57 protein-coding genes and 8 tRNA genes (2 of these 65 running past the window's edge) are annotated in these 55708 nt (G+C 73.5%); 28 read left to right on the plus strand and 37 right to left on the minus strand.

Annotated elements, in window-relative coordinates:
- Window positions 1–663, minus strand: the start of a protein-coding gene (locus H7X46_RS17290; RefSeq protein ID WP_186360392.1) for an alpha/beta hydrolase. The gene continues 903 nt to the left of window position 1, outside the view; 663 of the gene's 1566 nt are visible here — the first part of the coding sequence; the start codon lies at window positions 661–663; the stop codon falls past the left edge of the window.
- 291 nt (window positions 664–954) lie between these two features.
- Here H7X46_RS17290 and H7X46_RS17295 point away from each other — a divergent pair, with 291 nt between their 5' ends.
- The 4 genes from H7X46_RS17295 to H7X46_RS17310 all read left to right on the plus strand — a co-directional run bounded on the left by H7X46_RS17295 (window position 955) and on the right by H7X46_RS17310 (window position 4065).
- Window positions 955–1188, plus strand: coding sequence for a hypothetical protein (locus H7X46_RS17295; protein ID WP_186360393.1), 234 nt, complete (start codon window positions 955–957; stop codon window positions 1186–1188).
- Window positions 1189–1280: 92 nt separating this feature from the next.
- Complete coding sequence (locus H7X46_RS17300) at window positions 1281–2915, plus strand: hypothetical protein (RefSeq protein ID WP_186360394.1); 1635 nt, start codon at window positions 1281–1283, stop codon at window positions 2913–2915.
- 1 nt (window position 2916) lies between these two features.
- On the plus strand, window positions 2917–3633 hold the full coding sequence (locus H7X46_RS17305) for a TSUP family transporter (RefSeq protein WP_222131342.1): 717 nt from the start codon (window positions 2917–2919) through the stop codon (window positions 3631–3633).
- A gap of 18 nt (window positions 3634–3651) precedes the next feature.
- The gene (locus H7X46_RS17310) at window positions 3652–4065 is read left to right on the plus strand and encodes a hypothetical protein (protein WP_186360396.1); all 414 of its coding nucleotides are present in this window, start codon (window positions 3652–3654) and stop codon (window positions 4063–4065) included.
- Here H7X46_RS17310 and H7X46_RS17315 read toward each other — a convergent pair.
- The 4 genes from H7X46_RS17315 to H7X46_RS17330 all read right to left on the minus strand — a co-directional run bounded on the left by H7X46_RS17315 (window position 3984) and on the right by H7X46_RS17330 (window position 9233).
- Window positions 3984–4838: a BTAD domain-containing putative transcriptional regulator gene (locus H7X46_RS17315; RefSeq protein WP_186360397.1), complete on the minus strand. Its 855-nt coding sequence runs from the start codon at window positions 4836–4838 to the stop codon at window positions 3984–3986. The two genes, H7X46_RS17310 and H7X46_RS17315, sit on opposite strands and share 82 nt — an antisense overlap.
- A gap of 107 nt (window positions 4839–4945) precedes the next feature.
- Window positions 4946–6169 carry a serine hydrolase gene (locus H7X46_RS17320; RefSeq protein ID WP_186360398.1) on the minus strand — a complete coding sequence of 408 codons (1224 nt, stop codon included), beginning with the start codon at window positions 6167–6169 and terminating at the stop codon, window positions 4946–4948.
- Window positions 6166–6354: a hypothetical protein gene (locus H7X46_RS17325; RefSeq protein WP_186360399.1), complete on the minus strand. Its 189-nt coding sequence runs from the start codon at window positions 6352–6354 to the stop codon at window positions 6166–6168. Before H7X46_RS17325 ends, H7X46_RS17320 begins: the two co-directional genes overlap by 4 nt.
- A gap of 65 nt (window positions 6355–6419) precedes the next feature.
- Complete coding sequence (locus H7X46_RS17330) at window positions 6420–9233, minus strand: AAA family ATPase (protein ID WP_186360400.1); 2814 nt, start codon at window positions 9231–9233, stop codon at window positions 6420–6422.
- 201 nt (window positions 9234–9434) lie between these two features.
- Here H7X46_RS17330 and H7X46_RS30760 point away from each other — a divergent pair, with 201 nt between their 5' ends.
- On the plus strand, window positions 9435–11609 hold the full coding sequence (locus tag H7X46_RS30760) for a galactose oxidase-like domain-containing protein (RefSeq protein ID WP_186360401.1): 2175 nt from the start codon (window positions 9435–9437) through the stop codon (window positions 11607–11609).
- 77 nt (window positions 11610–11686) lie between these two features.
- Here H7X46_RS30760 and H7X46_RS17340 read toward each other — a convergent pair whose 3' ends face one another.
- On the minus strand, window positions 11687–12070 hold the full coding sequence (locus H7X46_RS17340; protein ID WP_186360402.1) for a DUF5997 family protein: 384 nt from the start codon (window positions 12068–12070) through the stop codon (window positions 11687–11689).
- A 43-nt stretch (window positions 12071–12113) separates the two neighbouring features.
- On the opposite strand from H7X46_RS17340, the gene H7X46_RS17345 reads away from it, so the two are divergent.
- Window positions 12114–12821 (plus strand): LysR family substrate-binding domain-containing protein, encoded by a 708-nt coding sequence (locus tag H7X46_RS17345; RefSeq protein ID WP_186360403.1) that lies wholly within the window; start codon window positions 12114–12116, stop codon window positions 12819–12821.
- A gap of 79 nt (window positions 12822–12900) precedes the next feature.
- Here the strand turns inward: H7X46_RS17345 and H7X46_RS29110 are convergent, their stop codons facing one another.
- Complete coding sequence (locus tag H7X46_RS29110; protein ID WP_370588823.1) at window positions 12901–13158, minus strand: CocE/NonD family hydrolase C-terminal non-catalytic domain-containing protein; 258 nt, start codon at window positions 13156–13158, stop codon at window positions 12901–12903.
- Between the two features lie 26 nt (window positions 13159–13184).
- On the minus strand, window positions 13185–13841 hold the full coding sequence (locus tag H7X46_RS29115) for a CocE/NonD family hydrolase C-terminal non-catalytic domain-containing protein (RefSeq protein ID WP_222131343.1): 657 nt from the start codon (window positions 13839–13841) through the stop codon (window positions 13185–13187).
- 28 nt (window positions 13842–13869) lie between these two features.
- On the opposite strand from H7X46_RS29115, the gene H7X46_RS17355 reads away from it, so the two are divergent.
- A complete protein-coding gene (locus H7X46_RS17355) occupies window positions 13870–14262 on the plus strand; it encodes a TetR-like C-terminal domain-containing protein (protein WP_222131344.1) in 393 nt (130 codons plus the stop codon).
- A 15-nt stretch (window positions 14263–14277) separates the two neighbouring features.
- Here H7X46_RS17355 and H7X46_RS17360 read toward each other — a convergent pair whose 3' ends face one another.
- From H7X46_RS17360 to H7X46_RS17380, 5 genes are all read right to left on the minus strand, one after another.
- Entirely contained in the window at window positions 14278–14421 is a 144-nt protein-coding gene (locus tag H7X46_RS17360) for a hypothetical protein (protein WP_186363004.1), read from the minus strand.
- 139 nt (window positions 14422–14560) lie between these two features.
- Complete coding sequence (locus H7X46_RS17365) at window positions 14561–14920, minus strand: DUF1636 family protein (RefSeq protein WP_186360405.1); 360 nt, start codon at window positions 14918–14920, stop codon at window positions 14561–14563.
- A gap of 101 nt (window positions 14921–15021) precedes the next feature.
- Window positions 15022–16320: an amidohydrolase family protein gene (locus tag H7X46_RS17370; RefSeq protein ID WP_186360406.1), complete on the minus strand. Its 1299-nt coding sequence runs from the start codon at window positions 16318–16320 to the stop codon at window positions 15022–15024.
- 54 nt (window positions 16321–16374) lie between these two features.
- Window positions 16375–17136 (minus strand): alpha/beta fold hydrolase, encoded by a 762-nt coding sequence (locus H7X46_RS17375; protein WP_222131345.1) that lies wholly within the window; start codon window positions 17134–17136, stop codon window positions 16375–16377.
- 50 nt (window positions 17137–17186) lie between these two features.
- Complete coding sequence (locus H7X46_RS17380) at window positions 17187–18080, minus strand: fumarylacetoacetate hydrolase family protein (protein ID WP_186360407.1); 894 nt, start codon at window positions 18078–18080, stop codon at window positions 17187–17189.
- 120 nt (window positions 18081–18200) lie between these two features.
- On the opposite strand from H7X46_RS17380, the gene H7X46_RS17385 reads away from it, so the two are divergent.
- Entirely contained in the window at window positions 18201–18890 is a 690-nt protein-coding gene (locus H7X46_RS17385; RefSeq protein WP_222131346.1) for a FadR/GntR family transcriptional regulator, read from the plus strand.
- A 318-nt stretch (window positions 18891–19208) separates the two neighbouring features.
- Here the strand turns inward: H7X46_RS17385 and H7X46_RS17390 are convergent.
- Window positions 19209–19280, minus strand: a tRNA-Val gene (locus H7X46_RS17390).
- Between the two features lie 61 nt (window positions 19281–19341).
- Window positions 19342–19764, minus strand: a complete 423-nt coding sequence (locus H7X46_RS17395) for a TIGR02611 family protein (protein WP_370588824.1) — start codon at window positions 19762–19764, stop codon at window positions 19342–19344.
- 574 nt (window positions 19765–20338) lie between these two features.
- Between H7X46_RS17395 and H7X46_RS17400 the strand changes: the two genes are divergently transcribed.
- The 10 genes from H7X46_RS17400 (at window position 20339) to H7X46_RS17445 (ending at window position 23249) form a co-directional block, all read left to right on the plus strand.
- Entirely contained in the window at window positions 20339–20767 is a 429-nt protein-coding gene (locus tag H7X46_RS17400; RefSeq protein ID WP_186360409.1) for an SsgA family sporulation/cell division regulator, read from the plus strand.
- Between the two features lie 153 nt (window positions 20768–20920).
- Window positions 20921–20993 (plus strand) — tRNA-Gly (locus H7X46_RS17405).
- Window positions 20994–21042: 49 nt separating this feature from the next.
- Window positions 21043–21114 (plus strand) — tRNA-Cys (locus H7X46_RS17410).
- Between the two features lies 1 nt (window position 21115).
- A tRNA-Val gene (locus H7X46_RS17415) sits at window positions 21116–21190 on the plus strand.
- A gap of 160 nt (window positions 21191–21350) precedes the next feature.
- A tRNA-Gly gene (locus tag H7X46_RS17420) sits at window positions 21351–21423 on the plus strand.
- Between the two features lie 31 nt (window positions 21424–21454).
- Window positions 21455–21526, plus strand: a tRNA-Cys gene (locus H7X46_RS17425).
- A gap of 1 nt (window position 21527) precedes the next feature.
- A tRNA-Val gene (locus H7X46_RS17430) sits at window positions 21528–21602 on the plus strand.
- Between the two features lie 123 nt (window positions 21603–21725).
- Window positions 21726–22619: an SMP-30/gluconolactonase/LRE family protein gene (locus H7X46_RS17435; protein ID WP_186360410.1), complete on the plus strand. Its 894-nt coding sequence runs from the start codon at window positions 21726–21728 to the stop codon at window positions 22617–22619.
- Window positions 22620–22682: 63 nt separating this feature from the next.
- Window positions 22683–22758 (plus strand) — tRNA-Gly (locus tag H7X46_RS17440).
- Entirely contained in the window at window positions 22758–23249 is a 492-nt protein-coding gene (locus H7X46_RS17445; RefSeq protein WP_186360411.1) for an NUDIX hydrolase, read from the plus strand. Before H7X46_RS17440 ends, H7X46_RS17445 begins: the two co-directional genes overlap by 1 nt.
- On the opposite strand, the gene H7X46_RS17450 is transcribed toward H7X46_RS17445, so the two are convergent.
- Together H7X46_RS17450 and H7X46_RS17455 are read right to left on the minus strand one after the other, a co-directional pair.
- The gene (locus tag H7X46_RS17450) at window positions 23207–24385 is read right to left on the minus strand and encodes an oxygenase MpaB family protein (RefSeq protein ID WP_255426664.1); all 1179 of its coding nucleotides are present in this window, start codon (window positions 24383–24385) and stop codon (window positions 23207–23209) included. The genes H7X46_RS17445 and H7X46_RS17450 overlap by 43 nt on opposite strands.
- A 93-nt stretch (window positions 24386–24478) precedes the next feature.
- Window positions 24479–25345: an SDR family oxidoreductase gene (locus H7X46_RS17455; RefSeq protein ID WP_186360413.1), complete on the minus strand. Its 867-nt coding sequence runs from the start codon at window positions 25343–25345 to the stop codon at window positions 24479–24481.
- A 71-nt stretch (window positions 25346–25416) separates the two neighbouring features.
- On the opposite strand from H7X46_RS17455, the gene H7X46_RS17460 reads away from it, so the two are divergent.
- The gene (locus tag H7X46_RS17460; protein WP_186360414.1) at window positions 25417–25908 is read left to right on the plus strand and encodes a pyridoxamine 5'-phosphate oxidase family protein; all 492 of its coding nucleotides are present in this window, start codon (window positions 25417–25419) and stop codon (window positions 25906–25908) included.
- On the opposite strand, the gene H7X46_RS17465 is transcribed toward H7X46_RS17460, so the two are convergent.
- Complete coding sequence (locus H7X46_RS17465) at window positions 25905–26312, minus strand: hypothetical protein (protein ID WP_186360415.1); 408 nt, start codon at window positions 26310–26312, stop codon at window positions 25905–25907. The genes H7X46_RS17460 and H7X46_RS17465 overlap by 4 nt on opposite strands.
- Window positions 26313–26385: 73 nt before the next feature.
- On the opposite strand from H7X46_RS17465, the gene H7X46_RS17470 reads away from it, so the two are divergent.
- Window positions 26386–26637 carry a type B 50S ribosomal protein L31 gene (locus H7X46_RS17470; RefSeq protein WP_186360416.1) on the plus strand — a complete coding sequence of 84 codons (252 nt, stop codon included), beginning with the start codon at window positions 26386–26388 and terminating at the stop codon, window positions 26635–26637.
- A gap of 325 nt (window positions 26638–26962) precedes the next feature.
- Window positions 26963–27280 carry a hypothetical protein gene (locus H7X46_RS17475; RefSeq protein WP_186360417.1) on the plus strand — a complete coding sequence of 106 codons (318 nt, stop codon included), beginning with the start codon at window positions 26963–26965 and terminating at the stop codon, window positions 27278–27280.
- 853 nt (window positions 27281–28133) lie between these two features.
- Here H7X46_RS17475 and H7X46_RS17480 read toward each other — a convergent pair.
- The gene (locus H7X46_RS17480) at window positions 28134–29462 is read right to left on the minus strand and encodes an FAD-dependent oxidoreductase (protein WP_186360418.1); all 1329 of its coding nucleotides are present in this window, start codon (window positions 29460–29462) and stop codon (window positions 28134–28136) included.
- A gap of 55 nt (window positions 29463–29517) precedes the next feature.
- Entirely contained in the window at window positions 29518–30390 is an 873-nt protein-coding gene (locus H7X46_RS17485; RefSeq protein ID WP_186360419.1) for a metallophosphoesterase, read from the minus strand.
- 118 nt (window positions 30391–30508) lie between these two features.
- On the opposite strand from H7X46_RS17485, the gene H7X46_RS17490 reads away from it, so the two are divergent.
- On the plus strand, window positions 30509–31849 hold the full coding sequence (locus H7X46_RS17490; protein ID WP_222131348.1) for a cytochrome P450: 1341 nt from the start codon (window positions 30509–30511) through the stop codon (window positions 31847–31849).
- A gap of 136 nt (window positions 31850–31985) precedes the next feature.
- On the opposite strand, the gene H7X46_RS17495 is transcribed toward H7X46_RS17490, so the two are convergent.
- The 5 genes from H7X46_RS17495 to H7X46_RS17515 all read right to left on the minus strand — a co-directional run bounded on the left by H7X46_RS17495 (window position 31986) and on the right by H7X46_RS17515 (window position 35589).
- Window positions 31986–32471, minus strand: coding sequence for a DUF6069 family protein (locus tag H7X46_RS17495; RefSeq protein ID WP_186360420.1), 486 nt, complete (start codon window positions 32469–32471; stop codon window positions 31986–31988).
- A 162-nt stretch (window positions 32472–32633) separates the two neighbouring features.
- A complete protein-coding gene (locus H7X46_RS17500; RefSeq protein ID WP_186360421.1) occupies window positions 32634–33680 on the minus strand; it encodes a phosphotransferase family protein in 1047 nt (348 codons plus the stop codon).
- Window positions 33681–33717: 37 nt separating this feature from the next.
- Complete coding sequence (locus tag H7X46_RS17505) at window positions 33718–34155, minus strand: DUF3037 domain-containing protein (RefSeq protein ID WP_186360422.1); 438 nt, start codon at window positions 34153–34155, stop codon at window positions 33718–33720.
- On the minus strand, window positions 34152–34976 hold the full coding sequence (locus tag H7X46_RS17510; RefSeq protein ID WP_186360423.1) for a HipA family kinase: 825 nt from the start codon (window positions 34974–34976) through the stop codon (window positions 34152–34154). The genes H7X46_RS17505 and H7X46_RS17510 overlap by 4 nt, the downstream gene beginning before the upstream one ends.
- 145 nt (window positions 34977–35121) lie before the next feature.
- Entirely contained in the window at window positions 35122–35589 is a 468-nt protein-coding gene (locus tag H7X46_RS17515; RefSeq protein WP_186360424.1) for a DoxX family protein, read from the minus strand.
- A 506-nt stretch (window positions 35590–36095) separates the two neighbouring features.
- Here H7X46_RS17515 and pgi point away from each other — a divergent pair.
- Window positions 36096–37775: a glucose-6-phosphate isomerase gene (pgi, locus tag H7X46_RS17520; RefSeq protein ID WP_370588825.1), complete on the plus strand. Its 1680-nt coding sequence runs from the start codon at window positions 36096–36098 to the stop codon at window positions 37773–37775.
- Between the two features lie 43 nt (window positions 37776–37818).
- Entirely contained in the window at window positions 37819–38457 is a 639-nt protein-coding gene (locus tag H7X46_RS17525; protein WP_186360425.1) for a phosphatase PAP2 family protein, read from the plus strand.
- A 127-nt stretch (window positions 38458–38584) separates the two neighbouring features.
- On the opposite strand, the gene H7X46_RS17530 is transcribed toward H7X46_RS17525, so the two are convergent.
- The 6 genes from H7X46_RS17530 to H7X46_RS17555 all read right to left on the minus strand — a co-directional run bounded on the left by H7X46_RS17530 (window position 38585) and on the right by H7X46_RS17555 (window position 43813).
- The gene (locus tag H7X46_RS17530; protein ID WP_186362733.1) at window positions 38585–39226 is read right to left on the minus strand and encodes a response regulator transcription factor; all 642 of its coding nucleotides are present in this window, start codon (window positions 39224–39226) and stop codon (window positions 38585–38587) included.
- A gap of 20 nt (window positions 39227–39246) precedes the next feature.
- A complete protein-coding gene (locus H7X46_RS17535; protein ID WP_186360426.1) occupies window positions 39247–40782 on the minus strand; it encodes a sensor histidine kinase in 1536 nt (511 codons plus the stop codon).
- Window positions 40783–40924: 142 nt separating this feature from the next.
- Window positions 40925–41692 carry a maleylpyruvate isomerase family mycothiol-dependent enzyme gene (locus H7X46_RS17540; protein ID WP_222131349.1) on the minus strand — a complete coding sequence of 256 codons (768 nt, stop codon included), beginning with the start codon at window positions 41690–41692 and terminating at the stop codon, window positions 40925–40927.
- Entirely contained in the window at window positions 41689–42267 is a 579-nt protein-coding gene (locus tag H7X46_RS17545; RefSeq protein WP_186360427.1) for a TetR/AcrR family transcriptional regulator, read from the minus strand. Before H7X46_RS17545 ends, H7X46_RS17540 begins: the two co-directional genes overlap by 4 nt.
- Before the next feature lie 184 nt (window positions 42268–42451).
- Entirely contained in the window at window positions 42452–42850 is a 399-nt protein-coding gene (locus H7X46_RS17550) for a cytochrome c oxidase subunit 4 (protein WP_186360428.1), read from the minus strand.
- Window positions 42851–42862: 12 nt separating this feature from the next.
- The gene (locus tag H7X46_RS17555; protein ID WP_186360429.1) at window positions 42863–43813 is read right to left on the minus strand and encodes a cytochrome c oxidase subunit II; all 951 of its coding nucleotides are present in this window, start codon (window positions 43811–43813) and stop codon (window positions 42863–42865) included.
- A 283-nt stretch (window positions 43814–44096) separates the two neighbouring features.
- On the opposite strand from H7X46_RS17555, the gene asnB reads away from it, so the two are divergent.
- Complete coding sequence (gene asnB / locus H7X46_RS17560; RefSeq protein WP_186360430.1) at window positions 44097–46043, plus strand: asparagine synthase (glutamine-hydrolyzing); 1947 nt, start codon at window positions 44097–44099, stop codon at window positions 46041–46043.
- A gap of 67 nt (window positions 46044–46110) precedes the next feature.
- Here the strand turns inward: asnB and H7X46_RS17565 are convergent, their stop codons facing one another.
- The 3 genes from H7X46_RS17565 to H7X46_RS17575 all read right to left on the minus strand — a co-directional run bounded on the left by H7X46_RS17565 (window position 46111) and on the right by H7X46_RS17575 (window position 48800).
- On the minus strand, window positions 46111–47046 hold the full coding sequence (locus H7X46_RS17565; RefSeq protein ID WP_222132106.1) for a carbohydrate kinase family protein: 936 nt from the start codon (window positions 47044–47046) through the stop codon (window positions 46111–46113).
- 134 nt (window positions 47047–47180) lie between these two features.
- Window positions 47181–47537 (minus strand): iron-sulfur cluster assembly accessory protein, encoded by a 357-nt coding sequence (locus tag H7X46_RS17570; protein ID WP_186360432.1) that lies wholly within the window; start codon window positions 47535–47537, stop codon window positions 47181–47183.
- 135 nt (window positions 47538–47672) lie between these two features.
- Window positions 47673–48800 carry a glycerate kinase gene (locus tag H7X46_RS17575; RefSeq protein ID WP_186360433.1) on the minus strand — a complete coding sequence of 376 codons (1128 nt, stop codon included), beginning with the start codon at window positions 48798–48800 and terminating at the stop codon, window positions 47673–47675.
- Window positions 48801–48837: 37 nt separating this feature from the next.
- Between H7X46_RS17575 and H7X46_RS17580 the strand changes: the two genes are divergently transcribed.
- The 3 genes from H7X46_RS17580 to H7X46_RS17590 are packed head-to-tail and all read left to right on the plus strand — an operon-like array spanning window position 48838 to window position 52320.
- A complete protein-coding gene (locus tag H7X46_RS17580) occupies window positions 48838–49497 on the plus strand; it encodes a DUF3043 domain-containing protein (RefSeq protein WP_370588826.1) in 660 nt (219 codons plus the stop codon).
- Between the two features lie 49 nt (window positions 49498–49546).
- Window positions 49547–51406: a bifunctional adenosylcobinamide kinase/adenosylcobinamide-phosphate guanylyltransferase gene (locus tag H7X46_RS30765; protein WP_186360435.1), complete on the plus strand. Its 1860-nt coding sequence runs from the start codon at window positions 49547–49549 to the stop codon at window positions 51404–51406.
- Window positions 51403–52320, plus strand: coding sequence for an adenosylcobinamide-GDP ribazoletransferase (locus tag H7X46_RS17590; protein ID WP_186360436.1), 918 nt, complete (start codon window positions 51403–51405; stop codon window positions 52318–52320). The genes H7X46_RS30765 and H7X46_RS17590 overlap by 4 nt, the downstream gene beginning before the upstream one ends.
- Before the next feature lie 611 nt (window positions 52321–52931).
- Here H7X46_RS17590 and H7X46_RS17595 read toward each other — a convergent pair.
- The 3 genes from H7X46_RS17595 to H7X46_RS17605 form a co-directional block, all read right to left on the minus strand.
- The gene (locus H7X46_RS17595) at window positions 52932–54053 is read right to left on the minus strand and encodes a branched-chain amino acid aminotransferase (protein WP_186360437.1); all 1122 of its coding nucleotides are present in this window, start codon (window positions 54051–54053) and stop codon (window positions 52932–52934) included.
- A 92-nt stretch (window positions 54054–54145) separates the two neighbouring features.
- On the minus strand, window positions 54146–55264 hold the full coding sequence (gene gcvT / locus H7X46_RS17600; RefSeq protein WP_186360438.1) for a glycine cleavage system aminomethyltransferase GcvT: 1119 nt from the start codon (window positions 55262–55264) through the stop codon (window positions 54146–54148).
- Between the two features lie 106 nt (window positions 55265–55370).
- A protein-coding gene (locus H7X46_RS17605) for an amino acid permease (protein ID WP_186360439.1) crosses the window boundary here: on the minus strand, window positions 55371–55708 show its 3' portion. The gene runs 1012 nt beyond the window's last position; 338 of the gene's 1350 nt are visible here — the last part of the coding sequence; its start codon lies off the right edge, out of view — the gene reads right to left on this strand; the stop codon is at window positions 55371–55373.

The raw sequence follows: 55708 nt of genomic DNA on the forward strand, positions 1-55708 counted from the left end.
GCCGAGCGCCGCACGCAGGATGTCCAGGTCCCGGGCGACCTCCCGGGTGCCGGCGTGGGCCAGCACGTCGGCGCCCGAGCGCCGCACGCAGTTCGCCGCCTCCCGCCGGCTGCGGTCCTCGGCCCGCGCGACGCCGGCCGGGGAGGTGTCGTGGTCGGCGTCGGCTCGCTCGGCGTCCCACTCCGCGTCGCTGAGGCAGTCGATCCGCGGGGTGCTGGCCCCGACCCCGCGCGGGTCGAACCCGACGACGTCGAACGGCCCACCGCCGAGCGCCCCGCTCATCCCGGCGGCGAACGACGTCCCGGACCCACCCGGGCCGCCGGGGTTGAGCACCAGCGACCCGATCGCGGGCTGGTCGGCGCGGTTCCGCAGCACCGCGACCTGCGCGGTACGCCCGCCGGGTGCGGCGTAGTCGAGCGGGACCTCGAGCCGTGCGCAGTCGAACGCCGGGTCCTCGAACAGCGCACGGTCGTCGGCGTTCGTCGCCAGCGGCGCGCACGGCCCCCAGGCCAGCCGCTGGCCGTAGAAGCGCTCGAGACCGGGTGGGACGGGGGCCGGCCCGGGCTCCGCCGGTGGACCGGCCGCCGGGGCCGCACAGGAGGTGACGGCAAGTCCGGTGAGGACGGCCAGGGCGGCGGCCACCCGGTGACGTCGACGGGCCATCAGCGGTTCCCTTTCACTCGCACTGCGGGCCGGACGGGATCCGCCGGCGCCCGAGCCCGGAACGGGCGAGGCAGGACGACGATGCGGGACCCGGCCGAGCCGGGCGAGGGAGTGCGCACCCGGCCCGCCGGGGACGTCCCCCGGGAGGGCGTGGGGCCTGCCCGGTCGGGACAACCCCTGCGGTCCTCGGGAGCGGAGCGCCCCGGGCGCCCGTCGACGCCTGGTCACGACCGGCGCGACGGCATACCGGCGGCGGGTACGGTCGGCTGCACGGCAGAGAAGAGGCACCACATGAGCAGTGCAGACGACCGTGCCGGAGCAGGCAGGGGGCCGGAGGCCGCCGGGGTCGAGCCCTCGGCCGCCGAACCCGACCCGGCCGACGAGCACCCCGAGCAGGAGGTGCCGATCGGGTCACCGGTCGGCCCCGACGAGTGGCGGGAGCTCAAGCGGCGGGCCGAGCAACCCGACCCGCCTCCCGACCGGGACGACACCGCGGAACAGGACCCGGAGGCCCCGAGCAGCTGAGCTCCCGCGGCGGCGCACGCAGCGGGTGACGCCGCGATGACGCCCGGTCCGCAGACTCCCCGACGGCGGTATGGGGCCCGAGGGGAGCGACCATGGCGAACGGTATGCAGCAACAGGCCGGCGGGACCACGGCAGGCATTGCCCGGTCACCGGCCGAGTTCACCGCGGAGGAGCTGGTCGCGACCTCGGTCCGGGTGCACAAGCCGTCCTGGATGCGGGGGCGGACCCGGTTCCCGGTGTCGATGGAGGAGTACCGGGAGCTGGTCACCGCGGCCGAGCAACCCGATCCGACGCCGCTGAGCGCCGACACCGACGACACCCTGGTGGAGGACCCCTCGACCGAGGTGGCCACCGAACCCGTGTACGACGTGCTGGACTTCGCGGACGTCCCGGAGGACGCGGCGCCGGCCGACCATGCGGGGAGCCTCGCGCCCGCGACCACGCACTCGTTCGAGGGCACGCCGCAGACCGGCTTCCGGCCCCCGGACTGCACGATGGCCGTCGGCCCCGCCGACGTGCTGGTCGCGGTGAACGTCGACCTGGCAGGCTACCGCAAGGACGGCAGCCTGCGGTTCCGCTGGCCGAACATGACCGCGCTGTTCTCGACGGTCCTCCCGGCCGGGGCGGGGCTCTTCGACCCGAAGCTCGCCTACGACCACTACGCCGGTCGCTGGATCATCGCCGTCGCCGCCCGCCGCCAGTCCCCCGCCGGCTCCTGGATCATGCTCGGGGTCTCGCAGGGCGCGGATCCGGCAGGGGCCTGGTGGGTGTGGGCACTGGACTTCGGGGTGGACGGCAGCACCCCCAGCGCCAACTGGGCCGACTACCCGATGCTGGGTTTCGACACCCAGGGCATCTACCTCACCACCAACCAGTTCGCGGTCGGCGGGAGCGGTGGTTTCTCGTACGCCAAGCTCCGGATCCTCAACAAGGCCGAGGCGTACGCGGGCGCGGCGCTGGGCTGGTACGACTTCTGGAACCTGCGCAACCCGGACAACTCCGTGGCGTTCACGGTGCAGTCGACGATGCATTTCCGGGGAACCGGGGGAAACCCGCCGGCGTACTTCTGCAACGCGTTGTGGCCGTCGGGCAGCACGTTGACGTTGTGGCAGCTCGACGACCCGCTCGCGCACTGGCGGGGTGCGCAGCCGAACCTGCGGGCCCACCGCGTCGCCTGCCGCTCCTACGACCTCCCACCGGACGCCGAGCAGCCCGACACGACCACGCGGATCGAGACCAACGACACCCGGTTGCTCAGCTCGGTGTTCCAGTTCGTCGGTGGCACGCAACGGCTGTGGACCGCGCACACGTCGAAGATCACCTGGTCCGGGGACTCGGCCGCCCGGTGCGCGGTCCAGTGGTACGAGATCGACACCACCACGCGGCAGGTGGTCCAGCAGGGGGCGTTCGGGGCCAGCGGTTTCTACTACTTCTTCCCGGTCGTTCAGACCGACATCAGCCGAAACGCCCACCTGTGCTTCAGCCGGTCGAGCAGGCAGGAGTACGGGTCGCTGCGCCAGACCGGGCGGCGGGTGACCGACGCGGCGAACAGCATGCAGGGAAGCGCGCTGGTGAAGGCCGGCGAGAGCGCCTACACGCTCGGGCGGTGGGGTGACTACTTCGGTCATGCCCGGGACGGTGGTGACGCGAGCAGGGTGTGGCTCTACGGCGAGTTCGCCGACGCGGTCAACAGCTGGGGCACGTGGATCTGCGGCACCCGATTCTGACGTGGACGCCGTACTCGTCGCCGTCGTGCTGGTCGCGGTGGCCGCGGCGTTCGTCGTGTCCGCCTCGGCCGGCTTCGGCGGCAGCCTGATCCTGGTGCCGGCGCTGGCGTTGCTGCTCGGCACGAAGCCGGGTACCGCACTGGCGGCGCTGCTCCTGGCCTCGAACAACGTCGTGAAGGTGTGGGCCTACCGCACGACGATCCCGTGGCGGAGCGCGGCACTCGTGGTGCTGCTCGTCGCGGTCGGGGCCGCGCTGGGGGCGCTCGCGTTCGTGGCGGTGCCGGACGACGTCGTGACGATCGCGGTCATCGTCACGTTCGTCCTCGCGTTCGTCGCGGAGCGGTTCGACCTGACCCGGCTGCGGCGGCTCGGCGCGGGCGTGCTGGCGTTCGGGTCGGGGGCCACCTCCGGGTTCGCCGGGACGTCGGGCCCGCTGAAGGGGCTGGCGGTGCGCAGCCTCGACCTGGACCGCCGGTACCTGGTCGGCGCGCTGTCGCTGGCGTCGCTGGTCGGTGACGTCACCAAGACCGCGATCTGGACCGAGGCCGGACTCATCCCGTTCGACGGCTACCTGCTGGCGCTGGCCGCGGTGCCGCTCATGTTCGGTGCCACCTACTTCGGCCGGCACCTCAACTCCAAGCTGGGCGAGCGCGGCTTCACAGGACTGTTCTGGCTGGTCATGATGGGGTACACGGCACGGCTCGTGGCCGGCCTCTGAGCGACCGGAGGGTGCGGAATGGCCGAGCCCACCCGGTCCGGTGCGGCTCGCCGGGCCGGCGTGCTGATCGCCCTCGCGGTGGCGTCCGGTGGCGCGTGCGGCGACGAACCGGGGGGCGGGCAACCCTCCGGTGTCACCGGGGTCGCGGTCGTCGACGTCGGCTGCCCGACGCTCACCACGGCGGAGGCCTGCCCGACCCGCCCGCTCCCGGCGCACGTGCGGATCACCGATCCCGGCTCGTCGGCGACGGTCGCCGAGGTCCGGACGCCGCCCGACGGGACGTTCCGCGTCGAGCTGGCACCCGGGCAGTACCGGCTGCACGCGACCACGGTCGACGGCCGGCCCCTCCCCTACGCCGAACCGTTGACCGTCGAGGTGCCGGAGGGTCGCTTCACGCCCGTCACGATCCGGTTCGACTCCGGTGTCCGGTAAGGGGCCCCGGCCCGGCCGCCGTCGTGGTCCAGCCGGTCGACGTGCGCCGTGATCAGGTCGGTCAGCCGGGGCGACGGGTCGACACCGAGCTCGGCCCGGACCAGGGCGTGGAAGGCGCGGTAGTGGCGGACGGCCTCGCCGACGTTGCCCTCCGCGAGGTGTAGCACGAGGAGCGTGTGATGGGCGCTCTCCCGCAGCGGCTCCAGCCGGATCGACTCGAGCGCGGCGGTGATGCCTTCCGCGTAGCGCCCGCGGACCCCGAGCTGCGTCGCGGCGATGTCGAGCGCGTGCAGGCGGAGCTGGCGGAGCCGTTCCCGCTCGTCGACGACCCAGTCCTCGTACCACCCTGGGAGCAGGTCGCCGTGCGGGCCGTCCGGCGTCAGCTGTGCCTCCCCCGCCGTGGGTCGTTCGATCAGCCGCCGCGCCCAGTGGATCACCGCCGTCACGTCGACGTGGACCTCACCGCCGAGGCCCAGGTGTCCACCCCGGATCTCGACGAGGCCGGGGTCGATCCTCCGCAGCTTCCACAGCGCGGTGCGCAGGCTCCCGCAGGCCCGGGCCTCGGGCACGTCGGGCCACAGGGTGCCGGAGGCGACGGCGCGCGGCAGCTCGCCCCGCAGGCCGAGGAGGGCGAGGAGCCGCCGGCACACCACGCACGGGTGGACGTCCACGCCCTCGACCACGAGCCGGAAGCCGTTGACCAGGATCAGACGGATGCGTCCGGCCGGTGGTGCCGGCTCACCCGCGGCCGGCCGCGTCCCCGCGAGTGCCATGGCAACCCCCTGGAGTCCTGCCGGGGTCCTCGCGGTGGGTGCGCGGGCCGTTACCCGCAGCGGTCGACGTCCGGCGGGGTGTGACGGCAGCCGGCCGGCGCGGGCTCCTACCGGCCCGCGGTCGCCAGCTCGGCGATGATCGTCCTGGCCATCTGCGCCGCCGGGTCCTGGCCGTCCGGCGACGGTGCGAGCGAGGTCCACACCACGACGCTGATGTCGCGCTCGGGGTCGTACCCGGCAAAGGTGTTGAACCCGGGCAGCTCCCCGGTGTGGCCGTAGAAGCTCCCGAAGCTCGCGAGCGCGAGGCCGTAGCCCGGCCCCTCGGGGGCGGCGGGGTCGACCGGCCGGACGCTGTCGAGCCGGGCCTTCTGCAGCTGCGGGCCGAGCAGCTCGCCGCCGACCAGCGCACGCACGTAGCGGGTCAGGTCGTCCACGGTGGAGATGCCGGCGCCCGCGCTCCACGCCCAGGACGGGTTGGTGAAGGTGACGTCCATCGGCGCGAGGGTGCCGGCGCGGGCCGCGGCCTGCGTCTCCGGCGGCAGCACGTTGGAGTCGATCGTCTCGACGAAGGTGCCGTAGGTGTAGCCCTCGGGATGCGGGTCGGGCAGGGCGGCGGAGGTGAGCGCGGGGAAGGAGGACCCGGTCATGCCGAGCGGGCCGAGGATGCGCCGCTCGATCTCCGTCCCCAGCGGGTTGCCGGTGACCTGCTCGACGATCCGGCCCAGCAGCGCCGTGTTGGTGTTGGAGTAGTAGAACCCCTGGCCGGGCGGGAACTCGACCGGCAGCGCGAGGCCCATCCGGATGAGCTCCTCGGGCTGGAACACCGTGCCCGGGTCGGCGTCGATGCGCCGGTTCAGCTCCGGGTCGGTCGTGTAGTTGCCCAGCCCGCTGCGCATGGTGAGCAGCTGCTCGATCGTGATGTTCCGTCCGTTCGGCACGTCCGGCCGGTAGGTCGCGACGGGATCGTCGAGGCGGAGCCTGCCCTCGTCGACGAGCTGCAGGACGACCGTCCCGGTCCAGGTCTTGGTGACGCTGCCGATGCGGACGTGGTCACCGACCTGCACCGGGTCAGTGCCGCGGTAGGTGCGGGTGCCGAGGGTGGTGGTCCAGTCGCCCAGCTCGGGCGAGCGGACCTCGACGACGGCGCCGGTCACCAGCAGGTCGCGGGCGAGCTGCTCCAGCTGCGGCTGCAGGGCGACCCCGTAGTCGGGTGTCGCGGCGGCGGGGGCGGCCTGCGCGGCGCAGGCGCCGGTCGCCAGCAGGGTGACGGCCGCCGACAGGGCGGCCAGGGCCCGGCGCCGCCGGGCGGGGGCATCGACACGCGTGGTCATGGTCCGGACCTCTCCTCGGGCGGGGATGCGGGCGGCGCGGCGGCGAGCAGTCCGTCGATCGTGGCGACCAGGCCCATCCAGCCGGCGAAGTCGCGGGAGCGGCCCTGCTCGTCGCGGGCGCACCCGACCGGCGACTCGCCGTCGAGCCGGATCTCCAGGCGGATCACGCTCGCCCTGCCGTCCATCCGGCCAGCCTCCGCCCTGCCGCGCCCCGCGGGACCCGGGAACACCCCAGACGGCACCCCAGTGTTCAGACGGCGGCGAGCGCGGCGGCCAGCTGGTGGCGGGAGGAGATACCCAGCTTGCGGTAGGCGTGCGACAGGTGCAGCTCGACCGTCTTCGGGGTGACGAACAGCGCCTGCGCGATGTCCCGGTTGGTCGCGCCGCGCGCGGCCAGGTCGACGACGCGGCGTTCGCTGGCGGTCAGCGAGCCCGGACCGGTCGAGGCGGTGGTCCGGGCCCGCCCGCCGGCGGCGTGGAGCTCCGCGCGGGCCTGCTCGACCAGGCCTCCGGCCGAGCACGCCTGGGCCAGCTCCACCGCCCGGCGCAACGGCTCGCGGGCCTCGCGCACCCGGCCGGCGCGGCGGAGCCCGGCGCCGAGCGCGGCCACGGCCCGGGCGTGCTCGAGCCGGGCCGGCGAACCGTCGGCCGTCTCGACCGCCTCGCGGAGGTCGTCGAGGCCGCGGTCGCGGCGCAGCGTCCCGAGGGCCCGCAGCGTGCGCGCGACGGTCCCGGGCGCGCCCCAGGCCCGGGCGAGCGCCAGCTCGTCGGCGAGCAGGGCGAGCGCCTCCTCCCGGTGGCCGAGGGCGTCGAGCGCAACGGCCTTCAGCGAGCGCCACGGCGTGTCGATGGGGTGGCGCAGGAACCCGAACCGGTGGGCGAGGTCGTCGGCCACCGGCAGGGCCTCGGCGAACCGGCCCTCGGCGACGAGCAGCTCCAGCTCGGCGTGGCACCAGTAGCGGGCGGCCTCGGAGCCGTCGCCGGGGTCCCGGGAGCGTTCCAGCGCGCGGCGGGCACCGGTGAGGTCGCCGCGCTCGCGCAGGACAGCGGACAGGAACGCCGCCCCGTGCACGTGCGCGGCCACGTCGCCGAAGCCCCACCGGACGAACTCGTCGAGCCCGCCGCGGACCGACCGCTCCGCCTCGGTCAGGTCCCCGCCCCGCAGCAACCCGAACCCGCGCCACAGGCTGACCGCGGCCTTGTCCAGCAGCGATCCGCGCCGGTGCGCCTCGCCCAGCGCGGCGTCCATCGCGTCCGGCGCCGCGTCGCTGTCGGCGAGCACCAGGGTCACGAGCGCGGTCATGCCCAGCAACGCGAAGTCGGCGGCCAGCAGGCGGCCGCCGGCGAGTGCCCGCAGCGACAGCTCCGCGCACCGGTCGCCCGGCCCGCCGGCGTAGGCCCATTCCTGCCCGACCACCGCGGCGAGCATCCGCGCGCCCGGACCGTCGCCCACCGGCCGGGTGCGGTACGGCGCGAGCCGGGCCAGGCCCGCGGGGTTCCCGCCGCCGAAGAACACCGCCATCAGCTCGAGCGCCAGCAGCGCGGCGCGGCCGTCGTCGTCATCCGGCGGCAGCCGGTCCGCCGCCCGGCGCGCCAGCTCGGCGGCCGCGGCGGGATCACCGGTGAACAGCAGGCCCCGGCCCAGCAGCTGCGCCACCTCGGCGCGGCGGCCGGGCTCGACCACGGCGTCGTACGCCTGGCGGAGGTGCGCGACCGCGTCCGGCCCGGAGATCAGCAGCTCCGCGCGCCCGAGCTCCCGCAGGACGTCCGCGCGCAGCGGTCCGGGCGGGGGTTCGGCGAGCGCCCGCCGCAGGTGCTCGACGGCGCTGTCCGCGGCACCCCGGCGGGCCGCCGTCCGGGCGGCCTGCAGCGCCGTGTCCACCACCCAGCCGTCGCCGCGCGGCGGGACCGCCAGCAGGTGGACGGCGACCTGCTCGGCCGGCGCGTACCGCGCGGCCAGCAGCCGCGCGGCCCGCGCGTGGGCCTGCGCCCGCGCGACCGGCGTGACGTCCTGGTACACGGCGTCGCGGACGAGCGGGTGCACGAACTCCGCCAGCGGCTCGGCGCGCAGGATCTCCGCACGCACCAGCGCGTCGACGGCCGGGCCCCGCCGCTCCTCGCCGACCCCCGCGAGATCGGCGACGAGCGACAGGTCGGCGCCGTCACCCAGCACCGCGGCCGCCCGAGCCGTGCGCACCGCGACGTCGGGCAACCGGGCGAGGCGCACGAGCACCGACCGTGCCGCGGCGCGGGGCCCGACGTCGGCGACCATCCGCAGGTGGCTCGCGTCCGGGCGGGCGCCCTCGGCCGCCAGTGCCCGGACGAGCTCGTGCAGCAGCAGCGGGTTGCCGCCGGTCGCGGCGTGGCAGGCGGCGGTGAACGCCGGGTCGGTGGCACCCTCGGCCGCCCCGCCCAGCTGCGCACCGAGCAGCGCGGCCGTCGCCGCCTCGCTCAGCGGCCGGGGCCGCACGGACACCGTGGACGGGTCGGCGGCCAGCTCACCGAGCACCGCCGCGTCGACCGCCCGCTCGGCCGGTCGGACGGCGGCCGCGACGAGCACCGGCAGCCCGTCGAGCCGTCGCGCCAGGTAGGCGAGGAAGCGCAGGGACGCGGCGTCGCACCAGTGCAGGTCGTCGACGACGACCGCGAGGGGGCCGTCCGCGGCGAGGTTCGCGGTCAGCCAGTACAGGCCGTGCAACGCGGCGAACGACGGGTCCCGCGCGGAGTCGGCGGGCTCGACGACGATGTCGAAGACCTCGCGGGCCGCGGCCGCGGCGCCGGACAGCGCCCGGGCCTGCGCGGCGGGGTCGGCGAGCACCGGTTCGAAGAGCTGCCGCACGACGCCGAACGGGAACGTCCGCTCCAGCGCTCCGCCGTGGGCCGCCAGCACGCGCAGACCGGCGTCCGCCGCGCCGCGGCGCGCGGCGGCGAGCAGACCGGTCTTGCCGATACCGGCCGGGCCCTCCAGCAGCAGGACGCACGCCTCGCCGTCCGCGACGGAGCGGATCGCCGCGTCGAGCGCGGCGATCTCGTCCTCGCGTTCGAGTAGCAGCGGTGGCGGCATTCCCCCACTCCGAGGCGTCGGGCGGCCGGCCCGCGGCGCGCCGTTGCGTGGTGGCAACGGACGAGTGTTGCCCATCCGGGACGGGCCGGTCGAGGTCCGTCGCACCCGGCAGCCGTCCCGGCACGGGCTGCGACCGGGTAACGGCACAGGCGATCCGCCCGAGTAACCGGACCGGGACGGTGAGCGACCACCGGAGGCACCGTGAGCACGATCGACGACAAGCACGCCCAGCTCGGTGGCAACGCCGGGGTGCTCGGCGCCCCGGTCGGAGCGGAGTTCACCACGGCCGACGGGATCGGCCGCGCCCGCCACTACCAGCGGGGATCGATCTACCAGCTACCGGGCGTCGGGGCGCACGCGGTCCACGGGGCGATCATGGTCAAGTGGTCCGCGCTCGGGCTGGAGGCCGGACCGCTCGGCTACCCGCTGACCGACGAGACCACCACCCCGGACGGCGTCGGCCGCTTCAACCACTTCCAGCACGGATCGATCTACTGGACCCCGGCCACCGGCGCCCACGAGGTGCACGGCGCGATCCGGAACCGATGGCAGGCGCTGGGCTGGGAGCAGGGCATCCTCGGCTACCCGCTGACCGACGAGACCGCCACCCCCGACGGGATCGGTCGCTACAACCATTTCACCGGCCAGAACGGGTCGATCTACTGGCATCCCGCCACCGGCGCCAACGAGGTCTACGGGATGATCAAGCAGCGCTGGGCCGAACTGGACTGGGAGCGGGGCCGGCTCGGCTACCCGATCAGCGGGGAGATGCCGACCCCGCACGGGTTCGGCCGGGTCAGCCGGTTCCAGGGCGGCGAGATCTACTGGGACGCCGGCCGCGGCCCCTACGAGGTGTGGCCGCCCCCGCCGCCGCCCGTGTGCTCCGGCCCGCTCGAGGGGTCGTGGCAGGTCGCCCCGATCGACTCGGTGGTCGTCGGGGTGCACGCGGTGCTGCTGCGCACGGGCAAGATCCTCTTCTGGAACTACCTGGACCCGCCCGGCGAGCACGAACCCTCCGCACCGCAACCCCACGGCGAGTCCGCGGTCGTCAACCTCGCCAACGGCAACCGGCAACGGCCCCAGCAGGCGCCCGGGAACCCGAACCTGTTCTGCGCCGGCCAGTCCCTGCTCGCCGACGGCCGGGTGCTCGTCGCGGGCGGTGAGCGCGAGCAGGCACACGTCGACGCCCTGCACACGTTCACACCGGGCGGCGGTTCCGGGGGCAGCTGGCAACGGGTCGGGACGCTGGCGACCGGCCGCTGGTACCCGACCTGCGTGACCCTGCCCGACGGCCGGGTGCTGATCCTCGGCGGCAAGAACTGGCGGGCGGGCCAGCCGGCCGGGAACGCGCACACCTACGAGGTCTACGACCCGGACGGCGGCGGGCTCGCACCGCCGAAACCCGCACCCGTGCTCGCCGAGGCCGCCGGCTTCGACACCTACCCGTTCGTCTTCGTCCTCCCGAACGGGACCCTGCTCATGCACGCCGGCACCCGCACCCGCTTCCTCGATCTGGCGACGATGCAGCACACCCCGACGGCCCTGGACGCCGCTGCCCGCCCGGGCCGCAACGGCCGGACCTACGGCATGGAGGGCACCAGCGTGCTGCTGCCGCTGCTGCCGGACAGCACACCGGCGTACCGGGCGCGGGTCATGCTGATCGGCGGCGGGGGCGCCCCACCGGTGGACATGCGCACCGAGGCGACCCGCAGCTGCGAGCTGCTCGACCTCGGCACCGCGAGCCCCGCCTGGACGCTGACCGCGCCGATGACTCAGCCGCGTGTCATGCCGGACGCGGTGCTGCTGCCCGACGGCACGGTGTTCGTCGCGAACGGCAGCAGCAGCGGGTACGCCGACAACGGCGCCAACCCGGTCTACCCGGCCGAACGGTACGACCCCGCGACGGACACCTGGCTGTCGGCCTGCACCATGGCCGTCCCGCGCCTCTACCACGCGACCGCGCTGCTGCTCCCCGACGGCCGGGTCCTCACCGCCGGCACCGACTCCCAGTGGAACCCCGACCCGTTCCACCACTCCGAGCTGCGGATGGAGCTCTACAGCCCGCCCTACCTGTTCCGCGGGCCCCGGCCGGCGATCGACCAGGCACCGCCAGAGGCCGGCTGGGACGCGGAGATCGCGGTGTCCGTCTCCGGTCCGGCCGTCACGCAGGCCTGCCTGATCCGGTGCGGCTCGTCGACCCACTCGTTCAACTCCGACCAGCGTCACGTCGGCCTGACGATCGTGTCCCGAACCGGTGGGACCGTCGTGCTCCGCACGCCGCCGAACGGTTTCGTGGCGCCGCCGGGGTACTACCTGCTGTTCGTGCTCAGCGGCGCGGGGGTGCCGTCGGTGGCGGCGATGATCCGGCTCGGCTGACGCCCGTGATGCGGCGGACGACACTCGCCCCGCGCCCGCATCCCCGACCGGCGGGCCCGGTCCTCCCGGGATGCGGGCTACTTGCCGGCCCCGGACCGCTCGGCCCGCAGCCGGGCCTCCTCGCGCTGGGCCTCGGCCCGGATGCTGCGCTCGCGGAGCAGCCACTCCGGCTGCTCCTCCTTCAGCGCCGCGATCTGCGCGGTCGTCAGCGGCTCGGTGATCCCCGCACGGGCCAGACCGGAGATCGACACCCCGAGCCGGTCGGCGACGACCGGCCGAGGATGCGGGCCGTTGCGCCGCAGCTCGCGCAACCACTCCGGCGGATCGGCCTGCAGGGCGTCGAGCTCGTCGCGCGAGACCACGCCGTTCCGGAACTCGTCGGGCGTCGCGTCGAGGTACACGCCGAGCTTCTTCGCCGCCGTCGCGGGCTTCATCGTCTGGGTGGACCTCTGGCGCGTCATATGCCCACGGTATCGGTGCCGGACCGGCCGATAGCCTGGGCCGGTGACCGAGCCCGCCGACACCGCGTCCTTCCGGCTCGGCTATGTCCCGGGCGTCACGCCGGGCAAGTGGGCACGGATCTGGGCCGAGCGCCGCCCCCACGTCCCGCTGGAGCTGGTCCCGGCGACCACGGACGAGACCGTCGAGCAGGTCCGGACCGGCGCGCTCGACGCCGGCGTGGTCCGGCTGCCGATCGACCGCACCGGGCTGCACGCGATCCCGCTCTACACCGAGACCACCGTGGCCGTCGTCCCCAAGGGGCACCTGCTCACCGCGGCCGAGGAGGCCACGGCCGAGGACCTGGCCGACGACATCGTCCTCCGGCCCCAGGACGACACGCTCGACTGGCCCGCCGACCGGCCGGGACGGCCGGCGGCATACGACCCCGCCACGACGGCCGAGGCGATCCCGCTCGTCGCCGCGGGCGTCGGCCTGCTGATCATCCCCCAGTCGCTGGCCCGCCTCCACCACCGCCGGGACCTCACCTACCGGCCGCTGACCGACGCTCCGAGGTCGAGTGTCGTGCTCACCTGGCCGGACGCGGAGAACACCGACCTGATGGAGGAGTTCATCGGGGTCGTCCGCGGGCGCACGGTAAACAGCTCCCGCACGCCGCGGCGGGAGGGGAGCTCGGCAGCGCCGACCCCCACCGCCGGGAAGAAGGCCACGGCCCGGCGCCGTCCAGCTCGGCGCGGTAGGCACCGCCGCTGACCTCGCGCGGACGAGGACCTCCGCACCGAGCGACGGCGTCTGCTTCGCCACGAAGGCGACGGTCGATCTCGAGCGTCGATCAAACCGGTGAGGGGATGACGGGCAGGAGGATCGACGTGCCGGCGGCCGGTCCGGTGTGGATGGTGGTGGTGCCGTCGAAGGTTCCGGCCGGTCGGTCGTCGGGGTCGTCGTGAACGAACACACCGTTGCCGCGCTGCTCGATCCCGTACACGACCGGCCAGGGACCGTCACCGGGCATCTCGAAGTCGCGGCCGGACAGCGTGACCCCGATGCGGAATCCGGCCGGGACGACGATCGAGGTCGGCCAGATCTCCACGTCCAGATCGACGGCGGCGCCGGGAGTCAGCGGGAGCCTCCGCGTGTGGGGTGCCAGGGGCGATGCGGCAGGCTCCGCTGCTCGTCGATCTCGCGGTGGGAGGCGCGGAGCCAGCCGACGCCGAGCACACCGTGCGGGTCGATCGCCGAGACCAGGGACACCTCGTTGCCGTCCGGATCCTGCACGCGCAGGGTCACGAACAGGTCGGCGTCGGTCGTCGAGGAGGCGAGCCGGACCCGGGCGGCGGCCGGACCGGTGATCTCCAACTGCTCGCTGAGCGGGTCGGTCCAGAAGTCGGCCCCGGGACCGAGAGCGGCGAAGTCGACGGTGTGGTCGGTGTCGGGTCCGGTGGTCGTCAGCGAGCCGGTACCGGCGTCGAGATGGAACGAGGTCCATCGGGTGCGGGCCAGTGGCCATTCCTGCTCGTCGCGTTCCTCGAAGGAGCCGTCGACGTGCTGGACGTTCAGCCGCACCGGGGGCTGGTCCTCCCACCCGGTCGCGTCACCCTTGAGGAAGTGACCGAAGAACCGCTTCTGCAGGCCGACGCCGTAGTCGGTGTAGAACTCGGCGAAGTGCTCGTTGCCGTGCACCTCGAGCCACTTCTGCTGTGAGCCCACGGCGAGATAGCCCTCGAAGTTCCCGCGGGTGTGCAGGTGGTGCGCCCAGTTGGCCGACGACAGCACCGGCGCCTCGATGCGGGAGAGGTCCGGTGTGCGTGCCCGACTGAACGCGTCGAGCAGCTCGCGGTTCTTCGCCTCCTCGATGGTGTGTACCCGGTTCGCCGCCGGCGACGACCCGGACACGCGACAGGCCCGCGACCGCTACTGGGCCTCCCGCTACGAGCGGGCCCGGCAGATGATCACACGCGCCGTCGACCGCGGTGAGCTCGCGGACACCACCGATCCCCGGCTCGTCCTCGAGATGCTCGTGGGCCCCGTGCACTTCAAGGCCGTTCTCACCCGGGAAGCGATCGACCCGGGAATGCCCCGTCGCCTGGTCGACGCCCTGCTGGACGGTGTCGCCCGGTCGACGCCCGCGACGGACGACCAAGATGGCGACAACCCGGACGACGGGCCGGCGGGCGCAACGGCGGTGCCGCGGTGAGCCGGGAATCGTCCGTCAGCCGCGACCGCCGGTGCAGCGCCCCGAGGCGCGGGTCCTACGGCCGGGGCGACGAGGTGATCGGCGGGCCGGAGTCCCGGAGTCCAGCACCCCGGCGTAGTCGGGCAGCTCGACGCCGTTCGCGCGCTCGATCAGCTCCATGTCGAACTCCGCGTCCGGCTCGGGAGCCTGGAGGCTCCGCAGATGGTGCGAACCTGCGGGGCCGGGATCCCCTGACAACGGTCACGACGTTCGGGGACTCGGAGGAATGCCCACGCGGAACGTGGCGCCGCGGTCGTCGTCAGCGGGAGCGCAGTATGGGCCGGCGTTTGAGGGTGACCGAGCTGACCCGGTCTTCGAGCTCGGCCGGGATCTCCCATTCCGGTGGTGTGCCAGAAGCGGACTCCTGGTGGGAATGTGCAGCCTTGATCAGTGAATCGGCGTGCTGGCTACTGAGGCCAGTGAACCGGATGCGGGCCTTTCCGGGTGCATCGACGGCGGCGACGCCGTCGTCCGGGCATCCGCCGAGGCACTGGACGTAGCGCAGGTGGATGTCGTCGATGGCGGGGTTCTCGTGGAGCGCCTCGGTGAGCGCGACGCTGAATCGTCCGTTCTTGTCCGTGTCGTAGCGGGGGCAGGTGCGGCAGACCAGCAGCGACATTGCAGTCCTTTGCGAAGGGCTGTTCCGGGGTTGACCGAGACCGAGGTGAGCCGCCCGGCACCAGGCGATGCCGGGCGGCTCGATGACCAACGGTTCGGGACTCAGACGGACGCGGGTGCCTGGTTGCGGTCCGGGTTGCCGGGCTGCGGCGGCGGGGTTGCACCGGTGTCCTCGCTGGCTTCCTTGTGGAACGTGCCGTCCTTCATGATGTAGTTGATCTTCGAGTTGTCCTGCAGGACGGTGATGTCGGCCAGCGGGTCACCGTCGACGAGGAGCAGGTCGGCGAGGTAGCCGGGCTGGACCTTGCCGAGCTCGTCGGGCTGGAGCATGATCTCGCCGCCCCACGCGGTGGCGGAGATGATCGCCTCCATCGGGGTGAACCCGAGCAGCTCGACGAAGTGCTCGAGGTCGCGGGCGTAGGTGCCGTGCGGTGTCCATGCGAAGCCGTAGTCGCCTCCGGGGAGGATCTTGATCCCGCGCCGGTGCATCTCCCGCAGGCCCTCGATGGCCACGTCGAGTTCCTTCTTGTAACCGACGGCCTCGGCCGCCTCCTGCGGGAAACCGAAGGACTCGGCTTCGTAGAGGGTGGCGACGAGCCAGTTGATACCCGGGGCGACGAACACCCAGTCCTTGTTCGCCTCGAGCATGTCCATGCCCTCGGCGTCGGTGAAGCTGGCGTGGTAGATGATGTCGACCTTGTTCCGGACGCACATCTTCACGCTCTCCGCCGACCGGGCGTGGGCGCAGACCCGCTTGCCGCGCCGGTGGGCCTCGGCGACGGCGGCGGCGGTCTCCTCGTCGGAGAAGTAGGTGTCCTCGGCGCGTTGGGTGCCGGTGATCTCCTCGCCGGTCATCGACAGCTTGATCTGGTCCACGCCGATCTCGATCAGCTCGCGGACGGCCTTGCGCATGCCCTCGGGTCCGTCGGCGAACTTGGTGATCCCCTTGACCAGCGCCCCACCGGTGACCGCGATCTCCGGGCCGTTGGCCAGGTAGCGGGGGCCGGGGATGCGGCCCGCGTTGATGGCGTCGCGGCAGACGACGTCGAGGCGGTCCTTGGCCGAGGCCGCGCCCAGGCACATGGTGTAGCCGGAGTCGATGTAGGTCTTGGCCGACTCGATCGCGAAGAGCAGGTGTTCCTCGACCGGCAGGGCGCCGAGGCCGTCGAGGTCGGCGGAGTTGTTCCAGGTGAAGTGCGTGTGGGCGTCGCACAGGCCGGACATCAGCGTCCGCCGGCGCCCCTCGACGACCCGCGCGCCCTCGGCGGCGGCGGTCTCGACCGAGCCGACGGCGGCGATGCGGTCGTTCTCGACCAGGACGTCACCCGGGTAGGGGTCGGCGCCGGTGGAGTCGAGGATCGACACGTTGCGGAACAGGGTCTTGCTGGTCGTGGTGGGCATCGTGCCCCTCCTCTTCCTTGAGGCTCTCAGACCTGGACTTCTACGTCGGGACGTTCAGAGGAACTTGAGCAGGTGGTCGGTGACCGGTCCGGCCGCTTCGAGCGCGGTCCAGTGCCCGACGCCGGGGAGGATCTCCACGGTCGCCGAGCCGTGGGCGTCGGCGAGTTCGTGGCTGGCCTCGGGCGGGCCGACCTTGTCCGTGTCGCCGGTGATCAGCAGCAGCGGCAGCGCCGGGTCGATCGGGCCGGGGTCGGTGGCGGCGGCCAGCGCCTCGCAGTTGCGGGCGTAGCCCTCGGGGTCCTGCCGCATGACCAGTTCGCGGACGAACGCGGCGACCTCGGGCTTGTCCTTGTGGGTCGTCTCGGACAGGGCATTGGCCACCACGCCGGGGGCCACCGCGACGGTGCCCTCCGCGCGCAGGGTGGCGGCCCGGTCGCGCTGGGCCTGACGCCCGGCCTCGGCCGGCTCACGGACCGCGCCGAGCAGCGCCAGGGAGGTGACCTTCTCCGGGTGGCGGGTGGCGAACTCCCGCACCACCAGGGTGCCCATCGAGTGGCCGACGACCGCGGCCTGCGCGACCCCGGCCGCGTCGAGCACCGCGGCGAGGTCGTCGGCGTGCGAGTCGATGCTGATCTCGTCGCTCACCTCGGACCGGCCCGCGCCGGCGGAGTCGACCCGGATCACGGTGCGCGATCCGGCCAGCGCGTCGGCCTGGACCTGGTAGAAGTTCGACGTCCCGCCCAAACCGTGTACGAACAGGACTGCGGGGCCCTCGCCGGTGATCTCGACAGCCAGTTCCTTGCCGTTGACCTTCACAACTCTCCCTCGCGTTCTTGTCTGTTGGGGGTGTGCCGGGGCGTACGGGCTCAGACGATGTGGTTGCGCTGGCGGCCCAGGCCGGTGATGGCGACTTCGATGACGTCGCCGGTGATCATGAACTTCGGTGGGTCGTACCCGATCCCGACCCCGGCCGGGGTTCCGGTGGCGATGATGTCGCCGGGAAGCAGGGTGATGCCGGCCGAGATGGTGGCGATCAGCTCGGGGATGTCGAAGATCAGGTCCTTGACCGGGGCGGACTGGCGGGGTTCACCGTTGACCCAACTCTCGACCTGCAGGGTCGTGACATCGTCGATCTCGTCGGCGGACACCGCGTACGGACCGAGCGGGCAGTGGGTGTCCAGCGACTTGCCCAGCAGCCACTGCTTGTGGTTGCGCTGCAGGTCCCGGGCGGTGACGTCGTCGACGACCGTGTACCCCCACACGTGATCGAACGCCGCCTCACGGCTGATCCCGCGTCCACCGGTCCCGATGATCACGCCCAGCTCGGCCTCGTAGTCCAGCTCCGCGGTCACGCCCGGGTGGGCGAGGATGTCGTCGACGGGGCCGGTGACCGAAGTGGTCGCCTTGGAAAACACCACCGGGTACTCCGGCAGCGCCTCGGAGCGGTCCGGCTGGTCGTATCCGGACCGGCCGAACTCCGCGACGTGCTCGCGGTAGTTCTTGCCGACACAGAAGATGTTGCGCCGCGGAGTCAGCGGGGCGCGCAGCCGCACCGAGTCCAACGGCTGCGGCACCAGCTTGGGCGTCCGCTCGGCCAGGACGGACTCCCACGCAGCCCAGTCCCCGATCAGCTCGAGGACGCCTGCGCCCGGCGGCAGCAGCTCCGTCACGTCGCGGACCTCACCCGCATCGGCATCGACCACGCCGACCCGGGGCGCGGCCTCGGCGGAGGGGTCGATGGAGAAGGTCACCAGCTTCATCGCGGCACCAATCTGAACCAATAGAACCAATGTGGTCGAGAGACGACCGTACGCCCACCAGGCATAGCTGTCGAGCTCCTGATCTCATCGGCCTCGACACCGAGATATTGGTCTTGATTGGTGACAGACAGCGGCTATGGTGTGACCATGCAGACCGTGGAGCAGTCCCTCCGCGCGCTCCTCACCGAGGGAGCGCGCGACGGACGTTTGGGCCCGGGGTCGAAGCTGCCCACCGAGCGTGCGCTGGTCGCCCAGCTCGACGCCCCGCGCAGCGCGATCCGCCGCGCGCTGGAGGTCCTCGAACGCGACGGCGTCGTCGTCCGCCACGTGGGGCGCGGGACCTTCCTCACCGAGGTGGCCGTGCAGCAGGTCGACGGTGCTCCGGCCGACACCAGCCCGGCCGAAATCATGCAGGTCAGACTGCTGCTCGAGCCTCAGGTGGCCGGGCTCGCCGCCCAGGTGGCCACCCAGGCCGACCTCGACCGCATCACCGAATGCCTCACGGGCGGTGGCGCCGCCGCCGATTTCGAGGGTTTCGAGTCATGGGACGCCAGGCTGCATCGTGCGATCGCCAAGGCCGCACACAACGGACTGCTGATGAACATGTTCGACGTCGTCAACACGGCTCGGGCACTGCCGGTGTGGGGCACTCTGAAGCGACGCACCTCCAACGCCGAGCGCCGCCGCTGCTACCACGAGGAGCACACCTCGATCGTCGACGCGCTGCGCGACCGCGATCCCGACGCCGCGGAGGCGGCCATGCGGCAGCACCTCGAACACGTCTCGAACAACCTGCTCGGGCGCCACTGACGTCATCGCTGACCCGCCGGACGAGCGAATGCGAGTTCCGCAGCTCATCGGGGTCGCCATCCATCGTTCTCCGGGCAGCCCGTTCCGGGTGTCCGCCCCATCGACGGCACCGAACCTGGGAAGCGGTCGTTCAGCACAACAGTGACCGCATCCTGCGGGCGCTCGACGACCACGAGGACGACGACCCGGACGACGGCGGAGCGGTACCGGCTCCGGTCCGAGGGCACTGCTCCGGGAATGCTCCGGGAGCGAGCCCATGAACGGCGAAACCCCTGGTCACGTCCGGCTCTGCGGGCCTGTGACCAGGGGTTTTGACTGTGGGCGATACTGGGATCGAACCAGTGACCTCTTCGGTGTGAACGAAGCGCTCTCCCCCTGAGCTAATCGCCCTCAGCGGTGACACGTACTCTACACAGCCCGCCCCACCGCCGTTCACGGGGGTCGACCGTGATCACCGAGGCGGGCCGTGCGGCGGGCGCGCGGTCGGCCCCATCAGGTGCTTCAGCGGCGACTCGAGCCACGGCCAGTCGAGCCCGACCCAGCCCCCGACGGTGTCGAAGACCCCCATCAGCCAGGCGAACACCGCGACGGTCCCGAGGATCGCCGTCATGACGAGCAGCTGGACCACGCGCCGCTGCCGGCCCATCCAGGCCACCCAGGCGTCGTACTTCACCCGGACCCAGTGCAGCAGCCGCTTGGCCCAGTGGAACTCGGCCGCGAGGATGCCGAGCCCGGCGAAAATGATCACCCAGCCGGGCCCGGGAGCAGGCAGTGCGATGATGCCGACGAGCAGGACCGCGGTACCGAGGACACCGGCCGTCACCCGGTAGGCCATGTCCAGCACGGGGTTGCGCGCGACGCGGGCCCGGAACACGCGGTAGCGGACCTTGACCCGCCGGAACCAGGCGCGAAGGCCCGCGTACCGGTGCCCCTTCCGACCGCCGGACTCCTGCGCTCCGGTGTCGTTCTGCTCCGTTGTACTCAGGTCTCCACCTGCCCAGCCGCGACTACTGCCGACCGCGGACCGCACCGCTACGCCCGATCGGGGACGACACATCGGGGTCCGCTCCCGGGCGATGCTACTGACAACCGCCGGACCACTCCCGGGAGGACGCGAGACGTTCCGCCGGACGTCACCGGATCGTCCCCGTGACCGGGCGGCGGTGCGCCCCGCCAACGGCGTGAACATTCGCCGACCACGGCACCCTTCCTTGATCGATCGAGACTCCGATCGGAGTAACTGAAGCGCGGCAGTTGCCTCACACGCTAGGACGGCTGGGTGCACGTTCAGCCCTATCGGCGCAGCGGCGAGTTACACGGATGTGACTCGATCGGGCGTCATCCCGTGGTGATCCACGTTGATGCGCACCGAACCCGTCACCCCGGGCCCGCCTGGCTCGTTCTCCCGACTGACGCCCCACGCGACGCCCCAGAAAGAGGATGACCCGATGCGCGACGAGTCCAAGACGATCCGAGCGACGGCCATGTTCGAGCTCATCGCTCCGGACGCGCCGGTCGTGCCCGTGAAGGTCGAGCTGTCCTACACGAGCCGCGATCCCTACGCCGTCCAGGCGTCGTTCCGGACCGGACACGACACCACCGTCGACTGGGTCTTCGCCCGCGACCTGCTCGCCGACGGCCTGGTCGACTCGGCCGGCACCGGCGACGTCCGGGTGCAGCCGATGAGTGACGACCCGACCCGGATCGAGCTCGAGCTCACCTCCCCCTCCGGGCACGCCCTGTTCACCACCTCGGCGCAGACCCTGTCCGACTTCCTGCAGGCGACCTACGACGCGGTCCCGGCCGCGTCCGAGTACTCGTGGCTCGACTTCGACGCCGCGCTCGCCGACCTGCTCGACACCACCGCCCGGGACTGAACCGGCGCGTCCCGCCGCCCGGGCGGAGTCGATCTCCGCACCTGAGAGGACACCCGGCGGCGGACAGGGGGGCCGATGCTCCTTCCTCGGGGCGAGTGCTAGTGTTCTCTCACCGCACCGCGGACGGGCGAGAGCCCCGAACACGGTGCACGTGCGGACGTAGCGCAGCTGGTAGCGCATCACCTTGCCAAGGTGAGGGTCGCGGGTTCGAGTCCCGTCGTCCGCTCGGAGGAACGGCCCTGAGCCGGGACCTTCCAGCAGAGCCCCCGGGCTCTGGCGGAGTGGCCGAGTGGCTTAGGCAAGGGCCTGCAAAGCCCTGTACGCGGGTTCGATTCCCGCCTCCGCCTCGCGCGATTAGCTCAGCGGGAGAGCACTACCTTGACACGGTAGGGGTCACTGGTTCAATCCCAGTATCGCGCACCACCAAGATCCCCGGGCCCACGGTCCGGGGATCTTCGCGTTTCCGGCCGCGTTCGCTCCGAGCGCCCGCGACCACCCCCCTCGCACACCGCGACGGACCGTGCGCTATCGTTGACCCCAACGCACCGGGAACGAGCGGCACACACTCGGGAACGGTACGAATGCGGACGTAGCGCAGCTGGTAGCGCATCACCTTGCCAAGGTGAGGGTCGCGGGTTCGAGTCCCGTCGTCCGCTCGGCCGGGTCTCGATCACGAGCCGGGTATCCGGCGGCGTGGCCGAGTGGCTTAGGCAAGGGCCTGCAAAGCCCTGTACGCGGGTTCGATTCCCGCCGCCGCCTCGCGCGATTAGCTCAGCGGGAGAGCACTACCTTGACACGGTAGGGGTCACTGGTTCAATCCCAGTATCGCGCACCACTGACGAATCCCCGGACCACGAACGGTCCGGGGATTTCTTCTGTTCCGGACCCGGCGCGCCTTGACAGCCCGCGCAGACCTGTGATCATGCGCGCAGTCGTCTCGCCGCATGTCGGAGGAACCATGGCTCGCGAGCTCACCACCGTCGTCCCGGACCTCACGTTCGCCGAGAGCCCGCGCTGGCACGACAACCGCGTCTGGTTCGTCGACTTCTACACCCACCGCGTGTACTCCGCCCTCGAGGACGGCGGCGATCTGCGGGTCGAGGCCGAGGTCCCGCAGCAGCCGTCCGGGCTGGGCTGGCTGCCCGACGGGCGCCTCCTGACCGTCTCCATGCGCGACGCGAGGGTGCTGCGCCGGGAGGCCGACGGTGCGCTCGTGACGCACGCCGACCTGAGCGCGCACGTCGGCGGCCACCTCAACGACATGGTCGTCGACGCCGACGGTCGCGCCTTCGCGGGGAACTTCGGTTTCGACCTCATGTCGGGTGCCCCGCTCGCGCCGGCGGCGCTGCTGCGGATCGACCCGGACGGCACCGTCACCCCGGTCGCCGACGACATGTGGTTCGCCAACGGCTGCGTCCTGACCGACGATGGCCGGCTGCTGGTCGCCGAGACGTTCGGCAACCGGATCAGCGCGTTCGACGTCGGCGTGGACGGCTCGCTGTCGAACCGCCGGACCTGGGCGGGGTTCGGGGAGCTTCCCACCGAGACCGACGTGCCCTCCGCACTCGGCCAGCTCGTCGTCGCTCCCGACGGATGCTGCCTGGACGCCGAGGGGGCGCTCTGGGTCGCCGACGCGCTCGGCAACCGGCTGCTGCGACTCCGGGAGGGCGGCGAGATCCTCGACGAGATCGACACCGGCACCGGTGTCTACGCCTGCATGCTCGGCGGCGCCGACGGCCGCACCCTGTTCGCGTGCACCGCGCCCGACTTCGCCGAGGAGGCCCGGCGCAACGCCCGGGAGGCCGCCCTGGTGGCGGTGCGGGTGGACGTCCCGCACGGCGGACGCCCCTGATCCGGCGGTCACGGCACCGTGCGCTAGTGTCCCCCTGCACGCACCGGGGATCCCGGAGCGACTGCGGACGTAGCGCAGCTGGTAGCGCATCACCTTGCCAAGGTGAGGGTCGCGGGTTCGAGTCCCGTCGTCCGCTCCATGACGACACACTCGGTCGCGGTGGTCGGCGTCGTCGTCGCCCCCGGCGGGCACGTCCTCGCCACCCGCCGGCGCGACGACGGCCGGTGGGAACCACCCGGCGGAGTCCTCGAGCCCGGCGAACGGTTCGAGGACGGCGTGATCCGCGAGGTCCGTGAGGAGACCGGGCTGACGGTCCGCGTCGAGCGGCTCACCGGCGTCTACAAGAACCTGGTGCGTGACGTCGTCGTCCTCGTCTACCGCTGCTCCCCCGTCTCCGGCACCCCGGGTCCGCGGGAGGAGACGAGCGCCGTCGAGTGGATCGCGGCGGAGGAGGCCGTCCGGCGCATGCCACCGGCGTTCGCCGTCCGGGTCACCGACGCCCTGTCCGGCGGTCCGCCGGCCTCACGGGCGCACGACGGCCACGACGTCGTCCCGGACCGTGTCACGCCGCACGACGGCCCCGGTTCTCAGGACGAGGGCGTGAGCCCGGTCGGCACCTGCCACTCGTAGCGGCGGCCCGAGTTGGTGAGCCGCAGGCCTCCCTTGAACACGGCCGTGCCGAGCGTGCCCGCGAGCTCGGCGGTGGGCGGAACCGTGTCTCCGACCGTGTCGTAGCCGGACGTGAGGCCCGACCCGGCTCCGACACCGGCCTGGACGAAAGCGTCCGAGGGCGGCACCTGCACCAGGTCGGCGGTCTCGTCCCCGGCCAGGTGCCTGATCAGCGTCGGACCGACGCCTGCGAAGGCCGGGCCCGGCAACACCTCACGGATGAAATCGAGTACGCCCTCGGTCAGAATCGTGCCCGCCTCCGATTCCGCTTGCTGGCGTCGCAGGATCGTGTCGAAGAGCGCCGCTCCGTCGTCGAAATCGGTGGGGTTGAGTCGCGAATCCACTCCCATGACGTGGCCGATGACTTGCCAGGTGTGGAAGAACGCATTCCGTTCGTCGACGGTGAGGTCGATTCCCAGCCGGTGCAGGCCTCTCGGGACGACGACCGAGAAACTCATCAACGTGCCGGCGAGATCCTCCTGGTTGACGGGGATTCCCCAGTCGGGGTTCCACTCGTCGTCACGCGAGAGGTGGTACCGCATCGTGGCGTGCAGCAGGCGGATCTTCTGGGCCGAGCGCAGTCCGTGCGCGTTCTCGCCGAGCCCACCCTTCTCGAGGACGTCGACGAGGAACTGCGACGTCTCCATCAGGCGCCGGTACACCCCGGAGGTGAGGCGTTGCGAGCGCCCGAGGACCTGGGCGCCGTCGGCGCAGCTGTAGCACAGCGGCAGGGACGCGCACAGCAGGACGGTGCTCATCTGGGGTTGGTAGCGGCCCAGCAGGGCGCTCCCGCGGTCGACGAGTGCCGGATCCGCCCACTCGGGCAGTACCGCGATGTCGTCGAAGTAGACACGCAGGCTCTCCGGCAGTCCGGGCGGGGTGCCGGCGCTGTTCCGCCCGAATTCCCTGAGGACCTGCCGGACGTGCTCGGCCTGACCCGACGCGTAGACGTCGGAGATGGCGGAATCCGCCGGTGGATCGCCGGTCCGGCGCATCTCGTCCAGCAGGCTGCCGGTCCACGGACTATTGGCCACGCTCACGTTGCCCCCGATCGGCGGGTGAGTCATTGGACCATGCAGACTAGCAGGGCACGGCATATGCACACAATGCGTCGGGGAATTCGTGGAGCATTCTCACCGGCCGGGCGGCGACGAGATTCCGTTCCCCCCGTCACCGGATCCGGGCGCCGTTCACGATGACCGGGAGTCGCCACCGTGCTCCGGCCGCACGTCGGCAGGCCGCCACCCGTTGCGGTACCGCGCGAACCCGCCCTCCGAGTCGATCACCTGCCCGGTGATCCAGTACGCCTCGTCGGTGCACAGCCACGCGATCAGGCGGGCGGGGTCGTCGGGCTCCCCGAAGCGGCCGAACGGGAACATCGGGGCCATCGCCCGGAAGGCCTCCGGTCCCAGGTAGCCGGTGTCGACCGGGCCGGGGTTGACCGTGTTCACCCGGATCCGGCGGTCGGCGAGCTGGTCGGCCAGGGTGAGCGTGACTCCGGCGACTGCGGCCTTCGCGGCCGCGTAGGCGACCTCGCCGGGCATCGGGCCCAACGCCTGACCCGAGGTCATCATGACGATCACACCACCCGGCCGGGCGTCGTCGTGCACGGCGGCGAAGGCCTGGGCCAGCAGGATCGACGCCCGGGCATCGACCGCCCAGTGCCGGTCCAGCTCCTCCCCCAGATCGCCCAGCGGACCGTCCGAGCCGGACAGCGCCTGGTTCGCGACGAGCAGGTCGAGCGGGCCGGCCACATCCCGCGCCGCCTCGACGACGCGCCGCGGCTCGGCAGGGTCGGAGAGGTCGGCGTGGAGATCGGCGACGACGGCATCCTCGGTCGCGCGGTGCCCGCGGACCTCCGCGACGGCGGCACCGACGTCGTCGGCACCCCACTCCTGAGCGGCGTCGTGCGGTGCGAAGTGGTGGACGACGACGCTCGCGCCGTACGCGGCGAGCCGGCACGCGGTCGCGTGCCCGATCCCTCCGCGCCTGCCGCCGCCGGTGACGAGCGCGGTGCGGCCCCGCAGCGGGATCGGGTCGCGCCGGAGCGTGCTCATGAACCCGTGCCTATCCGACCTTCCGGACGCGCGCGACCGATTTCGTCGGTGTCCTCCCCTACGGTTCCGCCATGACGACCTGGACGGAGTTCGTGGCAGGGGCGCCCACGATCTCCGACGTCTTCCGGCGCCGCCACTCCGCGACCGGCAACCTGTGCCTGCTCGGCACGCTGCGCGCGGACGGGTTCCCGCGGATATCCCCGATGGAGCCCCGGATCTTCGAGGGCGAGCTGTGGCTGGGCGGGATGCCCGGCACGCGCAAGTTCGCCGACCTGCAACGGGACCCGCGGTTCACCCTGCACACCGCCACGGTCGACACCCAGGTGTCCGACGGTGACGCCAAGATCTGGGGCACGGCGCGTGACGTGCAGGACCGGGACCTGCACCAGCGGTTCGCCGAGGCCCTCTACGCCGAGATCGGGCTCGACCTGCGCGGGCAGGAGTTCGGCTACTTCCCGGCCGCGGACGTGCTCGGCGCGTCCTGCGTGCAGATCGTCGACGGCCATCTCGACATCACGGTCTGGCGCGCGGGCGGCGCCGAGGAGGTGGTCCGCAAGCATTAGCCGCGGGCGGGCTCCCGGGCGATCGCGCAGCGCAGCCGTGCGGGAAGCGCCGTCGGGTCCGGTGCTCCCCCGCCCTGCAGCCAGCGCGTGACGGCACGGACGTCGGCGGTACAGCGCACCGGGCCGACGGCGACCACCGGCGACGCGGGCCGGCGCCGGCCGGCGTCACAGGCCTGCACGAGCAGCATCAGTCCGGGTTGCCGGGTCGCGCAGACCCCCGGCCCGAGCCGGCAACCGGACGTCACCAGCAGCCCGTGCGGGCTGTCCCGGACGACCGCGCGCAGGCCCTCGAACAACACCTCGTCGACGCCGGCGAGCGCGGCGACCGTGCCGCACCCGTCCTCGTCGAACCCGGAGGGCATGTGCGCGCAGCTGCCGCACCGGACTGCCGTGAACCCGTCCATGACACCCTTCCTGCAAACCGAAACCATTGTCGTTTATCCTCGACGGTAGCAGTCGAACGCGCAGGAGGAACCCGTGAAGCCCGGCATCCACCCCCCGTACGGCCCGGTCGTCTACCGCGACATGTCCACCGGGGACCAGTTCGTGACCCGGTCCACCGAGACCTCGACGGAGACGGTCGAGTGGCAGGACGGGAACACCTACCCCCTGGTCAGGGTCGACATGACGGCGGCGTCGCACCCGTTCTGGACCGGCAACGCCCGGGTGCTGGACTCGGCCGGGCAGGTGGAGAAGTTCCGCAGGCGGTTCGGAGAGCGGCGACGCTGAGTCAGGGCTCGCGCCGGCGCCCCGTCGCGGGCGCTGCGATGCCGACCGGTGGCGGGACGGCAGCGCGCGTTGCGACATCGACGCGCTGGCGAGCCGGTGAGGGGCGCTGCGACATCGACGCGACGGCGAGCCGGTGAGGGGCGCTGCGGCACCGCCGGCGTGGCGAACCGGTGACGGCACTGCGGCGTGCCGCGGTGGCGAACCGGCCACCGGAGAGCTGAGGCGGCACGGTGCAGTGGCGGGCCGCACGTGTGGCGAGCGTGCGCCGGAGGTCGTGCCGCCGAGGAGTCCGCCGGCGGCCGCCACGCGGCGTAGCGTCGACGGTATGGGCCGACGCCGCCGCGAGCCGGTGCAGGTCGTCACCGACCTGCGCGAGCCGCTCGCGGTCGAGCACGGCCGGCGGATCCGGATCCGGCTCGTCGCGATGGTCGTCTGGATCGCGGGCTGGATCGTCGCCGGCACGCAGTGGCAGGACGGCGTGCTCGCGACCATGATCCTTCTCGCCAGCGGCCCCGGGGTCTGGCTCCTGTGGTTCGTGTTCGTGCCGCCACGGCACGCCGCGGGACGACGCCGGCCCGTCACCCCACCCCCACCGCGCGCACTCCCCCGCGGCACGGATCCGGGACGAAACGACCGGCCCTGAGAGTCGATCAGCACGCGGGCGCCCCGGGGACGACCGGAACGCGCGACTCGACCACGGCGCACCGATCGATCAGCACGTTCGTGCCCCTGCGAGGACCGAACCGTGCAACTCGGCCACGGCACGCCAGTCGATCAGCACACATCCGCCCACCGAGGGCCCAGAACGTGCGTCTCGACGGAATCGCGTCAGTCGATCAGCACGATCACGCCCCACCGACGGCCAGAACGCGCGACTCGACGACGGCACACCGGTCGATCAGCACGTTCGCGCCCCACCGAGGACCGAAACGCGCAACTCGGCCACGGCACGCCAGTCGATCAGCACACATCCGCCGACCGAGGGCGCAGAACGTGCGTCTCGGCAGAATCGCGTCAGTCGATCAGCACCTTCGCGCCCCACCGACGGCCAGAACGCGCAACTCGACCACAGCACGCCAGTCGATCAGCACGAACTCGCCCGCCGGGGTCCAGAACGTGCGTCTCGACGGGATCGCGTCAGTCGATCAGCGCGATCGCGCCCGCCGAGGGCTGGAGCGTGCGCCTCAGCCACCCGGGCGCTCGGCGTGCTCGGTGTACTCGTCGCCGTCGTCTCGACGCTCGGCGCCTGGCAATCGGCGCCTGGCAATCGGCGCCTGGCCACCGGCGCCTGGCCATCGGCGCCTGGCCATCGGCGCCTGGCCATCGGCGCGGAGGCCGCGGGGTCCATCGACGCCTGCAGCGTGCGTCTCGGCGGAAAGCGCGTCGGTCGAGCGGCCCGCCCCGGCACCGGGCGCCCTGGCAGGGGGTGGGCGGCCACGGCGCTCCGCGACCGCCCACCCGAGCCCCGGCGTCACGTCGCCGGGTGGCGACCGGGATCAGCCGGCGCGGCTGATCTCCACCATCTCCTCGCGCGGGACCACCTTCATCCGCTCGCGGCCGCGGTCCTCCCCGAGCCGGCGCTCGTGCTTGTCCAGGGCCAGCCAGCCGTCCCAGGTCGTGAACTCGACACCGCGGCGGTCGAGCAGCTCGGGCACGGCCGCCGGGTCGCGCCGCGGCGCGCGGGGCAGGTCCGGCGCATCGGCGAGCAGGCTCCCGACCGTTTCCAGGGCGCAGCCCTTGGTGTGCCCGATCAGGCCGACCGGGCCCCGCTTGATCCAGCCGACGGCGTACACGCCGGGCATCCCCTGCACCCGGCCCGCCTCGTGCGGGATCACCCCGCGGGCGGCGTCGAACGGCAGCTCGGCGACCTCCGACCCGGTGTAGCCGACCGCCCGGTAGACCGCGCCCACCGGGTACTCGGTGAACACGCCGGTCCCGCGGACGTTCCCGTCGCCGGTGTACTCGGTGCGCTCCACGCGCAGCCCCTCGACGCGCTCGGCCCCGAGGACCCGGTCGGGCCGGGCGAGGAAGTGCAGGTGCACCCGCCGCGGGTCGCCACGACGGTCGCGCAGCGCCCAGTCCTGCAGGATCTTCACGACCATCTGGACGTGCTTGGTGGCGCGGATCTCCTGCATCGAGCCGTCGTCGAACTCGACGTCCTCCGGCTCGACGATCACCTCGACGCCGGGCACCTTGTCGAGCTCCCGCAGCTCCATCGGGCTGAACCGGGCCTGGGCCAGGCCGCGCCGGGCGAACACGTGCACGTCGGTGGCCGAGTTGGCGGCGAGCCCGGCGTGCACCGAGTCGGGGATCTCGGTGTCGAGCATGTCGCCGGCGGACTTCGCCAGCACCCGCGCGACGTCCAGCGCCACGTTCCCGGCGCCGATCACGGCGACTGAGCGGGCGTCGAGCGTCCAGTCCCGCGGGACGTCGGGGTGGCCGTCGTACCACTGGACGAACTCCGCGGCACCGTGGCTGCCGGGCAGGTCGACGCCGGGGATGTCGAGGTCGCGGTCGCGTTCGCAGCCGGTCGCGACGATCATGCCGTCATAGTGCTCGCGCAGGTCGGCCAGCGTCACATCGGTGCCGAACTCGACGTTGCCGAACAGCCGCACGGCCGGGTTGTCCAGCACCCGGTGCAGCGCGTGCACGATCTGCTTGATCCGCGGATGGTCGGGAGCGACGCCGTAGCGCACCAGCCCGAACGGCGCGGGCAGCTTCTCGAACAGGTCGACGGTCACGTCGGTGTCGGACTTGAGCAGGGTGTCGGCGGCGTAGATCCCGGCCGGTCCGGCACCCACCACCGCCACGCGCAGCGCGGTCATCGTTCTCCTCGGGGTCGGCGACCCTCGAGGCTACACGGAGGTAAGCCTTGCCTTATTATGACGCCGGTAACACCGTACGCGGCAGCAGGTCCGGGAAGTACCCGCCGACGCGCTCGGAATGCCGGCGCCACTCGCGCGGGTAGCCGAGGGAGGCCTCGACGAACGGCACGCCGTCGACCACGACCGTCCGCGGGATGTGCAGGTGGCCGTGGACGACCGCCGACGCCCGGTAACGGCGGTGCCAGTCCGCCGTCGCGGTGGTGCCGCACCAGAGCGCGAACTCCGGGTGCCGCAGCACGTCGCAGGGCTCGCGCACCAGCGGCCAGTGGTTGACCAGGACGGTCGGCAGGCCGGGATCGAGCGCGTCGAGCCGGGCCGCCGTCCTCGCCACCCGGTCGGCGCTCCACGCCTGCCGGGTCGGGTGCGGGTCCGGGTACATCAGGTGCTCGTCGGTGCAGACCACACCGGCCGCGTACGCCGCGGCGAGACCGTCGTCCGGTGTGGACGTCCCGGCCGGCAGGAACGAGTAGTCGTAGGGCACGAACAGCGGCGCGACGACGGCCGGTCCGCCCGGGCCGTCCCACACCGGGTAGGCGTCCTCGGGGGTGAGCACGCCGACCTCCCGGCAGCGGCGGACCAGCTCGCCGTAGCGGGCGACGCCCCGAAGCGACTCCGCGGCACCGTCGGCGTGCTTCGCCCGAGACCACAGCTCGTGGTTGCCGGGCACCCACAGCACGGTGGCGAACCGCCCGGCCAGCGCGGCGAGGGTGCCGACGACGCTGTCGACCCGCTCGTCGACGTCACCGGCCACGATCAGCCAGTCACCGGGATGTCCGGGGCTGAGAGCGTCGGTGATCTCCCGGTTCTCCTGGTGGCGCACGTGCAGGTCGCTGACCGCGAGCAGGCGCGGGCCGTGAGCAGCGGACACGTCTCCAGTAGTACCCGCCGCACCGACTCCGGTCGGCGAGGGATGGCCGAAGGATGCCTACCGGGAGTAAGTTACTGGCAGTAGGTTCGACGGCGAGCCGACGACGCGGGAGGTCGAGATGGCGGGATCGCGGGGTGTCCGGCGCTGGATCCGGTGGCTGCTGCGGCACGGGGCGATACGGCGGGAGGTGTCCCGGCAGGCGTCCAAGGGGGACCTCGGTGCCCAGATGATCATCAATCCGGACGCCGTGCGGGACCCGTACCCCGCCTACGAGCAGATCCGGTCCCAGGGGCGGCTCGTCCGCTCGGCGCTGTCCCTGACCACCGTCGACCACGAGATCACGACGGCGGTGCTGCGCAGCCCGGACTTCTGCGTGGGCCTGCGGATGCCCGAGAACGTCCCGAGCCTGCTGGGGGTGCTGCTCCGGGCGGGCGGGAGGTGGCCGCTCGGGCCGGCCGAGCCGCCGTCGCTTCTCTCGATCGACCCGCCGGACCACCAGCGGATCCGCAAGCTCGTCGCCCGGTCGTTCAGCGCGAAGGCGATCGCCCGGCTCCGCGGGCGCACCGAGGAGATCGCGACCCGGCTGCTCGACGACATGGAGGCGGACGCCGGGCCGGACCGGCGCGCCGACGTCATCGCCGACTACGCCTCGCTGCTCCCGGCGACCGTCATCGCCGAGATGCTGGGCGCGCCGGTGTCCATGCGGGAGAAGTTCCTCGAGTGGGGCGAGGGCGGGGCGTTCTCGCTGGACATGGGCCTGACCTACCGGATGTTCCGGCGGTCCGAGAAGGACATCGACGCGCTCGCCGAGTGGATGTCCGGGCACTTCGACGAGCTGCGCCGCAACCCGAACGACAGCATCCTGTCCTCACTGGTCCAGACCTACGACGAGGAGGAGGGCCGGCTCACCCACGACGAGCTGCTGTCGCTGGCGTTGCTGCTGCTCGCCGCCGGCTTCGAGACGACCGTGAACCTCATCGGCAACGGCACCCGCCTGCTGCTCGCCCACCCCGACCAGCTGGCCCGGCTCGCGGCCGACCCGGCACTGTGGCCGAACGCGGTCGACGAGATCCTGCGCCTCGACTCGCCCGTGCAGCGCACCGGCCGGGTCGCGGCACGCGACACCGAGGTGTGCGGCTACCCGGTCCGGCGGGGCACGCTGGTCCTGACGCACATCGGCGGGGCGAACCGGGACCCGGCGGTGTTCGAAGACCCGGAGCGGTTCGACGTCGGCCGCGCCGGCGCCGACCGGCATGTCGCGTTCAGCCAGGGCATCCACTACTGCCTGGGCGCGGCCCTGGCGAAGATGGAGGGCGAGGTCGGGCTGCGCGCGCTGTTCGACCGGTACCCGTCGCTGGCCACGGCGGGACCGGCGGAGCTGCGGGGCACCCGGGTGCTGCGCGGCTACCGGTCGCTGCCGGTGCGCCTCGGCGACGCCCGGGTCGGGGTCGGCGCCTGACGCTCGCCGCAAACGTCCCGGCCCGCCGCGCTGCACCCCGCCCCGGCGTGTCGCACCCTCCACGACAGGTGCGGCACGCCGGTCAGGGGTGCGGCAGTGGATCCGGGCCGCGGCGGCGCGGTCCGGGGCGCAGCGGTCAGGCCCGGGTGTTGGAAGCGCTGGTGACCGTCGTCGTCACCAGGCTGATGATCGCCATCCCGATGACCAGGTGGATCACCGCGGTCGCGATCCGGACGGTCACCGACTCGGTGGAGAACGCCAGGGGGTACACCGTCGCCAGCGCCGTGAGCAGGCCCGCGATCCAGCCGAAGTACGCCATCGGGCTGGGGACGGCCAGCAGCAGGACCTGCGCCAGGCCGGTCGCCGCGAGCCCGGCGATGGCCGCGACGATCGCGAGCTGCACGGCCGCGTCCCACCCACCGATCGCGTTCGCCTGGATCGGGGCCAGGTACGGGATCTGCAGCAGCACCCGGACGATGAGGAACCCGACCAGCGCGATCAGCCCGGCGATGACCGCGGTCGCGACACCGCCGGCCCACAGCCGGCTCGCCTGGACCGCGGGACGGCGCGGGGCGCGGGACTCTCGGCTCATCTCACGGGTCCGGTCGTCGGCCTCGGACATCTCGGTCTCCCCGGTCTGGTGCAGGTGCTCGGTGCGTGCCGTGGGCGACAGTGTGGCGCATCCGGCCGGCACGCGCCGCCCGGGTGATCACCCGGCGTGCCGCGGAGGTTACGCCCCCACCACACCCATGCGGAACCGCCGGTACCGGATACCCGCGAGGACTCACCGATCGAGGGCGTCGAGCGCGGCCTCGGCGTCCGCGGCGATGGACCGGCGCCGCCGGTCGAGCAGCTCCCCGGTCTCCCCGGCCGAGCCCATGTAGCCCTGGGCGTAGCGGGTCCAGACGCCGGTCCCGATGCACGCGCCGCGCCAGTACGCGAACGCCGTCCAGTACGGCAGATGGTCCAGCGGGTGACCCGACCGCTCGGCGTAGCGGGCAGCGATCCGGTCGCGCTCCGGCCAGCCCGGATCCGCCGTCGGGCCGCTGGCGATGGCCCGGCGGTCGTCCCCGGGCCGCTCCCAGGACGCGATCAGCCAGCCCAGGTCGGCCATCGGCTCGCCGAGCGTCGCCAGCTCCCAGTCGAAGATCGCCACGATCCGGCCGTCGCGGTACGAGAGGTTCCCGGGCCGGTAGTCGCCGTGCGCGATCCGGATCCCGGTCACCGGGTCGTCGGGCATGCGGGCGAGGAGCTTCTCGTGCGCGGCGTCGATCGCGGCGAGGTCGGTGAACGCGCTCGCGTGCGCCTGCTTGTGCCAGCGCCGCAGCTGGCGTTCCAGGTAGCGGCCGGGCCGGTGCAGGTCGGTGAGCCCGACCGCGTCGGGGTCGATCGCGTGGAGGTCGGCGAGCACGTCGGCGGTGTCCAGCCCGCACGACTCCCGCTCCGGTTCCGGGATCGCCGCCCCGGCCGACCGGTCACCGGGGACGACGCCGTCGACCCAGCTCATCAGGTAGAAGCCGGCGCCCAGGACGGCCGGGTCCGTGCAGTGCGCCACCGGTTCCGCGACCGGGACGCCGGTGCCGCTGAGCGCGGTGAGGAACCGCCACTCGCGGCCCATGTCGTGCGCGGTGGCGAGCACCCCGCCGGTCGGCGGGCGGCGCAGCGCGAACGACGTGCCCTCCGCGTCGACCACCCGGAACGTGAGGTTGGAGTGCCCGCCGGAGATCCGCTCCACGGTCACCGGCCCGTCCCCGGTCGCGACCTGCGGCGCCTCCGCGGCGAGCCAGCGGGTCAGGGCGACCGGGTCCACTCCGTCGTGCGCGTCCGCCATGCCCCCGATCCAACATGATCGTCTCCGTGCGGGCCACCTACTCCGGGGCGGGCGGCAGCACGAGGCGCTCCAGGAGCCGGTCGGCCTCGGCGTGCGGGTCCGCGGTGAGCCCGGTGTGGACCGGCCCGGGCTGGACGATGGTGCTGCGCGGGGTGGTGAGCCGCCGGAACCGCCGGCCGATGTCCTCCCCGGCGCCCGGACCGCGGGCGGCCAGGGCCCCGGTGCTGTGCCGGTCCGACCGGGGCGGCTCCGGGACCGCGGCGACGGCGGCGATCGTCTCCAGGACGTCGGCGACGGCGTCGGCGTCGGCGTACGGGTCGAGCGCGGCCAGCCGGGCCCGGTCCAGGTGCACGCGCACCGCCAGGACGTCACGCTGCCGGCAGTGCAGCAGGACACCGGCGTTGATCGCCTCGCCGCGCTCGATCCGCGGGACCACGCGCAGCAGCGCGTACTCGTAGGTCACCCGCCCGCTCACCGGCCGGCCCCGCCGATCCGCAGCCAGGACGGGCGCCGGGGCGCCCGCTCGACCGGGCGCGGCCGCCCGGCGGCGACCGCGGCCACGACGCCCGGCAGCCACGCGTCCCGCCGCGCCACGCGCCCGAGCAGCGCGGTCCGGTAGACGTCGCGGGCGGCATCGGGCGGGCCGTCCAGCCAGTCGTCGGGGACGAGCGCCAGCACCCCGTCGACCAGCTCGCCGGTGACCCGCGGGGCCAGGGCCGCGTCGGCGGCGTCGAGGTCCGGGCGGGCCCCGAGCAGGACGTGGTCGCCGGCGTCGTACGGCCTGTCCGGGAACCGCGGCGCCGCTGCCCGGTCGTGCGCGAACGTCAGGGTCGCGCCGTGGTCGATCACGTACGGGCAGCGGTGCCAGAGCAGCATGTTGGAGTTGCGCCAGGACCGGTCGACGTTGCCGACCAGCGCGTCGAACCAGAGCACCCGGCCCGCGAACTCCGGCCCGACGTCGAAGGCGAGCGGGTCCAGGTCGAGCGCGCCGGGCAGGAAGTCGACACCCAGGTTCGTCCCGGCCGAGTTCCGGAGCAGCTCCTGGACCTCCTGGTCGGGCTCGGTGCGGCCCAGTCCGGGATCGACGTCGACCGTGACGATCTCCGGCACCGGCAGGCCCAGCGCCCGCGCCAGCTCACCGGCGACGATCTCGTTGACCAGCACCGGCCGGCCCTGGCCGGCTCCGGTGAACTTGACGACGTAGGTCCCGAGGTCGCAGGCCTCCATCAGTCCGGGCAGCGACCCGCCCTCCCGCAGCGGGGTGACGTAACGGGTCGCGGTGACGTGACGCAGCACGGCCGGAGGCTATCCGGGCCGATCCGCGCCGGCGATCGAGATGCGACCGGCCCGCACCCCGTGGCGTCGGGGCGCGGGCCGTGGTCACGCGGGAGCAGGTCACCGGCCCGTCCGGCGTCGCGAAGCACGGACGGGCCGGGAGGTCTCACACCGAGATGACCTGCCGCGGGATCGCGCGGGTCTGCGCGATCCGGCGCTCGGCCCGCTCGGCGAGCACCGCGTCGAGGCTGAACCGGCCGGGGCCCGCCACGGCCAGGGCCAGGGTGGCGCAGATGATCGTGCCGACGAGCGCCCAGCCGTTGTCGGCCATGAACAGGCCGTTCTTCCCGTGCACGAACCAGATCGCCCCGGCCATCACGAACGTCATGAAGCCGGCGGGGACCACCATCCGGCAGCCCAGCGCGACCGACGCCGAGAACACGAGCTCGACGACGATCGTGAACGACGCCGCGGCGATGGCGATCGGGATGCCGTACTTGGCGAAGACCGCGGCGGTGTCGAAGAGACCGGCGTTGATCTTCTTCCAGGCGTGCATGACCATGATGTAGGCCAGCAGGAGACGACCGACGAGCAGGACGACGTCCCGCGGGGTTCCGGTCAGGGAGCGGTACACGGTTCCTCCAGAAACAGCATGATCACGTCGGGTGAACTGGCCACCACGGAATGCACACGACCTTAGGGCCGCAACGCCCCTGCTCCCCCCGGCCCAGCGACAGTGCGCGACGAGACGACCGCATTGGGCGACGAGTGCGGGATGGCTCACAGCTCGTCGCGCGACCCGGCGCCGGACGGGGCCGTGACCGGCGGATCCACGGGCACGACCGGGCGAACGGCAGTACCCGGGGCGCCCGGCACCGACGGCGAGCACGGACCGTTCCGGGTGCCGGGGCGGCCGTCACTCGGTCGCCGCAGCGCCGGCCGGACGGCGCAACCCGGCGCACGCGCACGGTGCGCAACGGGTGCATCCCGTCGAGCCGAATCGACCGTTCGTCCACCGCGGCCCCGTTCTCGCCGGGCGGTACACCCGGCCGGCCCAGTGCCGGGCGGGCCCTCCGGACGTACCCGGGTGTCCGCCGCGCCGCCACGCCCCGCGGCTTGACGCTGCGGAATGATGGCCGGGTGTCCGACACGAGCAACGTCATCGGCAGAGACATCACGGCGACCCCCGAGTGGACCGCGCTGATCGAGCATGCGGCGGTGATGGAGCCGCGCCACCTGCGCGCGCTGTTCGCCGACGACCCGGATCGGGCGTCGGCCCTGACCGCCGAGGGCGCGGACCTCCTCCTCGACTACTCCAAGCACCGCATCACCCGGGAGACGATCGGGCTCCTGGCCGCGCTCGCGCGCGCGGCCGGCCTGCCCGAGCGCACCGAGGCGATGTTCACCGGCGCGCACGTCAACACCTCCGAGGACCGTGCGGTGCTGCACACAGCGCTGCGGCTGCCCCGCGACGCCGAGCTCGTGGTCGACGGGCAGGACGTCGTCGCCGACGTGCACGCCGTCCTCGACCGCATGGGCGCCTTCGCCGACGCGGTGCGCTCCGGGGAGTGGACCGGCTTCACCGGCGAGCGGATCCGGACGATCGTCAACATCGGCATCGGCGGCTCCGACCTGGGACCGGTCATGGCCTACGAGGCGCTGCGCGACTACGCCCAGCGCGACCTCGAGTGCCGGTTCGTGTCCAACATCGACCCGACCGACCTGTCCGAGACCGTGTCCGACCTGGACCCGGCGACGACGTTGTTCATCGTCTCGTCCAAGACGTTCACGACCCAGGAGACGCTGACCAACGCGCGCAACGCCCGGTCGTGGCTGCTGGACACGCTGGGCACGGACGACGAGAAGGCCGTCGCGCGGCACTTCGTGGCGGTGTCGACGAACGCGGAGAAGGTGGCCGAGTTCGGGATCGCCACCGAGAACATGTTCGGCTTCTGGGACTGGGTGGGTGGCCGGTACTCGCTGGACTCCGCGATCGGCCTGTCGCTGATGTGCGCGATCGGCAAGGAGCGCTTCGCCGAGTTCCTGGCCGGCATGCACGCGATGGACGTCCACTTCCGCGAGACCCCGCTCGAGGAGAACCTGCCGGTCATCGCCGGGATGCTCGGCGTCTGGTACGCGAACTTCTTCGGCGCCGAGACCCGCGCGGTGCTGCCCTACTCCCAGTACCTGCACCGCCTCCCGGCCTACCTGCAGCAGCTGACGATGGAGTCCAACGGCAAGTCGGTCCACCTGGACGGCAGCCCGGTCACCACGACGACCGGCGAGATCTTCTGGGGCGAACCCGGCACCAACGGCCAGCACGCGTTCTACCAGCTGCTGCACCAGGGCACCCGACTCGTGCCGGCCGACTTCATCGGCTTCGCACGGCCGAACCACGACCTGCCCGGCGAGGGCGAGGCCGACATGCACGACCTGTTCATGGCGAACCTCTTCGCGCAGAGCGCGGCACTGGCGTTCGGCAAGACCGCCGAGGAGATCGAGGCCGAGGGCACCCCGGCCGACCTCGTGCCGCACAAGGTGATGCCGGGCAACCGGCCGTCGTCGACGATCCTGGCGGAGAGGCTGACGCCGTCGGTGCTGGGCCAGCTGATCGCCTTCTACGAGCACGTGACGTTCGTGGAGGGGGTGATCTGGGGGATCGACTCGTTCGACCAGTGGGGGGTCGAGCTCGGCAAGGTGATGGCCAGGCAGTTCGGCCCCGCGCTGTACGCCGCGGACCCGCCGGACGCGGCCGAGGCCGGTCTGGACGCCTCCACCGCCGCGCTGATCGGCCGCTACCGGAGTTGGCGCGGGCGCTGACCGGACCCGGCGGGCGCACCGCACCGCCGGGCACACTGGTCTCGTGGACGATCATCGACCGGATCCGCGCACGACGGGGGTCGTGGCGGCGCTCCTGCTGGTGTCGGCGGTCTCGATGCTCCTCATCGGCGGGAGCGGGGGGCTGCACCGGGACGCGGCGGCCGCGGCCGTGCTCGCCGCCGGGCGGGAGCCGGCGCCGGTGACCGCGGCGCTCGTCGTGACCGAGGTCGGCAACACCGTCGGCAGCACGCTGGTCGCGCTGGCCGCGGGAGCCGTGCTGGCCTGGCGCGGCCGCCGGGCGGAGGGGGCCTGCCTGGCGGCGGTGCCGATCGTCGCGAGCCTGGTGTTCACCGCGCTCAAGCGGCTCGTGGACCGGGCGCGGCCGCCGGCGGACCTGCAGGTCCTGGCCGAGGCGAACGAGTCACTGCCGTCCGGGCACGCGACGATGGCGGCGGCCGCGTGGACCGCGCTGGTGCTGGTGTTCTGGCCCTCCCTGACCCGCCGCGTGCGGGTGCTGCTCACTGCTTTCGCGGTGCTGTGGGTGGGCGCGGTCGGGTTCACCCGGGTCTACCTGGGCGTGCACTGGTTGTCCGACGTGCTCGCCGGGTGGGCGCTGGGCGCCGGGCTGGCGTTCGCCGGGGTCACGGTGCTCGCCGCCCGGCGACACCGAGCCACGGCCTGACCACCGCTCCCCCGCTGCCCCACTCCCCCTTGTGTTGCCACTCATTGAGCTTTGGTCCCGTGGCACAGGACTAAAGCTCCATGAGTGGCTTACGGGTGGGGCCAGGTGGGCAGCTCCGGCACGCCGGTCAGCCCTCCAGCCAGGCCAGTACCGCCATCACCCGGCGGTGGTCGTCCGACGACGGCGGCAGGCCCAGCTTGGTGAAGATCGACGAGATGTGCTTCTCGACGGCCCCCTGGGTGATGACCATCAGGCGTCCGATCGCGGTGTTGGTGCGGCCTTGCGCCATCAGCTCCAGCACCTCCCGCTCGCGCGGCGAGAGCTCCGCGAGCGGGTCCCGGCGGCGGCGCTTCGTCAGCAGCGCGGACACGACCTCCGGGTCGAGGACGGTGCCGCCCGCGGCGACCCGGCTCAACGCGTCGGAGAGGTCGGCGAGCTTGGACACCCGGTCCTTCAGCAGGTAGCCGACCCCGCCACCGGCCTCCAGGAGGTCGGTGGCGTAGGACTCCTCGACGTACTGGGACAGCACGAGGATGCCGACCTCCGGGTGCTGCCGGCGGATCTCGAGCGCGGCGCGCAGGCCCTCGTCGGTGAACGACGGCGGCATCCGCACGTCGACGACCGCCACCTCCGGTGCGTGCTCGCCCACCGCCTCGACCAGCGCGGTCCCGTCACCCACCGCGGCGAGCACCGTCGCGCCCGCCTCCTCCAGCAGCCGGACCAGGCCCTCGCGCAGCAGCATCGAGTCCTCGGCGAGGACCACGCGCATCGTCATGCGCACATCCTGGGTCACGCCTCCCCCAGTCCGGCGACCGGTACCTCCGCGGTCAGGACCGTGGGACCGCCCGGCGGGCTGTGCACGTCGAGGCGGCCCTCGACGATCTCCAGGCGGTCGGCGAGCCCGGCCAGCCCGTGGCCCTTGCCGAGGTGGGCGCCGCCACGGCCGTCGTCACGCACCACGATCCGCAGCAGCGACCCGTCGACGGCGACCGTGACCGACACCGCGGACGCGCCGGCGTGCTTGGCCACGTTGGTCAGCGCCTCCGACACGACGAAGTACGCCGTGTTCTCCACCAGCGCGGGCAGCCGGGTGCCGGGGTCCAGGCCGACGTCGAGGTCGACGCGGACGGGGCTGCGCCCGGCCGCCGCGGCCAGGGCCGGACCGAGGCCCCGGTCGGCGAGGATCGGCGGGGCGATGCCGCGGGACACCGCCCGCAGCTCCGAGAGCGCCTCGCGGGTCTGTTCCAGGGCCTCGTGCAGGAGCGGGCGGGCGCGTTCGGGGTCGTCGTCGAGCCGCCGGACGGCCGTCTCCAGGTCCATCCCGAGGCGGACCAGCCGCTGCTGCGGGCCGTCGTGGATGTCGCGTTCCAGCCGGCGCAACGTCTGGGCCTCCGCCGCGACCGCGGCCCGCCGCCCCGCGGCGAGCGCCTGGGCGCGGGCGCGCAGCGCGGCGGTCTGGTTGGTGAGCAGGCCGCGGGCCAGCAGGGCGCGGACGTCGGTCAGCCAGCGCACCACCGTCGGCAGCGTGACCAGCAGCAGGACGCCGAGACCGGTGTTCAGCGCGATGTCGCCGACCGTCGACTGGAAGCCGGTGACCGACCGGAACAGCGTCCAGCCGTCGTCGCCGCGCGGCAGCGACCACTGCCAGAACACGTAGAGCAGCCCGGCGAGCCCGGTCACGGCCCACACCAGCGCGACGGCGGCGGTGACGATCCGCAGCGGGAGCGCCGCGGCGGCGTGCGCGAGGTCGCGCCAGCTCTGCGGGTCGGCCAGCGCGCGGAACAGCCGCCCCATCAGCCGGCGTCCGCGGTTGGGCCGGTAGTGGTGCGGCGGCAACGGCCGTCCGGTCGCGGCCACGGTCGCGCGGCGTTCCAGCTCGGCGAACCCCCGCGCCGCGGCGAGCGTGCCGACGGTGATCGGGAGCCCGATCCAGAGCACGAACGTCGCCGCGCCGAGCCCCAGCCCGACCAGAACCACGATCCCGCTGACCAGTGCCAGCGGCAGCCCGGTCAGCAGGTAGGCCATCTGCACGCCCAGCCGGGTCCGGCCGGGCCAGCCGGACGGCCACTGCATCGCCTGCGGGAGGTGCGGCCCGTCGCGGAGCAGGTACTCGCGCAGCGCACCGTTGCCCCAACCGTCCAGGGCCCGGACCAGGTGCGGGTCCAGCGGGTTGCCCGGTTCGGAGTCCGGCCGGAGCCGGCCGGTCGGCGGCACCGCCTCGGCCGCGGACCCGCCGGGCGGGGCGCCCTCCGCGCCGGCGGGGACGTCCACGGACGGGCGCCGGCGGCCGGTCGGTTCCCCGGCGGCCCGCGTCTGATCCGGCATGGCGGTCGGTCCCTCCGGTCGGCTCGTGCCGCCGTCGAGGATAGGCGCGCGGGCCGGTCGGCGGAGATCGTTCCGGTGTGCCGTTGGTGACGGCGTCGCCGCTCCGCGGGCCCGGCCCACCGGGGCCTCCGGCCGCGGAGCGTCAGAACGGGACCTCGGTGTCGAGCAGCTCCGTCGCCGGGGCGCGGCGGCTGACGACACGGCAGAACTCGACGGCGTCCAGCTCCAGCTCGGCTCCCCCGGCCCCGAACTCCCAGCGCCCGCCTGCGGGTCCGGTGAGGGTCAGCGTGCAGGGCGAGCCGTGGCGTTCCGCCCACTCGGCGACGACGTCGGCGACGAGCGCGCCGTCGTGGCCCGCCGTGAGCTCCGGCGCCCGACCGGTGGCGCGCGCGGTGTCCATGCGGTGCATCCAGGTGTCCCGGGTGAGGATCGTGTCGAAGAGGAAACCCCAGGTCCATCGCTCGGCGACGCCACCGACGACCTGCCGGTCGGGCATCGGCGCGCGGCGCAGCCAGGCGGGGCGGCTGCGGCGGCCCCGGGCGGCTCGCGGACCGGCTTCGGCGTAGCGCGCGACGATCTCGTCCGGGCTCATCCCGGCCCGCTCCTCGACCTGCAGCCCGGTCAGGCAGTCGATGAGGAGCCCGCCGTGCTTCCGCTGGCGCAGCTGCGCCTTGACGTTCTGCCGGACCATCTCCGGTGCCGAGGCCGCCATCACGGCCATACCGAGGTTGTGCGCGGCCATCTGCCGCACGTCCCAGGCCGGGCAGTCGGTCGGCGCGGCCCACTCCTCGGGGGACAGGCTCCGCAGCTGCGCGAGGTAGCGGCCGTATTCGGTCGCCGCCAGGCGCATCGCCGTGTCGTGGTCGAGTGCCGGGCCGCGGGTGGCGGACACCGCCGGGATGGTGGTCATGGTCGTCGTGTCTCCTCGGACGGCCGGGTGGTGGGAAGGTCGAGCTCGTCGGCCAGCAGGTCGACGATGCGGTCGAGCTGGCGGACGTAGCGCGTGCCGCCGGGGTCGTTCTGCCACTGGGCGCCGACGAGACCGCCGGTGACGACGACGATCAGGTCCATGTCGTCGTCGTCGAGCCCGCCGGTGATCTGCTCGAGCGCGCGGCGCACGCGTTCCAGGGCCCGCACGGCGGGCGCGTAGTTCTCCGGTGTCGGGGTGAAGTCGGGGATCACGCGCTGGTCCATCAGCTGGTGGCGCGCGAGATCCTCGAGGGAGAACGTCACGTAGTGGCGGGTGAGCGTGTGCAGGGCCGCACGCGGGTCGTCCGGGAGCTCGACGGCGGCGACGCTGTCGTCGAAGTCCTGCCAGGCCTGCCCGAACATGGCGTCGTAGATCGCGTGCTTGGAGTCGAAGTGCGAGTACAGCGACGGCGGTCGCATCCCGACCCGGGTCGCGACCTCGCGCAGCGTGACCGCGGCGATCCCCTGCTCGCGCGCGACCGCCCAGGCCGCGTCCAGGATCGCCTCCCGCGCCACCTTACGGCGGGCGGTTTTCCAACTCGTGACCGGTTCCCCTAACACAGTTAGGAACTGTGATCGCCGTCACCCCGCCCGTCAAGGCCGCCGCGCCGAGCGGTTCGCGGCGGTCGGTCGAGCCGGTGCCCGGACGCGCGACGACCCCCGTCCCGGGTGCGGGAGCGGGGGTCGTCGGGCGCGGGACTCAGTGGTGGGCGGGGCCCCGGTGGTACTCGAAGACCAGGCCACCCACGGCGATCAGGACCAGCGTCAAGCCGACCACGATCATCCACGCGTAGAAGAACGCCAGGCCGATCCCGGTGAACGCGGCGGCCGCGGCCAGGCCGATCGGCCAGTAGCTGCCCGGGGAGAAGAAGCCGACCTCGCCGGCGCCGTCGGAGACCTCGGCGTCCGGGTTGTCCTCGGGCCGCTCCTCGAGCCGCCGGGAGACGAACCGGAAGTAGGTGCCGACGATCAGCGACAGGCCACCGGTCAGGAACAGGGCGGCGATGCCGACGGGCTCGCGGGCCAGCACCGTGTACACGATGCCGCACACGAAGAAGAACACGGTGCAGATCTCGAAGATCCGGGACTCGATCTTCATGGTCGTCCTCCCTCAGCCCGTGACCTGCGCGGCCAGCTGGCCCCGCTCGGTCGTGAACGGCTGCGTGGTGACCGCCTCCGGCGCGCACCACTGACCGCAGTTGAGCGCCTGCAGCGCCTCACCGGTGGTGTACGGCTGCCCGGTCTGCGGGTTCGTCGCCTTGCGGAGCTGGATGTAGCGGTCGAAGAGCGCGGGCTCGAGGGCACGCACCTCGAAGTTCATCTGCGAGTGGTAGGTGCCGCACAGCTCGGCGCACCGGCCGACGAAGGCGCCCTGGCGGTCGATGCCGTCGATCACCCAGGTGTTGTCCTGCTCGTTGCGCTCCGGGTAGGGGAAGACGTCCCGCTTGAACAGGAACTCGGGCACGTAGAACGAGTGGATCACATCGGGCGAGCGCTGCGTGAACGCGATCGAGCGCCCGGTCGGGACGACCATGATCGGGATGACGTCGCTGGTGCCGAGCGTGCTCACCGGCCTGCCGTTCGCAGCGACCTCGTCCGGGTAGGAGAACTCCCAGTTCCACTGGAACCCGACGATGTCGACGCGGAGGTCGGCGGGCCCGCCCGCGGTGACCTCCTCCTTGTCGACGAAGTTCTGCACGTTCACCGTGAAGCCGAACAGCACCGCGACGATCACGGTCGGGATCGCGGTGAAGACGATCTCGACGGGCAGGTTGTACTGGGTCTGGCGCGGGAGCGAGCCGTCGTCGTCCTTCCGCTTCCGGTGGAAGATCATCGCCCAGAACATCGCGCCCCAGGTGATGACGCCGACGACCAGCGCAGCGATCGCGGACCAGGTCCACAGGTTCCGCATGGACTCGGCCTCGGGGGTGACCCCGACCGGCCATCCGAACCGGATGACCTCCTCGACCGAGCAGCCGGACAATGCCAGCACGGCCGGCACACCCAGCAGGCCGAGCTTCGCCGCCCGGGCGATCCGGGAGCGGCCTTCCGATCGGGCCACTGCGCGCCGCCTTCCTGTCTTCTCCTGCGTCAGCCGCACTGCCAGCACGTTCTTCCCTCTACCGTCACCACGGGGATGATCGGAGCCGCACCGCCCCGTCACTCGGACGGAGCAGGCGTCTTCGACCTCGCGTAGAGCCTAGACGAACCCCCCGCGACACGCGCCCCCCGGGGTTGCGGCGCGTCGATCGTCCGGCGCCGGAAATCGGCAGTCTCGCAGGAGGAAGGCGCCGACGCACCGGGGCGCGCGAGATCCGTCCGGCTGACTCGTCATACTGGCCGATGTGTGCGGACTGCTGGGACTGCTGACCGCCGGGGCGGACGCCGCGACCCGGGTCGAGCCGATCGCCGACGCGCTGCGCTGTGCGCGGCACCGCGGCCCCGACGAGAGCGCGACGTGGAACGACCACGACCTCGTCCTCGGGTTCAACCGGCTGTCCATCATCGACGTCGAGCACTCGCACCAGCCCCTGCACTGGGGGCCGGTGCCGGGTGAGGACACCCGCTACACCATCGTCTTCAACGGCGAGATCTACAACTACCTGGAGCTCCGCGAGGAGCTCATCGAGACCTACGACGCCGCGTTCGCCACCGAGGGCGACGGCGAGGTCATCGTCGCCGCGTTCCACTACTGGGGCCCGGCCGCCGTGCAGCGGCTGCGCGGGATGTTCGCCTTCGCCATCTGGGACGCCGTCGAGCGGGAGCTGTTCGTCGCCCGCGACCCGTTCGGGATCAAGCCGCTGTTCCTGGCCACCACGGCGGCCGGCACGGTGTTCGCCAGCGAGAAGAAGTCGATCCTCGCGCTGGCCGGCGAGCTGGGCCTGGGCCTGGACCTCGAGCCCGCCGCACTGCAGCACTACCTGACGCTGCAGTACGTCCCGGAGCCGATGTCGCTGCACCGGATGATCTCGCGCGTCGAGTCGGGGACGCACGTGACCGTCCGGCCCGGCGAGGAGCCGCTGCACCAGCGCTACTTCGCGCCGAAGTTCATCTCGCTGCCCTCGCACGCCCCGGCGAGCGCCGAGGCCGAGGCCATCGTGCACGGCGAGATCGCCGATGTCCTGCGCGACTCGGTGGCCAAGCACATGCGCGCGGACGTGACCGTCGGCGCGTTCCTCTCCGGCGGCATCGACTCCACCGCGATCGCGGCGCTCGCCAAGGAGCACAACCCGAACCTGATCACCTTCACGTCCGGCTTCGAGCGGGAGGGCTACTCCGAGGTCGACGTCGCGGCCGAGTCGGCCGCCGCGATCGGCGTCCGGCACGTGGTCCGGACGGTCAAGCCGGACGAGATGATGGAGGCCCTGCCGCTCATCATCTGGTACCTCGACGACCCGGTGGCCGACCCGGCGCTCGTCCCGCTGTGGTTCATCGCCCGCGAGGCCCGCGAGCACGTCAAGGTCGTGCTCTCCGGCGAGGGAGCCGACGAGCTGTTCGGCGGCTACTCGATCTACCGCGAGCCGCTGTCGCTGGCGCCGTTCGAGAAGGTGCCGGGCACGCTGAAGCCGCTGATGCGCCGGGCGTCGCGCAAGATGCCCGAGGGCATGCGGGGCAAGGACCTGCTGCGGCGCGGCTCGCTGTCGCTCGAGCAGCGGTACTACGGCAACGCCCGGATCTTCCGCGACGACCAGCTGCACGAGGTACTGCGCGGCTACGACCCGCGGGTGTCGCACATCGACGTCACCGCCCCGCACTACTTCGCCTCGCACGACTGGGACCCGGTCGCCCGGATGCAGCACGTGGACCTGTTCACCTGGCTGCGCGGCGACATCCTGGTCAAGGCGGACAAGGTGACGATGGCCAACTCGCTGGAGCTGCGGGTGCCGTTCCTCGACCCCGAGGTCTTCGGGATCGCCTCGTCGCTGCCGCAGTCCCAGAAGATCACCCACGGCGCGAACGGCACCACGAAGTACGCGCTGCGCCGGGCCTGCGAGGGGATCATCCCGCCGCACGTTCTCAACCGGCCCAAGCTGGGCTTCCCGGTGCCGATCCGGCACTGGCTGCGCGACGAGATGTACGCCTGGGCGCGGGACATCCTGCAGAACTCCGGGGCCGGGCACCTGATCGACCTGCAGGCCGTGCACCGGATGCTCGACGCGCACCGCGCGGGCCCGGTCGACCACTCCCGCCGGATCTGGGCGGTGCTGGTGTTCCTGCTCTGGCACGGGATCTTCGTCGAGAAGCGGATCGTGCCCGACGTCCCGACGCCGACCTACCCGGTCAAGATCTGACCCCGTCCGACGGCGAACGGCCGGCACCCGGGATCCGGGGCCGGCCGTTCGGTCGTCGAGGGGTGCCTCAGGCGGGCAGGATCGCACCGATCTCGTCGGCCGCGACGTCACCGAAGGTGCCGCGCAGCCGGGCCAGGGCCGCCGTGCGGTCCCAGGCCCATTCCTGCGGGCCGTCGGTCTCGAGCACCGACGTCGCGATGAGCGCACCGAGCTGGGCCGACCGCTCCAGCGACAGCCCCCGGTTCAGCCCGGTCAGCAGGCCGGCCCGGTAGGCGTCACCGACCCCGGTCGGGTCGACGGTCGCGGTCGGGGCGACGACGTCGACCCAGGTCTCGGTGCCGTCGGCGTCGACGATGACCGAGCCCTTCTCGCTGAAGGTGGTGATCCGCGTCCCGACCTTCCCGGCGACGTCCTGGGCGGTCCAGCCGGTCTTCTTCAGCAGCAGCTCGAACTCGTAGTCGTTGCTGATCAGGTAGGTGGCCCCCTCGACCAGGCGCTTCACCTCGTCACCGCCCATCCGGGCGAGCTGCTGCGAGGGGTCCGCGATGAACCGGTAGCCCTGGGCCCGGCACTCGTCGGTGTGGCGCAGCATCGCCTCGGGGTCGTTGGCGCCGATGTGCACCAGGTCGAACCCGCCGACGCGCGCGGCGATCGGCGCGAGCTCGATCTCGCGGGCCCGGGCCATCGCGCCGGTGTAGAACGACGCGATCTGGCGCATGTCGTCGTCGGTGGTGCAGGTGAAGCGGGCGGTGTGCACGTCGTCGAACGTCGACACCCCGGAGGTGTCGACGCCCACGTCCTCGAGGACCCGCCGGTACTCGGCGAAGTCCGGGCCCACCGCACCCACCAGAACCGGCTTCTGGCCGAGCACGCCGAGTGCGAAGGAGATGTTCCCGGCGACCCCACCCCGGCGGACGACGAGCTCGTCGACGAGGAAGCTGACCGAGATGCGGTCCAGCTGATCCGCGAGGATCTGCTCGGAGAACTTCCCCGGGAAGTGCATCAGGTTGTCGGAGGCGATCGATCCCGTCACGGCAATAGGCACGCGGGGCACCCTACGTGACGGCAACGGGCCCCGTCATGATCGAGGTGATCATGACGGGGCCCGTCGAGCGCGCTGAGCTGCGAAAATACGACTCAGTTGAACGAGTCACCGCAGGCGCAGGAGCCACCGGCGTTGGGGTTGTCGATCGTGAAGCCCTGCTTCTCGATGGTGTCGACGAAGTCGATGACGGCGCCCTGCAGGTACGGAGCGCTCATCCGGTCCACGCCCACCTTGAGGCCGTGGAAGTCGCGGAACAGGTCGCCGTCCAGCGACCGGTCGTCGAAGAACAGCTGGTAGCGCAGGCCGGCACACCCACCCGGCTGCACCGCGATGCGCAGGTGCATGTCGTCGCGCCCCTCCTGCTCCAGCAGGGTGCGCGCCTTGATCGCCGCGGCGTCGGTCAGCTCCACGCCGTGCGTCTGGGTGTCGGTCGCGTTATCGACGGTCATGGCTCTCCCAACAACGTGCGGCTCCGCCGTAATCCCGGGGCCGGCGGCGTTCGTAGCAACCCCCATCGTACGACGCCCTCCCGACACCCGGCGGCCCGGCGACGCCCCGATCGCCGCACGACGGGGTGGCGCGCGTCACCGGCTCCAGCGGGGAGCGACCCGGGACGCCAGCTCGGCGAGCGTCCCCGCGGGGTCGGACAGGGCGGCGTCGAGCCCGAACTCGTCGGCGACGGCGTGCGCCGAGTCGACTCCCGCCGCGCCGGCCTCCCGGCGCCCGACGCTGACCTGCCCGGCCAGCACCACGCACGGGATGCCCCGGTCCGCGGCGCCCCGCGCGACCGCGGTGATGAGCTTCCCGCGCAGCGACTGCCAGTCGAAGCTCCCCTCCCCCGTCACGGCCAGGCCTCCGGACGCCGCCGCGGCGTCCAGCTCGGCGTCCAGCCCGACCAGATCCCGGACCAGGCCGGCGCCGGACTCCACCCGCGCCCCGAGCGCGAGCAGCGCGGCGCCGAGCCCGCCCGCCGCCCCGGCGGCGGCGACGTCGCGCACGTCCCGGCCGGCGAGGTCCGCCAGCACCGCCGCGAACGTGCCGAGCGCGGCGTCCAGCTCGGCGACGGCGGTCGCGTCGGCGCCCTTCTGCGGCCCGAAGACCTCGGCGGCGCCGTGCGGGCCGAGCAACGGGTTGTCGACGTCGGAGGCGGCGACCAGCTCGATCCCTCCGAGGTCGGGCGTGCCGTCCAGCCGGGCGCAGAGCGCCAGCGCGGCACCGCCGTGCGGCAGCGGGAGGCCGTCCACGTCGACCGGTGCCGCGCCGAGCGCGGCGAGCATGCCGGCGCCGCCGTCGGTCGTCGCGGACCCGCCCAGGCCGACGACGATCCGGCGCACCCCGGCGGAGCGGGCGTCCGCGATCAGCTCGCCGACGCCGTGGGTGGTGGCCGTGCGCGCCACGACCGGCACCCGGTCCGCACGCGGCACGTGGTGCAGCCCGCACGCCGACGCGCACTCCAGGTACGCGGTGTCGCCGACCTGCAGCCAGGATCCGGTGACCGGATCGCCGAGCGGGCCGGTCACCTCGAGGGTGTGCACGGTGCCGCCGAGCGCGGTGTGCAGGACCTCGGCGAACCCGGTGCCGCCGTCGGCGAGCGGCACGATCCGGACGTCGTCGCCGGGTGCCGCACGCCGCCAGCCGGTGGCGATCGCCTCCGCGGCCTCACGGGCGCTGAGCGTTCCGCCGAACGAGTCCGGGGCGACCACGATCCGCATGCGAGGGAGGCTAGCGGGGGGCCGTATTGTGAGACGGGTGAGGTTCCTGCGCCGTTCCGAGAGCTCCGACCAGGCCGGGCAGCCGGCCGTCGACCCCTCGGCGGCCACGGACGCGGAGGACGAGGGCACGGACGGTCGTCCGCGTACCCACACGACCCCCGGCAAGGGCCGGGCGACGCCGAAGCGCCGTGACGCCGAGGGCAAGCGCCGCGGACCCGCCCCGCCCCCGCCGCGGACCCAGCGGGAGGCCGCGAAGCTCGCCAAGGCCAACCGGCCGTCCAAGGAGGACCGCCGCGCGCAGGCCGCGGAGCGCCGCCGCCGGATGGACGCCGGCGACGACCGGGTGCTGCTGCCCCGCGACCGTGGGAAGGTGCGCGCCCACGTCCGCGACATCGTCGACTCGCGGCCGCACGTCATTGGCCTGTTCCTGCCGCTGGCGGCGCTGGTGCTGGTCGCGGCGCTGGTCCAGAACCCGGTGCTGCAGCAGTACATCACCCTGTTCACGTTCGTGATGCTGGCCGTCATGGTCGTCGAGGGGACGCTGCTGGGCGTGCAGGTGCTGCGCAAGGCCCGCGCCAAGTTCCCGGACGAGGAGATCAAGGGCCTGCCGACGGGCTGGTACGCGTTCTCCCGGGCCACGCAGCCGCGGCGGATGCGGGTGCCGAAGCCCCGCGTGAAGCGCGGCGACACCGTCTGACCCGCCCCTTCCGGTCACTGCTCCGACCGGGTGCGCCACGATGTGCGGCGTGAACGCAACGCTCGTCCTCGGCGGCACCCGGTCCGGCAAGTCGCGGTACGCCGAGGGGCTGTTCGACGACGGCGCGGCGGTCCGCTACCTGGCGACCGGCCGGCGGATCGAGGGCGACGCCGAGTGGGACGCCCGGATCGCCCGGCACGTGGCCCGGCGCCCGGCGTCCTGGACGACCGAGGAGGTCGGCGGCACCGCGCTCGCCGCGGCACTCGCGACCGGCGGCCCGGTGCTGGTCGACGACCTCGCCACCTGGCTGACCGGGGTGCTCGACGACGCCGGGGCCTGGGACCGGTCCGGGGCGCTGCCCGAGGTGGACGACGCCGTGACCGGCCTGGTCCGGGCCGTCGCCGCCGCGCCGGGGCCGGTCGTGCTGGTGTCCGCCGAGACCGGGCTCGGGGTGGTGCCCGAGTCGCGGTCCGGGCGGCTGTTCCGGGACCGGCTCGGGGAGCTGAACGCCGCGCTGGCCGAGGTGTGCGCGGACACGGTGCTGGTGGTGGCGGGGCGGCCGCTGCGGCTGCCCCCGGCGCCGGCGGGAGGCGCCGGGCCCATCGCCGCGGGCCCCGCCGCCGGGCCCCCCGCCACGGGCGCCGCCACCGGACCCGTCGCGGGCGGCGCCCCGTCGGACCGGGCGGACCCGGCGCCCGGGCCGGCGACCACCGGAACCGGACCGGTGCCCGCAGCAGGGCCGGATGCCGACGACACCGCGACCGCACCCGGGACCATCGGCGGGCCGGACCTGAGCGGCGCGGGCGCACCGGGAGCCGGCACACCCGCGTCCCCGGCCGATCCGATCGTCCCCACCGCCGTCGGCCGCCCGGACCTGCGGACCCGGCGGGAGGCCGTCGCACTCGTCGACGGGCTTGCCGTGCCCACGGGCGGCCTCGGACGGATCGGCGAGCTCGGCGTGTGGCTCGCGTCCTGCCAGGGCGAGTGCCCGCCCCGGCCGCCGCTGGACGCCCGCGTCCTGCTGCTCGCCGCCGACCACGGGATCGCCGCGAACCGTGTCTCCGCCTACCCGCCGGAGATCTCCGCGGTCCGGGCGAGCGCGGCGGCGGCCGGGCGGCTGCCGGTCACCGTCGCCGCCCGCGCCGCCGGCGCCTCCGTGCGCACCGTGGACGTCGGGCTGGCCGGGGCCGCCGACGGTGTCGAGACCGGGTACGTCGTCACCCGCGGGACCGGGCGGATCGACCGGGAGGACGCGCTCACCGCGGACCAGGTCGCGACCGCCTGGCGGACCGGGCGCCGGCTCGCCGACTCCGAGATCGACGCCGGCGCCGACGTGCTCGTCCCCGCCTCCCTCGCCGTCGGCGCCACGACCCCGGCCGCGACCCTGGTCGCCGCGCTGACCGGGACCGAGCCGGTCGCCGTCGTCGGCAGGGGTTCCGGGATCGACGACCGGGCCTGGATGCGCAAGGCGCTCGCGATCCGGGACGCGCTGCGGCGGGCGCGGCCGCACCTGCGCGACCCGCTCGCCCTCCTGCGCACGGTCGGCGGCACCGACCTCGTCGTGCTCGCCGGGTTCCTCGCCCGCGCCGCCGAGCGGAAGGTGCCCGCGGTGCTGGACGGTCTGGTGACCGGGGCGGCGGCGTTGCTGGCCGAGGAGCTCGCGCCGGGGGCGAAGGCGTGGTGGCTGGCCGCGCAGCCGTCCACCGAGCCGGCGGCCGGGCTGGTGCTGGAGCACCTGTCGCTGACCCCGGTCCTGGATCTCGGCGTGCGCACCGAGGACGGCACCGCGGGCGTCGCGGTGCTGCCGCTGCTGGTGTCCGCGGCCCGGTTGCTGGCCGAGACCGGGACCGCCGAGGGCACCGGGATCGTGCCCGGCGAGGTGACGGCGACGGCCGGCGCCGCCCGGTGACCGGTCCCCCGCCGGGTGGTGCGCCGCGCCGCCGTGCGGCGGGGCTCGCCCTCGCGGTGAGCTGGCTGACCGTGCTGCCCGTCCGCGTCCGCACGACACCGGACGGCGGCCTGCCGGACGGGGTGGCGGCCGCGGCGCTGCGCTGGGCCCCGGTGGTCGGGCTGGGGCTGGGGCTGGCCGGCGGCGGGCTGCTGGTCGGGCTCACCGCGCTCGGCGTGTCGCCGCTGGTCGCGGGCCTGGTCGTCGTGGGCGCGGGTGCGCTCGCGACCCGCGGCATGCACGTCGACGGGCTCGCCGACACCGCCGACGGGCTCGGCAGCTACGGGCCGCCGGAGCGCGCGCTGCGGATCATGGCTGACGGCGGGGCGGGCCCGTTCGCCGTCGTCACGCTGCTGGTCGTGTTGGGCGGGCGGGCCGCGGCGCTGGCGCAGCTCGCCGCCGCTCCGCCGCTCGCGGTCCTCGCGGCGTGCGCGCTGGCCGCCGCGGTCGGGCGGGCCGGGTTCTGCTGGGTCGCCCGCCGCGGGACACCTCCGGCGCGCCCGGGCGGGCTCGGGGCGACGGTCGCCGGGTCGCAGCCGGTCTGGGTGGCACCGCTGTGGTGGACCGGGCTCGCCGGTGCGGGGGCGGCGGCCCTGGTGGCGGCGGTCGACGCGGCCGAACCGGCCCTCTGGCCCGCCGAGCGGCTGACCCGGTCGCCGGGGGCGGTGGACCTGGCCGGCCCCGGCACACTCGCCGGGGCCGGGATCGCGGCGGCCGTGGCCGGTGCGGTGCTGCTCGCCGCGCTGCTGGTGGTGGGCCTGGCCCGCCACACCCGGCGGCGGTTCGGCGGGATGAGCGGGGACGTCCTGGGTGCCGCTGCCGAGCTCGGGAGCACCGCGGTCCTGGTCGTGCTGGCCGCCGCGCTCACCGTGTGATCACCCGTCGTGGAGTGTGGCGAGCGTCGCGCGGGGCGGGCGTTCTCGCCCCGATCCGGGCTCGTGCCGACCGGCACTCGGGTATCGGTCGACGCGCGCGATGTCGTCCCGACGACGGCGCGACCGCGCTGATCGACTCGCCCGGGGTCGCCCCAGGTAAACGTACTCGCCCCGGGCGGGGCGGCTTCGCGCTGATCGACTCACCAACGCCGGCCGACCTGCACGATCCCGCCCCGGGACAGGCGAACCCGTGCTGATCGACCCGCCGAGGTCGCTCCAGGTGCACGTACTCGCCCCGGGCGGGGCGGCTTCGCGCTGATCGACTCACCAACGCCGGCCGACCTGCACGTTGTCGCCATGGTGCGGGCAGATTCGCGCTGATCGACCCACCGGAGCCCACCGACCTGCACGATTCCGCCCCAGGACAGGCGAACCCGCGCTGTTCGACCCTCCCCCTGGTCGGTCGATGCGCACGTTCCCGCCCGGTCGAGCACGTTTCGTGCTGATCGACTCGCTGCCGGTGAGCTCACCTCGCCCGGATCCGGCACGCCTCGGCCGGTGACCCCGTCCGGGGAGCACGGCGCGCACGCCGCGGTCCCCGATCGTCGATCTCAGACGGCGGCCGGTGCGGGCACGAGGGTCCGCATCCAGCCGTGCGGGTCCGGGGCGGCGCCCCGCTGGACCGCGGTCAGCGCCTCGCGCAGCTGCATCGTGACGGGACCCGGCTCACCGTTCCCGACGGCCACCTCGCCACCTGCGTGCTTCACCGTGCCGATCGGCGTGATGACCGCGGCGGTGCCGCAGCCGAACGCCTCCGTCAGCGTCCCGTCGGCGGCCCGGTCGAGCCACTCCTTGCCGGAGATCCGGCGCTCGACGACGTCGATCCCCAGGTCCTTCGCCACGGTGATCAACGAGTCGCGGGTGATGCCGGCCAGCACCGCACCGCGCAGGTCCGGGGTCGCGAGCTCGAGACCGCCGTCGGCGTCGCGGAACACGAAGAACAGGTTGTTCGAGCCCATCTCGTCGATCCAGGTACGTTCCTCGGCGTCGAGGTAGGCGACCTGGGCGCACCCGTGCTCGGCGCCGATGGCCTGCGGCAGCAGCGAGGCCGCGTAGTTGCCGCCGCACTTGGCGGTGCCGGTACCGCCGAGGGCCGCCCGGGTGTACTCGGTCTCCAGCCACACGTCCATCGGCTTCACCCCGTCCGCGAAGTACGGGCCGGCCGGCGAGGCGATGAGGGCGTAGAGGTACTCCGGCGACGGCCGCACCCCGAGCCCGATCGCGGTCGCGATCATGAACGGGCGGAGGTAGAGGGAGTCCTCACCGCCGGCGGCGGGCACCCACTCGGCGTCCACGGCGAGCAGCTCGGTGAGCGAGGCGAGGAACAGCTCCGCGGGCAGCTCGGCCATCGCCATCCGCCGGGCCGACCCGGCGAACCGGGCGGCGTTGGCGTCCGGCCGGAACGAGGCGATGGAGCCGTCCGGCTGCCGGTAGGCCTTGAGCCCTTCGAAGATCTCCTGCCCGTAGTGCAGCACCATCGCCGACGGGTCGAGGGTGAACGGCCCGTACGGGACGACCGCCGGGTCGTGCCACCCGGTGCCCTCGGTGTAGCGGATGGTGACCATGTGGTCGGTGAAGTACCGGCCGAAGCCGGGGTCGGCCAGTACCTCGGCGCGCCGCTGGGGGGACGCCGGGGCGCGGTTGGGGGTCACGGTGAACTGCGGCGCGCTCATGACAGCAAACGGTAGCTCTGCCGCACGACCGGCAAACAGTCGGATTCCCTATCGATGGTCGTGAGTGGTTGTGCGGGCCGGGGCCCGCACAACTACTCACGGGCGCGCGAGCGCACGAATGGCGGCTTCACCACCTCGACCGGCAGCGACCGGCCGCGGACGTCGATCGTCAGCGGGTCGCCCACCGACACCTTCGGGTCGGTGCCGACCAGCGCGAGCGCGATGCCGGTCTTCAGGGTGGGCGAGAACGTGCCGGAGGTGACCGTCCCGACCGGGCGACCGCCCTCGCCGTCCAGCACGGTCATGCCGGCCCGCGGGACGCCGCGACCGGTGGCCTTCAACGCCCGCAGCCGCCGCGCCGGCCCGGCCTCCCGCTCGGCGATCAGCGCGTCGCGCCCCCAGAACGCGGGCTTGTCCCAGCCGACCGCCCACGAGCTGCCGGCCTGGACCGGGGTGATGTCCTCGGACAGCTCGTGGCCGTGCAGCGGGTACCCCATCTCGGTGCGCAGGGTGTCCCGCGCGGCCAGCCCGCACGGCCCGCCGCCGACGGCGCGCACGGCCTCGAGCAGCGCGTCCCACATGGCGGGGGCGGCCTCGGCGTCGAGCACGACCTCGTACCCGCGCTCGCCGGTGTAGCCGGTCCGGCAGACCCGGACGGTCCCGCCCTCGAGGTCGGTGAACGCCATGTAGTCCAGGTCCGCGACACCGGCGCCGGCCTCGCCCAGTGCGGCGGCGAGCGCCTCCGCCGAGCGCGGCCCCTGCACGGCGAGCACCGCCAGCTCGCGGTGCCGGTCGGTGACGGTGACCCCGTCCGGGGCACCGTCCTGCAGCATCGTGACGATCCGGGTCGAGTTCGCGGCGTTCGGCACGAGCAGCAGGTCGTCGTCGGACACCAGGTAGACGATCATGTCGTCGAGGACGCCGCCGGCGTCGTTGCACGCCAGCGTGTACTGCGCCCGGCCCGGCCCGATCCGGCCGAGGTCGTTGGTCAGGCAGGTGTTCACGTGCGCGGCCGCTCCCGGCCCGGTGATCGGGACGGTGCCGAGGTGGCTGACGTCGAACAGCCCGGCCGCCTCGCGCACCGACGTGTGCTCGGCGACCGTGCCACCCGGGTACGAGATCGGCATCGACCAGCCGCCGAACTCGCCGAGCGTGGCGTCGAGGGCGACGTGCCGGTCGTGCAACGGGCTGGGCAGGAGATCCTCGGTCACGCCCGCGACCCTAGGCCGTGGTCGGGGAGTCCGGGGCGACGGGATCCGTGATCCGGGCGCGGAGACCGCGGCCCGGACTCTCTGAACCGGCCCGGGCCCCGTGCCCTCAGGCGGCGCGTTCCTCGGGATCGGACGGGCCGGTGTCCGCGCCGCCGTCGTCGACGGCCGACCGCGCGTGCACCGTGCACAGCACCCAGCCCGCGACCAGCGCGACCGCCGTGGCCGCCAGCGGCCATCCGGGCAGCGCCCCGGCGAGGATCAGGCAGCCGGTGCCGCCGGCGCCGGCCACGAACGCGGCCGTGGCGGGCCGGCCGGGCAGCCGCAGGACCGCCAGGTGCAGCAGCGCGTGGTGGAGCAGGGCGGCGGCGACGGCGACGGCGATCGCCGTCACCGGGCCGGCCGCCACGGTGAGCGCGAGGGTCAGCCCGCCGAGCACCAGGTCGG

Source organism: Pseudonocardia sp. C8, assembly GCF_014267175.1.
Lineage (GTDB): Bacteria > Actinomycetota > Actinomycetes > Mycobacteriales > Pseudonocardiaceae > Pseudonocardia.

Bases quoted from the DNA above. Each gene is read 5' to 3' on its own strand.
- H7X46_RS17565 (WP_222132106.1), bottom strand. From the start codon at position 47,046: ATGCACTTCCCGGGGAAGTTCTCCGAGCAGATCCTCGCGGATCAGCTG.
- H7X46_RS17595 (WP_186360437.1), bottom strand. From the start codon at position 54,053: ATGAGCGCGCCGCAGTTCACCGTGACCCCCAACCGCGCCCCGGCGTCC.
- H7X46_RS17550 (WP_186360428.1), bottom strand. From the start codon at position 42,850: ATGAAGATCGAGTCCCGGATCTTCGAGATCTGCACCGTGTTCTTCTTC.
- H7X46_RS17445 (WP_186360411.1), top strand. From the start codon at position 22,758: ATGACGACACACTCGGTCGCGGTGGTCGGCGTCGTCGTCGCCCCCGGC.
- H7X46_RS17530 (WP_186362733.1), bottom strand. From the start codon at position 39,226: ATGCGCGTGGTCCTCGCCGAGGACTCGATGCTGCTGCGCGAGGGCCTG.
- H7X46_RS17295 (WP_186360393.1), top strand. From the start codon at position 955: ATGAGCAGTGCAGACGACCGTGCCGGAGCAGGCAGGGGGCCGGAGGCC.
- H7X46_RS17455 (WP_186360413.1), bottom strand. From the start codon at position 25,345: ATGAGCACGCTCCGGCGCGACCCGATCCCGCTGCGGGGCCGCACCGCG.
- H7X46_RS17300 (WP_186360394.1), top strand. From the start codon at position 1,281: ATGGCGAACGGTATGCAGCAACAGGCCGGCGGGACCACGGCAGGCATT.
- H7X46_RS17450 (WP_255426664.1), bottom strand. From the start codon at position 24,385: ATGCCGTGCCCTGCTAGTCTGCATGGTCCAATGACTCACCCGCCGATC.
- H7X46_RS17435 (WP_186360410.1), top strand. From the start codon at position 21,726: ATGGCTCGCGAGCTCACCACCGTCGTCCCGGACCTCACGTTCGCCGAG.
- H7X46_RS17400 (WP_186360409.1), top strand. From the start codon at position 20,339: ATGCGCGACGAGTCCAAGACGATCCGAGCGACGGCCATGTTCGAGCTC.
- H7X46_RS17540 (WP_222131349.1), bottom strand. From the start codon at position 41,692: ATGACCACCATCCCGGCGGTGTCCGCCACCCGCGGCCCGGCACTCGAC.
- H7X46_RS17360 (WP_186363004.1), bottom strand. From the start codon at position 14,421: ATGGAGCTGATCGAGCGCGCGAACGGCGTCGAGCTGCCCGACTACGCC.
- H7X46_RS17495 (WP_186360420.1), bottom strand. From the start codon at position 32,471: ATGTCCGAGGCCGACGACCGGACCCGTGAGATGAGCCGAGAGTCCCGC.
- H7X46_RS17575 (WP_186360433.1), bottom strand. From the start codon at position 48,800: ATGCGGATCGTGGTCGCCCCGGACTCGTTCGGCGGAACGCTCAGCGCC.
- H7X46_RS17490 (WP_222131348.1), top strand. From the start codon at position 30,509: ATGGCGGGATCGCGGGGTGTCCGGCGCTGGATCCGGTGGCTGCTGCGG.
- H7X46_RS17340 (WP_186360402.1), bottom strand. From the start codon at position 12,070: ATGACGCGCCAGAGGTCCACCCAGACGATGAAGCCCGCGACGGCGGCG.
- H7X46_RS17330 (WP_186360400.1), bottom strand. From the start codon at position 9,233: ATGCCGCCACCGCTGCTACTCGAACGCGAGGACGAGATCGCCGCGCTC.
- H7X46_RS17325 (WP_186360399.1), bottom strand. From the start codon at position 6,354: ATGGACGGCAGGGCGAGCGTGATCCGCCTGGAGATCCGGCTCGACGGC.
- H7X46_RS17535 (WP_186360426.1), bottom strand. From the start codon at position 40,782: ATGCCGGATCAGACGCGGGCCGCCGGGGAACCGACCGGCCGCCGGCGC.
- H7X46_RS17380 (WP_186360407.1), bottom strand. From the start codon at position 18,080: ATGAAGCTGGTGACCTTCTCCATCGACCCCTCCGCCGAGGCCGCGCCC.
- H7X46_RS17370 (WP_186360406.1), bottom strand. From the start codon at position 16,320: ATGCCCACCACGACCAGCAAGACCCTGTTCCGCAACGTGTCGATCCTC.
- H7X46_RS17465 (WP_186360415.1), bottom strand. From the start codon at position 26,312: ATGGACGGGTTCACGGCAGTCCGGTGCGGCAGCTGCGCGCACATGCCC.
- H7X46_RS17310 (WP_186360396.1), top strand. From the start codon at position 3,652: ATGGCCGAGCCCACCCGGTCCGGTGCGGCTCGCCGGGCCGGCGTGCTG.
- H7X46_RS17460 (WP_186360414.1), top strand. From the start codon at position 25,417: ATGACGACCTGGACGGAGTTCGTGGCAGGGGCGCCCACGATCTCCGAC.
- H7X46_RS17500 (WP_186360421.1), bottom strand. From the start codon at position 33,680: ATGGCGGACGCGCACGACGGAGTGGACCCGGTCGCCCTGACCCGCTGG.
- H7X46_RS17320 (WP_186360398.1), bottom strand. From the start codon at position 6,169: ATGACCACGCGTGTCGATGCCCCCGCCCGGCGGCGCCGGGCCCTGGCC.
- H7X46_RS17570 (WP_186360432.1), bottom strand. From the start codon at position 47,537: ATGACCGTCGATAACGCGACCGACACCCAGACGCACGGCGTGGAGCTG.
- H7X46_RS17365 (WP_186360405.1), bottom strand. From the start codon at position 14,920: ATGTCGCTGCTGGTCTGCCGCACCTGCCCCCGCTACGACACGGACAAG.
- H7X46_RS17480 (WP_186360418.1), bottom strand. From the start codon at position 29,462: ATGACCGCGCTGCGCGTGGCGGTGGTGGGTGCCGGACCGGCCGGGATC.
- H7X46_RS17315 (WP_186360397.1), bottom strand. From the start codon at position 4,838: ATGGCACTCGCGGGGACGCGGCCGGCCGCGGGTGAGCCGGCACCACCG.
- H7X46_RS17475 (WP_186360417.1), top strand. From the start codon at position 26,963: ATGGGCCGACGCCGCCGCGAGCCGGTGCAGGTCGTCACCGACCTGCGC.